Genomic DNA, 54480 nt, shown 5'->3' on the forward strand with positions numbered 1-54480 from the left:
CCGTCACGTCAAAACGCGCCACGTCCTCGAGTTCTACCAGAGACACTGGCCCGAAACTGAGTCACTCCAAGATCCGAACCTTGAACAGCTCCTAGAGCGGCGGGCACGTGCGGCTCCGGAGCGACCGGGCTTCATCATGTTCGGGACTCCGGCCGACTCCGCGCCCGGCGAACAGTGGGCGCTGGAGCGGGGGCTGCTGGTCCGGGACCGCCACCGGTACGGACCGGCCAGTATGCCCGCGGAGGTGGCACTCGCGCTGCGCGGCTCCGGCTGGCACGCCCCTTTCACGCCCTCCCCGCCAGCTGTGCGGTCGGTGCCCACCACCGTCTCGGACATCGACCGGGAGGCCACTTCCGCCTTGATGGCGTTCGCCGCCCATGCGGTGTCCGTCCTCGGGGTGTGCGCCGTCGCTCCCCCGGCTCGGCTGAAGGCCGGCGGGGTCGGCGCCCGTGAGCTGTCCCGGATCGGCAAGGCAGCACGGTGCGACGAGATCGTGGTGCGTCTGGTGCTGGAGGCGGCGAGCGCGGCCGGGCTACTGACCCGGAACGGTGACCGGGTCGCGGCCACCGCCGCCTACGACACCTGGGCCGTGGAAGAACCGACCGACCAGCTCGCCGTGCTCCTCCGGGCCTGGTGGACACTGCCGCTGACCCCTGGCGGGAACCGCGACGAGGACGGGAAGGCTCTGCCGGCACTCACCAGGGCACCGGCCTGTGGCGGCTGCCTTCAGGCTCGGCACGGGCTGCTCACGGCTGCGGCACGACTCCCGGCCGGCGAGGGCTCGGCGAACCCGGCGGAACTGGGGGCGCTACTCGTCTGGCTCCGCCCGCTCGCCGACGAACTCCCTCAGGACGCCACGCCGTTCGCCACGCTGATCCGCGAAGCGGAACTGCTCGGCGCACTCGCCCGCGGGGCCTTGTCCCCTGTCGGGACCGCCCTGCTGGCCGACGACGACGCAGCCCTGACCGATGCCTGTCGACGGCTACTGCCCGCCGCCAGCAGGACCGCCCGGTTCGGCAGCGATCTCACCGCCGTGGTCGCCGGTACACCGGCTGCGCATCTCCTCGCGCTGCTGGACGCCGTCGCGGACCGGGAGAGCGTCGGGACGGCGTCCGTCTGGCGGTTCAGCCCGGCCAGTGTCCGCCGCGCCCTCGATGCCGGTCTGACCCCCGACACCTTGACGGCCGATCTGGCTGACGTCGCCGTCGAACCGCTCCCCCAGCCGCTCTCGTACCTGATCCACGACACGGCGCGCGGCCACGGCCGGATGCGTGTCGTCGCCACCGCCTGTGTGATCCACGGCGAGGAGCCGGCCCTCCTGGCCGAGTTGGCCGCGCACCGCAAGCTCACCCAGCTCGGACTGCGGCTGCTGGCGCCGACCGTGCTGATCAGCCGGACCCCACCCGACAAGACGCTCGCGGCACTGCGGTCCGCGGGCTACGCCCCCGTCGCCGAGAAGCCGGACGGGTCCGTCCGCATCGAGCGGGCCCAACGCCCCCGCGCGGCGGGCCCGGCCCCCCTTCCCGGCGGCGGGTCCCGCCCGCAGCGGGCGGGCGGCCGCCCCGCGGACGTTCGGACCGCCGTCGACCTGGTCGCCCTCGCCGCCCGTCTGCGGGACGCCCCACAGGACGTCCCGGAGCCCGATCCGTACGACGGCCGCCCCTACGACAGCGACACCGAGGAGATCATCGCCGGGTGGGCGCGCAACCTCTCCTTCACCGATGTCCGCCAGTTGGCCCATGCCGTCAACGACGGGCAGGCCGTCACGATCGAGTACGTGGCCACCTCGGGCAACACGACGGTCCGCACGCTCAGCCGACTCGAACTGGACGCCCCCTACCTCCACGCCTGGTGCCACCTGCGCGATGACGACCGCGTGTTCACCCTCTCCCGCATCCACGGGGTGATGCCCTCATAGCTCCGGCCGGGATCACCATCACCTCGATGCGGCGCCCGGTTGCGGTTCCGGTTGCGTTCACGCTCGTTCAGCGCCGTCCGGAGCCTGGTGAGCAGGTCGCTCCACCGCTGGTCGGGACGCATCCCCCCGGACAGCCGGGCAGACGAATGCCCCGATCGCACTGCGGTCCGGGCCTTCGTCATGCCGTGGTCCCGGTTCCGGTCCCGGTCGGTCCGACTGGTTCTCACGGTGCGGACAGCGACGGCTTCACGGAGTCGGCGTGACGGCGAGCAGACCGGTGGCGCGGTCCGCGGTGAGGACGCCGAGGATGTAGCCGTCCTCGTCGACGACGGGCCGGACCGCCAGGTGCTTGATCCGCATCGCGAGCGCGGCCAGGGCCAGGCCCACGGTCGGCCAGGCGAACGGGCCGCGCTGGTGCGAGGTGGCGCTGATCGCGGTCCGGTCGGTGGACCAGGAGCGGGCCAGGAACGGGTGGAGTCCGGTGCGGGCCACCAGCCCTTCGCACCGGCCGTCGTGGCCGCGAACGAGGAGGTAGTCCAGGTGGGCGCCGCGGAGGATGTCGTCGGCCTGGTCGACGGTGCTGTCGTCGGCTATCCGGTAGTCGCAGGGTTCCATGGCGTCGGCGACCGTGAGACCGTGGCCGGGCCGGGCCGGCTGGGGCGAGTGAGTAGTCACGGCGTTCACCGTTCACATCCCCGGCCGCCCGCCGGGGCGGGGCCTGCCGGGCTGTCCTGCACCCGGAACGAAGCCGGAACGGGGACCGGGATACGGGGTGCCCTGGATGTCTCCGAGGCTACTCCCGCGCTGGTCGGGCCAGGGGAGGCTACGGCGGAGTAACGTGGAGAGCAACCGAGGACATTCCGGACACCGGCATCAGCGTCGACGTCGCCCTGGGTCATGACGGGTCCCTCGCGGACCGGACGGGCGGCCTCAGATGATGCCAATCCCCCTCCCCATTCCTTCCTCCCCCGGGCCATGGACGGTGCCCGGTGCCCCACTGCTGCCACGTCTGACGCTGGAGCCGACGATGTCGCGGGAGGGTGTCTTCGACGGGGCCTGGTGGCCCCGCTCGAACCACGTCCTCGCCGAACTGCCGGACCTGATCACCGCGCTCGGCGCCCACTACGGGCGCATCCTGCGGGTCGGCCTCGACACCGAGGCCTGGAACGGCGTGCCCCGGTCCATCGCGGCGAACGGCCTGACGGTCAGGATCAACTGGTTCACCGGCAGCGACGCGACGATCAGCATCACCCGGGGCCTCCAGGACCACTTCCTCCTGCTGGTGGTGCCGCCCGGCACCGATCCGGCGACCGCCGCCTCGGCCATGGCCGGCGCCTCCGCGACCGGAAACCACACGCCGGCCGCGGAACTCCTGCTCGGCTGAACGGCCCCGGTGAACGGCCCCGGGCACGCGTGGGACCCGGGCGCGCGGGACCCTGGCCCGCGCCGGGCCGCTCCGCCCGGGCAGGCGGCCACACCGGAGTCGGCCGATGATGGGTCCGAGGGGCGGGGCGCGCGACGTTCGATCGAGGCGGTGTATGGCTGTCTGGCATGTCCGGGACTTCACACCGGACGACCTCGAAGCGGTGGTCCGGCTCGACGCGGAGAGCGCCACCACGGACCGCGCCGCCGTCTTCCGCCTCTCCGACGTGGTCGCCGCGTTGCAGGCACGTGATCCGGGCGTCGTCGTGGTCGCCGACGAACGTCTCGTGGGCGCGGCGGTGGGCCGGGTCGACGGGGACCGGGCATGGGTGCTGCGCATCGCCCTGCACCCCGGCTGGCGGAACCTGGGCGTCGGCAGCGCCCTGCTGTCCGCGCTGGAGCGCCGGCTGCGGGACGCCGGTGCCAGGATCGTCGCAGCGCTGCTGCCCGAGGAGGAGACCGGCGCCACCGCGCTGGCCGACTCCGGGTTCCGCCGCCACCGCGGGCTCACGTACTTCGAGAAGTCGGAGGTCGTCAGCCCCCAGGGCCCGACAGTCCTGGCGATGCTGGGCGCGGTCATGCCCGAAGCCGGCCTCTGGGAACGGCTCACGGGCATGACCGACGAGAAGCGGCTCATCGAACGGCGGTTGGTGCTGCCCCTGGCGAACCCCGAGCTGGCGGACGCCCACGGGGTGGAACCGCCCCGCGCGGTCGTGCTGTTCGGTCCGCCGGGCACGGGCAAGAGCACGTTCGCCAAGGCCGTGGCGGGTCGGCTCGGCTGGCCGTTCATCGAGCTGTTCCCCTCCCGGCTCGCGTCCGAGGACGGGCTGGCCATCGAACTCGGCCGCCGCTTCGAGGAAGTGGCACAGCTCGACCACGTGCTGCTCTTCATCGACGAGGTCGAGGAGGTCGCCGGTACGCGCAACCTCGCCGCCCCCACGTCGGTCGGCGTGGTCAACGAGCTCCTCAAGTCGATCGTGCGGTTCCGTGAGCGCGACGGCCGGCTCCTCGTCTGCGCCACCAACTCGGTGGCCGCCCTGGACCCGGCGTTCCTGCGCCACGGCCGGTTCGACTACGTCCTGCCGGTCGGGCCGCCCGATGCCACGGCCCGTGACGCGCTGTGGGCCGACTACACGGCGAAAACGGGTACCGCGGCCGACACGGCGGTCCTCGCCGCAGCCAGCGAGGGCTTCACCCCCGCCGACATCCGGCAGGTCGCCATGGCGGTCGCCCAGAGCACCTTCGAACGCACCCTCGACACGGGGAAGCGGGCCCAACCCGGCACCGAGGACTATCTGAACGCCATCCACCGCACGCGTCCGACCGTTTCCGAGGAGATGGCCCGGGAGCTGGCCGACCAGGCGGTCCGCTACGGGCGCGTCTGAGCAGCCGGGCGACCGTCGCCGAGGGCCCGCGGTCCGCCCGGAACGGACCGCCATCGGTGCCGTCAGTACTCGGCGCCGCTTCGCAGGTAGTTGCCCACGACCTGGAGCCACGCCCCGGGGCCGAAGCAGACCTCGATCCGGTACGGCGTGTCCTCGAAGACCCGCAGAACGCGCAGCGCACCGCTCGGGTGCAGGTCGTACTCGAAGGTGACGCCGTCCACACTGTCCTCGTACTGCAGGTCCAACGGCCCCTTCGAGAGCTCGGCCGGCGCCCAGGCGTCGGCCGAGAGTTTCACGTAGACGGACATCTCTCCACCCCGCCTTTCCTGTCTGCCCGTGCGGTCAACGCCCCGATCGGACGGAGTTCCGGGATCGCGGCACCGGTTCCGTCCGACATGGCTCGCCGGCTGTCCGCGGGCACGGGCACGGGTACGGGTACCGGCCGCCGCGCGAGGGCCGGCCTCCGGGGAGCGGCGGGATCGGGCCGCTCCGACATCCCCACGGTACTCCGCCCCTACCGGGCCCACCTGGCGGGTGACAAACGCCGTGGTCGGGGCCGGTGCGTCAGCGCCACTCGATCAAGGGCCAGGACCCCGCCTCGTCACCGCCGTCCAGCAACGGCAGGTACACCCGCACCCCGCCGGTCTGCGGTTCCTCGACGGGAACACCGCGCAGGAAGGCCGCACCCGCCGGGGAACCGTCGATCGGCACCGGCTCCCCCGCGTCCAGCCCCCGCCCAGGCAGCGGCACCAGCGCCAGCTGGCCGTAGTCCTGCAGCAGGAGCACCGGGTCACGGCCGCCGAACCCGCGCACCACGTCGGCGACCAGCGGGGCGATCAGCGGGGGCGGAAGCTCGTGGGCCTGATCGAGCAGCGCCCCCAACAGGCGTTCGCCGCACCCCTCCGACCGGTCCGGCCCCGCTGCGCCGGCCGGCTGCTCACCGCTCATCGTCCCTCACCGCCGTCCTCCTCCGGTCGCGGCACTCGGCACCGGCTCGATCGGTCCCGGCACCCCCCGCGGAGTCCGCCGCGGTGCGGGTCCTTCCATTACGCCCGACGGCAGTGCATCGCGCCCCCGGTCACCCGCCGGCACGACCACCGGGCCGGGCGGAGCACGGCCCCGCTCTGGTTGCGGTTCTGGCTGCGTTCACTTCCGTCCATTGCCGTCAGAACCTTGGTGGCCGGACGCTCCGCCGCAGGCCAGGGCACATGCGGACCCTTCCGGACAGCCGGCCGAACAGCTGGAAAGCGTGTTGGCGGCAATCACCCACGAGTTCGAATCTCGTATCCTCCGCCGGTGGAAGGCCCGGACCGCTCAGCGGCCCGGGCCTTCGCCCTTCGACAGCCTCGACCGGCCGTTGGTGGAGCCGAGCCGGCTCTGACAGGGCGGGCACCGGGCGGTGACGATCTCGACGGGCATCTCGACGCTACTTCGGAACACATTCCGAAGTAGCGTCGCCCCATGTCCACCCTCACTGTGTCGTTCTCCGATCTGTCGAAGAACTCCAAGCGCGTCGCGGACACCGTTGAACAAGCCCAGCGCGTTCACGTCACGCGCCGTGACGGCGAGGATCTGTACCTCACCACCGAGCGCCACGACCGCCAGCGCGAGGAGACCGCAGACGTCACCGCCCGCCTGTTCGCCGCGCTGATCGCCAGCGACGAGGGGGCCCGCGCCGTCCGTCTCGCGCTCCCCGAGGTATTTCCCTGGAGTCGGCATCTGTCGGCCGACGAGGTTCGAGAGTTCGTCGTCGACCTCGTGAACGCCACCCGCGACGCGGTGGAACTGGACGTCCACGCCAACCTGCACCGCGTGATCGTCGAGTGGCGCGCCACCGCCCGGATCCTGGCGGATCCCGACCTCGCCGCGCAGCTCGCCGAACCGCTTCCCGGCGAGGACCACGGCGAGGTGCTCGCACCATGAGCCCCAAACGCGGCGACGACGTCCCGCCACCACCGACCGGCAACGAGTGGAGGCTGCGCTTTGCCACCAACTCCAAAAGCGATCAAGAGACTTCCCTGGCGGTAAACCTCGAAGTTCATCGATCGCGCTCCCGAAGTCAGCCCGCCTCAGTCTTGGGCGCCTGTTCGATGCGGCCGCGCCCTGGCCCTACGGGGCGCGGCCGACCCTTCTCGGGATGTTGCGGACATGCTCAAAACGGCCCTAGCGTGGACGGCTGTTGATCCATTCGCGGGCCCGTCCACCTTCGCCTGGGTGGGCGGCGGCGAGGGCCTCTCCTACTGGGAGGACGCCACCAACCCCGACCTGCTGTGGTCACTGCAGGAGACCACCGGCAGCCGCAACGTCTTCGCCGTCACCCAGGCCACCTACGGCGGCGGCTGAGCACCGGACGCCCCCACGAGGTTCCGGGCCGCACCGTGCGGCCCGGAACCTCGTTGCGTCCGGGGTCAGTCATCGGTGCTCCCGGCGGCGAAGCGGGCGCCCGCCTCGATGTCGTCGTGATGGACGCGCACGTCCTGGATGCGCAGGGCGCGCATCAGGTCCGGCATCCGTACGACGTACGTCCGGCCGACCTTGCGCAGGGCACAGGGGAAGTCCCCGCGGGCGATCCGGCGGTACGCGGTGGCCGGGCTCAGGCCCAGGGCGTTCGCGGCGATCCGCAGGCCGACCTCCGCCGGGAGGCCGAAGACCACCGAGAACGGCACGAACTCGTCACGACGGCCCCGCATGGACGCCTCCTCCTGTCTCGGGCATCTCGAACAGGGCGGACTGCTCGCCCGTCGTGCGACGGCCGGCGCCGTGCGGTCCGCCTGGCCGGGACCGGCTGGTCCGGCGGACCTGGCGCACGTGCGGCAGTAGGCCCAGGCGGTGGGCCAGCGCACCCAGGCGTTCGCCCTGGGCCCGCTGGAGCAGCCTCCCGGACATCGCGCCGACGGACACGACGCCGGCGGGCGTCCGGACCGCCAACAGGGGCACTGCCCCGTACCGTTCCTCGCCCCGCTCCGCCACCGGGACCTCCTGGGAACCGCGTCGCCCGGTCCGCCAGCCGGCGGCGAACGCCGCATCCATCAGGTGCCGTTCGACGTCCGCCGAGGGCTCCGGGACGCTCCGCGCGCCCTCCAGCACTCCCAGCAGCAGTGCGGACCCGACATCGGCCCGTTCGGCTCCCGTCCGGCGGGCGATCGCGTACGCCGCTCCGCGCAGCCGGGGAGCGAGCAGCCCGACGGCGGTCAGTGTCCAGATCCGCTCGCCGCCGGTCGCCGACTCCTCGCGGATGTGGTGTGCGACACAACGCCAAGCGGCGATCCGCTCGGAGCCACCGGGAACGGAGTCGCGGGCGTGACGCCTCAGCTCCTCCCAGGAGCGCGGCACACCGGCCTCGCACGGTGTCGCGGGCCCGCACGGCAGCGCCGTGTCGGCGCAGTACGCCTCGACGCTCCGGCAGATGCCCGCGAAGACGTCCGCGGCCGGTGGTACCCGCATCCGGTCGGCCCTGGTCATGACCGCTCGTCACCCGGCAGGTACTGGTAGAGGTGACCGCTGCCCGTGTGGACCGGCCCCCCGGCCTCATGGATGTAGGTCCCGGAGAACTCGCCGACCCTCCCGATCCCCCCGTGCTGCGTGTGCTGGATCACCTGGGCCCCGCCGGTCCGGTGCAGGCGTTCCTCCGACGGGGCCGGGGCCCGCAGGTACCCGTTGTCCCGTGCGGCGGCGTGGAGTTTGGGCAGTTTCACGAGGTCGTCGACCAGCTTCCCGAGGTCGGCGCCGACGTTGCGGTGGCTGAACCTGCAGTACTGGCGGTCGGCGAGGCCCCTGATCCGGGCCGGGAGGTCCTCGTGCCGCAGCCGCTTCGCCCCGCCGACCAGTAGGGGGACGACCACGGCTCCGGTGTCGAGCGCCTCCGCGATCTCCCGCCGGGTCCAGTCCTCCTCGCCCTCCCGGGGGATCCGCCCACCCGGCTCCCCCGCCTCCAGCCACCGGGGGCCGATCACGGCCAGCAGCACACTGCTGCGCCGCACGGCCGTGAGCAGTTCCTGGGGGAAGCGGCTCCCCGGTGCGATCGACTTGCTCGCCCGGAACACGTTCCCGGTGCCGAACACCCGCGACAACTCGCGGTCCACGAGCGTGGCGGTCGCCTCCTCGTCACCGGTCCGGTAATTCACGAAGATCAAAGGCATGCAGAATTCCGTCCTGTTCGCACAACGGCGGCCCGATGGGCTGCCGGACTTCCCCAGATCACCCTGTCGCCCACTCTGACACCGCGCAGTGGCGCTCCGCAGAGGAAATTCGTGTTTCCCGTTTCCTCCTTCCCCACCGCCCGGGATGCCGGGCGGACCACCTCCGCCACCACGACGAACGTGCCTTCCACGGCGTCTGGTTGAGGAGATGGGCGCAGCGGAGGGCGGTATCGGGGAATTCCCCGCACCGGCCGGCTGTACCGGCTATCGTGGCGGCGACCGACCAGGGGGAATGCGTGTTGCCGGAATCCTTGTTCTTCGTCGCGACGGACGCCGGCATCGCCGTCGTGGATTCGGCGGGAACCGCCCACTGGCCGTCGTTCCTGCCCCGAATGGCAGCCTGGCTCGCCCGGGTGGGCGGAGCGGACGAACACTCGGAGCGGGACCGTCTGACAGCAACCGCGGCCGAGCTGCGGACGGCCGACGAGGCGGAGGCCCGGGCCGTCTGCCACCGTCGCGCCGTGGCCTGGCAGGACCGCTTCATCGACCTGCTGGGGCGGCTCGATCCCGGGGAGCGTGAGGCGGCGGCATCACGTCTGCAGCGGCTGGTGCGCGAGCACGGCGCGGGGCGAAGCAGCGGGCCGCCCGCCGACTCGGGTCGGCTCGCCGGCCCACCCGGCGCCGGCTGCGTCATCGAGAACCACGCGAACCTCGTCGTCGTCACTTCCGGCGCGCCCCAGCCGGACACCGCGGACACCGATCTGCGCGCCGTCCACGCGGTCAAGCGACGGTTCCTCCTGCGCGCGGACCGGCTGCGCCCGACCTTCGGGCTGGCCACCAGCCCCTACGCGCAGCAGCTGTTCGCCCGGCTGGTCGCGGAGGACGCGCCGACGACCATCGTGTGCGAGGGCTCCGCCGGCATGGGGAAGTCCACCGTGGTGGGCGAGGTCGTCGCCCTGGCGGAGGACCGGGGGTGGCCCGTACTGCCCTTCCGGATGGACGAGATGGACGCGGACGACCGGACCGCCGAGGCCGTGGGACGTCGACTGGCTCTGCCCGCCTCACCTGCCGCACTGCTCGCCCGGATGGCGAGTGACACCCCGGCGCTGCTCGTCGTGGACCAGCTCGACGCCGCGAGCAGCTACAGCGGTCGCATGCCCGACGCCTTCGAGGCCGTGGACGAGATGCTCGACGCGCTGGCCGACTCACCGCACGTCCGGATCGTCCTGGTGGCCAGGACCGTCGACGTCGAGAAGGACCCTCGGCTGACGAGCCTGGTCAGGCAGGAGGGGAGGACGGAACGCTTCGCCCTCGGCCCCCTCGACGACGAGGCCGTGCGTTCCGTTCTCGAAGCGGACGGCACCTCGGCGCGGGCACTCGGCGCGGACACGCTGGAACTCCTCCGCACCCCGCTGCACCTCGCGGTCTTCGGCAGGCTCTCGCCGACCGCGCGGACGACGCCGTACCGGAGCCTCCAGGAGCTCTACGCCCGGTACACGGAGGAGACCCGCCGCACGATCGAGCGTTCGCTGCCCGCCGGTGCCTGGCCGGAGATCACCGGCCGGCTGGTCGACGAGATGAGCCGGCGCGAGACCCTCACCGTCCCCGACGCCCTGCTGGACCGCTTCGCCATAGCCGATCTGGCCGTGCTCGTCTCGGCCGGAGTCCTGTTCAAGGCGGACGGCGAGCGCACCGGGTTCTTCCACGAGACGTACTTCGACTACCTCTTCGCCCGCGCGTTCGTCGGCGCCGGCCACGACCTCCATGACTTCCTGGCGGCGAGCGGCCAGGCCCTGTTCCGCCGGGCCCAGACCCGGCAGGTGCTGGAGCACCTGCGCAGTACGGACCGTGCGGAGTTCCGGCGCACGGTGGTCCGCCTGCTGACCTCCGGACGCGTCCGGCCGCATCTGCACTTCATCGCCCTCGCCGTACTGGAGGAACTCGACGCCACGAGCGAGGACTGGGCCGTCCTGGACCCGCTCGCGTGGGGAGAGGGAGTCACCGCGGAGCGGCTACGAGGGCTGCTGGCCCGGCCCGCGTGGTTCGACGCGGCCGACACGGGCCGGTGGGAACGGTGGCTCGCCGACCCGGGAACGGTCCCGCTGGTCTTCCGGCAACTGGAGTGGTGCACGGAACAGCGCCCCGAGCGGGTGCTGGAACTCGTCGAGCCGTACGTGGACGCCGACGAAGCGTGGCGGCGGCGGATCCGCGAGTGGGTCGGTAGGTGGCCCACACCGTCCTCCGTCGCTCTGGTCCGCCGGCTCATCGACCGCGGCGACTTCGACGACAGCACCGACTGGCGGATCGGCACCGGCGCGGCGTTCTGGGGCCTTTTCGAACAACTCGCCCAGCAGGACGCGGAATCCGCGATCCGTGTGCTGGGGTTCTTCCTCACCCGGGCGCTCCGTCGGACCGCCGCCGCCGGCTACAGCGACCCGTTCGACTCCGGGCACCTGCCCACACCCGGCGGATCCCGGTTGGGATCCCTCGTTGTCGAGACGGCCGCGACGGCACCCAGGGGCGCACTCGACCACGTGCTGCCGTTCGTGATCGCCGTGGTGGAGTCGAACCACGCCGCCGACCCGGAGGCGGACGTCCCGCAGTCCCGGTGGACGCATCCGCCCTCCTCGTTCGAACCCGGCATCAGCGACGCCCTGTACGCGGCGGCGCACAACGCCCTGCGGACCCTGGCCGAGCGGGAGCCCTCCGCCGTCGTGGAGGCCATGGGAATCCTGGCGGCGGGTGAGGGATGGGCGCCGAACTTCCTCGCCTGCCGGACCTACGCCACGTGGAACCGGCCGGACGAGGCGCTGAGGTGGCTCACCGCGGCTCCCGGACGCCTCGGTCTCGGTTGGCTCGACAGCCCTTACCAGGCCTCGCGCGAACTCATCTCCGCAGCAACGCGGGACTGCGGGGAGGAGACCCTGCGCCGGCTGCTCCGGACCCTTCTCCGTCATTACCCGGACCACGAACGCACCCCCGAGCACCGGGACCTCTTCGGGCGCGCCCAGTACGAGCTGCTCGAAGCCGTCGACGAGGGACGCCTGACCCCTGAGGCGAGGAGACGTCTCGGCGAGCTGGAACGCAAGTTCGGACGGGATTCCCTGCGCGACACCCGTCCGGTGGAAGCCCACTGGGTCGAACCCCCGATCGCCTCGTCGGCCGGCGATCACATGACGGATTCCCAGTGGCTGCGCGCGTTGCGGAAGTACACCCAGGAGGGCGTCGAATGGAGCGGCGAGCGCCCGAGGGGCGGGGCCACCGAGCTGGCGTCGCTGCTCGGGACCACGGCCGGCCACTGGCCGCACCGGTTCGCCCGGCTGGGGTGCAGGTTCGACGAGGGCATCCCCCTCCCCGCGTTCACCGCCCTGATCGAGGGCGTCACCCCGGGCGTCGGAGCCGACCTCCTCCTACGGCTCTGCGAGCACGCCCGGCTCGTGGCCGGCGAACACGTGGGACGGACCGTCTGCCACGCGATCCTCGACAGGGCGGTGGACGTGGCCGACCATCCGACCACGATCGGCCTCCTGAGCGGTTGTGTGGACGATCCCGACCCACCGGCCGACCCGGTCCGGACCGGGTCGCACCGGGAGGAGGACTACGGTGCGAGTCTCCGGATCACGGGAACGAACTCCACCCGAGGAGCGGCCGCCCTGGCCATCGGTGGGCTGCTCAGGACGACGGACGCGCCGGTGCGGGCGCTGCTGCCACTGCTGGAACGACTCGTGCGGGACACCAGCGCGGCTGTCCGGGTGTGCGCCGCCGACCCCGTGCTCGCGCTCGTGCGCCACGCCCCGGGCCCGGCCCTCGATCTCGCCGAAGCCCTCTTCGCCGACGCCCCTGTGGAGATCCACGTCGCCCACGCACCCAATGAACTGCTGACCTGGGCCCTCCTCCAGGACACCGGGCGCTTCGCACCGCAGTTGGTCCGAGCACTCGAAGGGCCCGACCTCGCGGCACCGCAGGCCGGAGCGAGTTGGACGGCGCTCGCCGTACGGGAGCGGCTGCTCCCCGGCTTGCCCGCCGGCCCGAGGTCCCTGCTTCCGGCAGCACGCCGGGGTGCGGCGCGGGCGGTCGCCGACGATCCCTCGCGCGGCGCGCCGCTGCTCCCCGGCATGTTCCACGACGACGACGCGCAGGTGCGTCAGGCCGCGGCCCAATCCATGCGCGCCGTGGCCTCGTTGCGGCAGGAGGTCGCGGACGGTCTCATCAGTTCCTTTCTCTCCAGTCCTGCCTTCTTCGAGCACCCCGAGCCGCTGGCCGCTTCGCTGTCCCGGTCCACCCTGCGCCTGCCCTCCCGAACGCTCGAAGCGTGTCGGGCCCTGGCGATGGTCTCGACGCCGAACCACGGGACCCGGCCGCGCGGAAACACGGTCGTCCAGGGCGACTTGATCGAGACGGTGCTGCGCCTGTACCGCCAGGGGGACCAGGAAACGCGGGCCCGGTGCCTCGACATCATCGACAGCCTCTACCTCGTGAACGCGCACAGCCTGAGCAGCGCGCTCCACGGGGAACGCTGAGCCCTCCCGCGCAGGCCGGAGGCCCGGCGCCCTCGGGGTGGGGGGCCGGGCCTCCGTGGGCGCCCGGGGCAGGCGGGCGCCCGGTCAGGGGGTGAGGACGTGGGTCGGGGGCTGGGTCGGGTTGGGGGCCGGGGCCGGGGCCGGGGTGGGGCGCAGGGGCCACCAGAGGGCGCGGCCGAGGAGGGCGGCCAGGGCGGGGACCAGCGCGAGGGAGAGGACGACGGCGGAGAGGAGGATGCCGAGCGTCAGCGCGAAGGCGATCTGGGCGCTGCCGGGGGTGGTGGCGAGGGTGGCGAAGGAGCCGGCCAGGACCAGGCCGGCGGTGGCGACGGCGGGCGTGGTGTGGCGCACGGCGCGGGCCACGGCGGCGCGGGCCGGGCCGGGGCGGTGCATCTCCTCACGGATCCGGTCGGTGATGAGGATGTTGTAGTCGGTGCCCAGGGCGACGACGAACAGGAACAGCACCAGCGGGAGGGTGAAGCTGACGCCGGGCTCGTCCAGCACGTGCTGGAACAGCAGGGTGGCGGCGCCCAGGGTGGCGGAGAAGCCGAGCCCGACGGCGAGCATCAGCACCACCGGGGCGAGCACGCTGCGCAGCAGGAGCAGCAGGATCAGGGCGATCAGGGCGGCGGCGACCGGGAAGACGACCCTCAGGTCGTGGTCGACGGCGACGGAGACGTCGGCGAAGATCGCCGCCGTGCCGCCGACGTGGGCGCTCGTGCCGGCGGGGGTGTGGGCGGCGACGGCGGCGCGGACCGGGCCGGACACCAGGTCACGGGCCCGCGCGCTCTGCGGGTCGGCGGTGAGGAAGAGGTCGATCCGGGCGGCGCGGCGGTCCGCGTTCAGGACGGTGCCGCCCACCTGGCCGACACCGTCGGCCTTCGCCAGGGCGCGGGAGAGTCCGTCGAGCCGGGCGGGGTCGAGGGTGCCGCCGTCATTCGCGGTGACGTAGACGGTGGTCGGGTCGGACACGCCCGCCGGCAGGGCTCGGGAGATCTCCGCGGCGGTGGCCGCGGCCGCGGTCTTCGAGCCGCCGCCCTGGCCGTAGTCCATCCGGATCCCGGTCATCCCCGCGGCCAGGGCGCCGAGCAGCGCGACGGAGCCGAGCAGCAGGACCACCGGGCGCCGGGCGACGAAGGCGCCGTAGCGGGCGGCCACGCCCCCGCGCGGTTCCCGGTCCAGGCTGCGGGAGGGCCAGAACATCCCGCGGCCGCAGGCGGCGAGCAGGGCCGGCATCAGGGTGAGGCTGCCCAGCAGCATGACCAGGACGGCGACGGCGATCGCCGGGCCGAGCGAGCGGAACTGCCCGAAGCTCGCCACGCCCAGGGTGGCGAAGGCGGCCACGATGGTCAGTGCGGCGGAGGTGATCGCGGTGCCCACCCGGGCGGACACCTCGGCGGCGGCCTCGCGGGCGGGCTGGTCGGGCCGGGCGCGCAGGTGCTCGCGGAACCGGAAGAGCAGGAACAGCAGGTAGTCGACGCCGATGCCGAGCAGGACGACGGAGATCAGGCTCGGGGTGGAGGCGTCCAGCCGCAGGCCGGTGAGCGCCGCGGCGCCGGCCACCGCGCCTCCGGCCACGCCACCGATCAGCGCGACCACGAGCAGCGGCAGCACGGCCGCGAGCACGCTGCGGAACACCAGCACGTTGAGCAGGACGATCAGCACCATGATCAGGCTGCTGCCGATGAGCGCGGCGGTCCGGTTGTCGTCCGCGCTGTCGGTGGCCTCGGCGAGGCCGCCGGTGAACCCGGTGCGCATCCCGGCGTCGGCGAACTGCGCGCGGGCGGAGTCCCGGAAGACCCGGTAGACCTTCTGGACGCCCTCGTCCACGGTGCTGCCGGTCAGTTCGACGGAGAGCAGTTCGAAGCTCCGGTCGGGCGCCGTCATCGCGGGGGCGATCCGGGGGGTCTGGGAGCGGTCGGGCAGCAGGAACGACGGCTCGTCCTCCGCCCTGGGCATGACGACCCGGCGCCGGCCGAGCTCCGCCGCCTCGGTCTCGATCCGCTGCCGGTCGCCGTCGGTGAGCGCCTTGCCGTCGCTCCGGGCGACCAGCACCGTGACCGTGGTGGCGTCGGGCTTCACGCCGAACTGCTCCTCGGCGATCCGCAGGGCGGCGGCCGAGTCGTAGCTCTTCGGCAGGAAGTCGGCGGTCTGCGAGTCGGTGACCCGGCCGAGCAGCATCGGCCCGAGCGCGGTCAGCCCGAGCCCCAGGACCGCCCAGAGGACGATGACCTTCCACGCGTTTCTGGTGGAGAATCCGGTCAGTGCGCGGATCACGGTGCCCTCCGGCTGATGGACGCGAGCGTCGGCCAAGTCGGCCGGGGGTTCCCGGCCGGTTTCCAGACCATCAGGTGGAGGGGGTGCCGGGCGTCCGGGCAGCGGACGATCCGCGCCGGGGCCCCCGGTCCCCCCGGCGGCCCGGAACCGGGACCGTGCTCCTGGTCCCGGGCCGCCCGAGTTCGGCCGGAGGGACCATCCGGGGCAGGGTGGGCGGGTGCCAGAATGGGGGCATCAGCGCTGGTCGGCCGGGAGGACGAGGATGGACGGGCGTCAGCGCCCCGGGGCGGCAGTCGTGGACGAGGTGCCGCAGGACCCGGAGAAGCCGCGGAGCCGCACGAACCGCACGGGCGGCCTCCCGTGGACCCAGGCCGACGCCCTGGTGGCCGTCGTCACCGGCACCCTGGACATGCTCGCCCACCTGCTCCTCAGCGAGGTGGCGGGCACCCGGAGCGTCGGCGTGCCGGACTTCGTCCTCCTCGCGCTGGCGGGCCTGCCCCTGCTCGCCCGGCGCCGCCACCCCGTCCAGGCGCTCGCCGTCGTCCTGCCGCTCCAGGCCGCCGTCGACCTGACGACCCCGATGGGCACCCACTTCGGCACCGTCGTGACGGTCGCCCTGTACTCGGTCGCCCGGCACCGCGCCTGGCCGGTCGTCACCGGCGCCGCCGCGGCGACGGCGCTGATGACGATGCTGGGCCAGAGCGCGTTCCGCGTGCCCTCCTTGGAGGCGGGCACCGCCGCCGCCGCGTCCTCCGCCATCGTGGCCGGCGCCGGCCTCGCGGTCGCCCGCTGGCAGCGCGAGGTGGAGGCCAACCGCCGGCTGCTGGCCGACCGCGCGGTGGCCGAGGAACGCCGCCGCATCGCCCGGGAGTTGCACGACATCGTGGCCCACCACATCACGACCATGCAGCTGATGGCCGGCGGCGCCCGCGCCAACCTCGCGAACCCGGAGGTGGTCCGGGAGGCCCTGGTCACCCTGGAGTCCTCCGGGCGGCTGGCGCTGCGCGAGATGCGCCAGCTGCTGAACGTCCTGCGGGCCGACGACGGCCCGGACGCCGTCCCCGCCTCGCCCCAGCCCGGGGCGGACGACCTCGGCCGGCTGGTGGAGGAGTCCCGCCGGGCCGGACTGCCGACCGACCTCCGGGTGCACGGCTCCCCGCGACCGCTGCCGCCGACGCTCGGGCTGACGGTGTTCCGGATCGTCCAGGAGGGCCTCACCAATGCCCGCAAGTACGCGGGACCGGCCCGCGCCTCCGTCCTGCTGGCGTACCGCGCGGACGGGATCACCGTCGAGGTGAGCGACGACGGCGGGGGCGCACCGCCCCGGGACGCCGAGCCCGGGGCGGGCCGGGGCGGCTACGGCCTGATCGGCATGCGCGAGCGGGTCGCCCTGCACGGCGGCACCCTGGTGACCGGGCCCCGGCCGGAGGGCGGCTTCACGGTGCTGGCCGAGCTGCCGCTGGCGGCGGAGGAGACGGCCGAGGCGGCCGTCCAGCACGGAGACCCGGCCGAGGCGGCCGCCCAGCACGGAGACCCGGCCGAGGCGGCCGCCCAGCACGGAGAGGCGGTCCACCGGTGACGGCGACGACGCCCGGGATCCGGGTCCTCATCGTGGACGACCAGCCGCTGGTCCGGCGCGGTCTGTCGCTGATCCTCTCCCCGGACCCCGCCTTCGAGGTGGTCGGCGAGGCCGAGGACGGGCAGCAGGCCGTCGCGCTCGCCCACCGGCTGCGCCCCGACGTCGTGGTGATGGACATCCGGATGCCCGTCCTGGACGGGGTCGCCGCGACCGAGGAGCTGGCCCGCACCCTGCCGTCCTGCCGGGTCCTGGCGCTCAGCACCTTCGACATGGACGAGTACGTGGTGGCCGCGCTGCGCGCCGGCGCGCACGGGTTCCTGCCCAAGGACGTCTCGCCGGAGGACCTCGGCGCGGCGATCCGCACCGTCCACACCGGGGAGGCGGTGGTCGCCCCGCGCCTGCTCACCCGGCTGATCTCCGCCTACGTCCGCGCGCCGCTCGGCGCCCCGCCGCCGCCCGCCGTCACGACGGGGGAGCTCACGCCCCGCGAGGTGGAGGTGTGGCGGCTGATGGCCACCGGACTCGACAACGCCGGGATCGCCCGCTCGATGGACATCAGCCACTCCACCGTGAAGAACCACATCACCAACCTGTTCGGCAAGCTCGACGTGCGCGACCGCGCGCAGGCGGTCATCGCGGCCTACGAGTCCGGCCTGGTCACCGCCCGTGCGGGGGGCGGTGACCAGGCCGGCGGGGTCACAGGCTGAGCAGCGTGCGACGGGCGAAGCCCGCGTCCCGCAGCGGTTGCAGCGCGAGCCGCAGCAGCGGCAGCGGGTTGTCGTCACCGGCCGTCCGGTTGGTGCTCAACTCCCCGCAGGACAGGCACTGGTGGACGATCATCCACTCGCCGTCCGCGCGGACGGCCAGACCCAGTGCCTCCATCCGCCCGCGACAGTCGGCGGCGCGGTCGCCGGGGATCCGGCGGTCGACGTGCAGGCTGGCCAGGCAGTTCGGGCAGTGGTTGCGGTGCGCGGTGCCGGGGGCGTCCAGCGGGACGTCCAACCGGCAGCCGACGCACCGGAAGTCGTTCGCCCGGTGCCCGCCCCGGGCGTGCAGGACGTCCTTGGGGCGCTGCCGGCGGCGGTGGCCGTTGGTGTTCCTCTGTCGTGGCACGGTCGGTCCTCCTTCTCGCGCGGGCGGTTCAGAGGGAGCCGAAGGCTTCGAGCGGGAACGGCGGCTGGGCCAGCGGCCGGACGGCGATGCGCATCAGGATGAGCTGGTTGTCGTCCCGGCAGACCGGGTTGGACGTCAACTCGTCGCAGCGAACGCAGCGGTGGACGAGCATCCAGTCGCCGGTGCGCAGCACGGCGATGGCGATCGGCGACATCCGCCCGTGGCAGGCGCTCGGGCCGCCCTCGACGTGGTCGAGGACGTGCTGCGAGTGCAGGCAGGACGGGCAGTGGTTGCGCCGCGCGCCGTCGGCGGCGAACGTGGACACGGTCAGACCGCACCAGGCGCAGCCGAAGGTGGCGGTCTTCAGGGCATTGCCGGCGCTGCCGGTATTGCCGGCGTTACCGGTGGTGTTGGTGGTGCTGGACACCCGGGGTGCTCCTTGCTGGAGGTCAACGATGACAGCAAGAGCAGGCCGAGCGGCCTCGACGACGATCCGTCAGGCAGTGTGGCGAGGCGCACTCGGCGCGGTCCGGAACATCAAGACACCCTCTCGAAGGGCACGGCGGCCCGTGGCAGACGGAACGGAGCGGCGAGCGTAACAACCCCGCCGACGCCCGTGCCAGCGAATTTCGGCCCGCCGCTCACACGCCGTCCCCACCGCCCCCGTCAGGCGGGATGCCGCCGGACCCGGTGGAACGCGAGGCCGGCCGTCAGCGCCGCCAGCACGGCGAAGAGCGCGGTCTCCCGGAGCTGGAAGGCCCAGTAGCGGTCGGCCGGCTGCTCGGCGATCTCGACATGGACGCCGCCCCCGGCCAGGCAGCCGGGCAGTTCGGCGAGCGAGCTGCGGTCCATGCAGTCCTGGAACCAGGCCGAGTGGCCGACCTCCCGCCCGGCGGCGTCGAGCATCGGGCTGGTCTCGACGACCCACGGCCCGCCGGGGACCCGCAGACCGCCGATGTCCCCGTAGGTGCCGATCTTCGTCAGCCGGCCGATCAGCTCGGCGGTGAGCGGCACCGAGGTGCGCACCGGCTCCTGGTAGGACGGGCGGACCAGCGCGGGCACGGCGATCTGCAGCGCGGCGAACACCACCAGCGTGGCCGCCATGGCGGGGACCGCGCGGCGCAGGAACAGGCCCAGGGTCGCGCCGAGCACGACGGCGAAGGCCGCGTAGCCCAGCGGGGCGAGACCGCGCGAGGCGAAGAGCTCCGGTTCGAAGCGGTTGCCGAGGACGGCGGTCACCGGGCCGGTCGCCCAGGTCAGCAGCAGGCTGTACAGGCCGACGGCGGCCACGCCCGCCAGGCCGACCAGGCCGAGCTTGACCGCCAGCCACCGGCCGCGGGTGACGCTCTGGTTCCACACCAGCCGGTGCGTGCCGGCCTCCAGCTCCCGGGCGACCAGCGGGGCGCCCCAGAACACGCCGATCGCGCCGGGGACGGCGAGCAGCAGGTAGCCGAGCAGATCGGCCCGCAGGCGGTAGCGGTCGGCGAAGGCACCGAGCGGTCCGGCGCAGTCGGCGCGGCCGCCCGCGCAGTGCGCGAGGGTGTCGGCGTGGGCGTCGTGGATCTGCGTGCCGAGCACGACGAGGTACCCGGCCAGGAGCAGCAGGGCGGCCAGCCCCACGAGCGCCTGGGCGCGGAACTGGCGCCAGGTCAGCCAGATCATCGGTGGTCCTCCACGGAGGTCGGGGTGGTGGCGCCGGCGGCCCGGCCGAGGTGGGCGAGGACGAGCTCTTCGAGTCCGACGTCCCGCACCGCCCAGGGGCCGCCGGCCAGCAGCGAGCGGTCGGCCCGCACCACCGCGGTGACCGGGGCGGCGACAGGCGCGCCGGCGGTATCGTCCCGGGCGGGTTCGACGGGCGTGATCACCTCCGCCCCGGCGGGCAGCCCCGCGAGGTCCCGGCGCCGGCCGGTGACCAGGACGTGACCCGCCAGCAGGTCCGCCACGTCACCGGCCAGTTGGACCCGCCCGTCGGCCAGCACGATCAGGTGGTCGCACACCCGCGCCACGTCCGGCAGCGCGTGCGAGGAGAGCACCGCGGCCGCGCCCAGTTCGCCCACCGATTCCAGCAGGTGGTCCAGGAAGGCGTGCCGGGCCAGCGGGTCCAGGGCCGCCGCGGGCTCGTCGAAGATCAGCAGCTCGGGCCGCTTGGCGGCGGCGACGGTCAGCGCGAGCTGCGCCCGCTGGCCGCCGGAGAGCCGGCCGGCCCTGTGCCGGGGGTCGAGGTCGGACCGGGCGAGCCGGCGGCGGGCGAGCGCCTCGTCCCAGCCGGGGTTGAGCCGGGCACCGAGGCGCAGGTGGTCGGCGACGGAGAGGTCGGCGTAGACCGGGGCGTCCTGCGCGACGAAGCCGACCCTGGCCAGGTGGGCGGGCCCGGCGGCGGGCGGAGCGCCCAGCACCCGGATCGTGCCCGAGCTGGGAGCGGTCAGTCCACAGGCCAGCTGCAGCAGGGTCGACTTGCCGGCGCCGTTCGGGCCGACGAGTCCGGTCACCCTGCCGGACGGGACGTTCAGGTCGACGTCGACGAGCGCGTGGTGGCGGCCGTACCGCTTGCCCAGCCGCACGGTTTCCAGTACCGGTGTCATGGTGCTCCCCCGGTCAGCCGCGCCGCGCGCGCTTGCCGCGCCACGACCGGACGAGGCGGAACAGGCCGTGGCCGGCCGCGGCCAGGACGGCCAGATTGAGCGCCCACCAGGCGTAGAGCAGCGGACTGCGCTCGGTCTTCTCGGGTCGGACCGCCAGCAGGTCGGCGAGCAGGGTGGGTGCGGAACTGAGATCAACCATGCGCCCAGCCTGGGCAACCGCCGCCGCTCGCCGCAGCGGCCGAAGGGACGGTCCGCGCCCGCCGGGTCGTACTTTCGGCCGGTTCGACGCCGGCCCCGGATCGCCTAGCGTGAGCCGGGTGAGTACAGCGAAGCGTTCGGCGGCACGGGTCGACGCGGCACTGGCGGTGCTGTTCGCCCTGACCCTGGTCGTCATGGCCGTCCAGTACGCCGCCCAGGGCCGGGTCTGGGCCTTCGACACGGCGACGGGCACCGCCGTCTGCCTGGTCGCGCTCGGCCGCGGGCGCCACCCGGGCTGGGCCGCCGCCCTCGGGCTGGCGCTCGCGGGCGCCGCGGCGGTGACCGCCCGGCTCGCCCACCTGCCCGGCGAGCCGGGGGCCGCCGCCGTCCTGGGGCTGCTCGTCCTCGGCGGCGCGGCCGTGCGGACGCTCGCCCGGGGGCAGGCGGCCGCGGTCGCGGTGGCCGGGCTGGCCCTGATGGCGGCCGGACTGCTGACCGTCGAGGGGCCGGGCACGCCGTTCCGGGTCGGGATCGAGGTCTGGATCCTCGCGCTCGCTGCCGGGCTCGGCCTGCGCCTGCTCGACCACCGCCGACGGGCCGCCGTCGAGGCCGTTCGCCGGGAGGAACGCCTGGCCCTGGCAAGGGAGTTGCACGACGTGGTCGCCCATCACATCACCGGCGTCGTCGTCCAGGCCCAGGCCGCCAGGATCGTGGCCCGGCGGCAGCCCGGAAGTCTGGACGCCACCCTCGCCGGGATCGAGGACGCCGGCGGCGAGGCACTCGCCTCGATGCGTCGGGTGGTCGGCCTGCTGCGCGACACCGAGGACGTCGCCAGCACCGCACCCGCCGTGCCCGGTCCGGAGCAACTGGCCGGTCTCGTCGAGCGGTTCGAAGGCCACGGCCCCGCGGTGGACCTGCGGCTGCCCACCGATCCGGCCCCCTGGCCGCCCGAGGTGGCCACCACCGTCCACCGGATCGTCCAGGAGTCCCTCACCAACATCGCCCGCCACGCCGCACACGCGCGCGCCGCCACCGTCGACATCGACCACGGAGCGGACACCCTCACCGTCACGGTCACCGACGACGCCGCGCCCGTCCGCACCCGGCCGCACAAGCAGCCCGGCGGCTACGGCCTCATCGGCATGCGCGAACGCGTCGAGGCGCTCGGCGGCCGGCTCTCCGCCGGACCGCGCCCGGACACCGGCTGGTCGGTCCGCGCCGCCCTGCCGCTCCCCGGGAAGAGGGCCCGTTGAGCATCCGCGTCCTGCTCGCCGACGACCAGGCGATGATCCGCGGCGGCCTGCGGCTCATCCTGGAGGACCAGGACGACATCACCGTGGTCGGCGAGGCCGCCGACGGCGCCACCGCCGTCGAACTCGCCCGCCGGCTACGGCCCGACGTCTGCCTGGTCGACATCCGGATGCCCGGCCTCGACGGCATCGATGTCACCCGCGCCCTCTCCGGGCCCGGCGTCGCCGACCCGCTGCGGGTGGTCGTCGTCACCACCTTCGACCTGGACGAGTACGTCCACGGCGCGCTGCGCGCCGGCGCGGTCGGCTTCGTCCTGAAGGGCGCCGCCCCCGCGCTGCTCGTCGAGGCCGTCCGCGCCGCCCACGCCGGCGAGGCCCTGCTCTCCCCCGCCATCACCCTGCGCCTGCTGCGCGACCTCGCCCCGACCCGCCCGGCGCCCGTCGCCCGCCCCGCCCAGCCGCTCTCCCCGCGCGAGACCGAGGTCATCCGCGCCATCGCCCGCGGCCGCACCAACCAGGAGATCGCCGCCGCCCTGTTCATCACCCTCAGCACCGTCAAGAGCCACCTGGCGACCGTCCAGAGCAAGCTCGGCCTCCGCAACCGCGTCGAGATCGCCGCCTGGGCCTGGGAGTCCCGCCTCATGGACTCCCCGGCCCGCCCGGCTGACGGCGGACAGGAGGGTGGAGCGCCGGTCAGGCCCGCGTGGCGAGGATGACCGGGTCGCGGGCGAGGTCGGACAGCAGGGCGTCCAGCTTGGCGCGGTCCACCGAGGGCATCAGGAAGACGTGCACGTAGCCGCGCAGGGTCGTCGGGTCGCCGGGGGTGGTCAGGACGTTCTCGCAGGACAGCGACCACTTGGCGACCAGGTCGGCGCTGGGCTTGCGGAACCGTACGGTGATCGCGCCGGGGGTGCGGGCCGGCCAGAGCTCGACGCCGGTCTCCGCCTCCAGCTCGTGGAGCCGGCGCTCCAGGTGGCCGGCCAGCTCCTGGGAGCGGCGGATCCGCTCGACCTGGTCGCGGTAGGAGTGCCGGGAGAGGTGGTCCCAGAGCACCAGCGGGGAGAAGCCGTTGCGGGAACCGGCGAAGGTGCTGTCCGGCGCGCCGATGTACTCGGGCTGGGTCGGCGGTTCGAGCTGGTACTTGGCCTTCGTCATGAAGACGCCGCACGGCCACGGCACGCCGGCCCACTTGTGGCCGCTCATCGCGATCGACGCGACGAGGTCGACGTCCTCGCCCGCCCGGTTCGGCAGCGTGAGGCCGAAGTCGAACTCGGGTGCTCCGGCAGCGGGTTCGGGCGCCCAGCCGTACGCCCCCGGGTCCTCGGCCGCCATCCGCAGGAAGGGGGCGTATCCGGCGCCGAGCGCGCCGTCGACGTGGATCCAGAAGCCCCGGCGCTCGTCACCGCCGCCGGCGGGCAGCAGGCCGTGGCGCTCGAAGACCGGCAGCAGCCGTTCGCACGCGCCCCGGACGTCGTCGTGGGCGCCCTTGAACGTGCTCCCCAGGTTGAAGTTGACGAAGATCGGGTGGCCCTTGGCCGCGAAGAACTCCACCAGGACCGCCAGCGCGTCCACGTCGACGGCGCCGGGGCCGTCCCAGGAGTGGCCGGACGGTCCGGACAGCGAGGGCACCTCGGCGGGCCAGTCGCCGCCGAGCGGGCACTCGCCCGGGTAGTCCGCCGTACCCACCGCGTGGAAGGTGTCGACGCCCAGCACCCGGACGGCCTTGGCGAAGGAGTAGTGGGTGTCCTCCGAGTAGAACGCGACCGGGCGGGGCGCGCCGGGGCGGGTCAGGTAGTCGCGGGCGTTCCAGAGGGCGTACATGTTGCCCTCGGTGGAGCCCATGGAGAGCATGTAGCCCCAGTACGACTCGGGGTCGGCCGGGTCGTACGGGCGCCCGGCGTGCCAGAGGCGCGCGTAGTAGTCGAGCACCGCGCGCTCGACGATCTTGGTGTTCGGCTTGTAGCCGCCGCTCTGGAACGGGTCGCCGAGGTTGTTGATGTTGCTCAGCATGAAGCGGGCGAGGTCGAGGGCGCTGCCCGCGAGTTCCTGGGTGGCCTGGTAGCCGACCAGGTGCCGGCGTTTGCGCGTCAGGTAGCCGTCCATCCGGTCGAGGGCGCGCAGCCGCTCACCGTCGGTGAGGCCTTCGACGGGTATCGCGAAGTCCCCGCTCTCCGGCTCCGCGTCGATGTGCACCGGGGCGGCGGGGGTGACGGCGGTGGTCGGGCTCATGGGTGCGGCGCTCCGGGTTCGCTGGGACGGGGTCGGCCCAGGGCCGCTCGCCCGACAGGATGGAACTTTCCGCCATTCGAGCGAAAGCCTTCCGCAGAAGATTCGGAAACAGGCACTCCCGCCTTGCGGATCTGCGCCCCGGTCGAGGACTCTGACCGGCGTGCCGAATTTTCCGCAGGCCCACCGGGCGCCCGTCGACGACACCGACCGCGCGATCCTGCGCGTCCTCGCCGAGAACGCCCGCACACCCAACAACGCGCTCGCCGAGGCCGTGGGCATCGCGCCCTCGACCTGTCTTGCGCGGGTGCGCGCGCTGCGCGAGCGCGGCATCATCCGCGCCTTCCGCACCGAGATCGACCCCGCGGCGATCGGTCTGCCGCTGCAGGCGATGATCTCGGTCCGGCTCCGGGCGCACACCCGCGAACAGAACGAGAGCTTCCGGAGCACCGCCCCCGACCTGCCGGGCGTGCTCGCGGTGTTCCACATGGCCGGGTCCGACGACTACCTGCTGCACGTCGGCGTGGCCGGCCCGGAGGAGCTGCGCGACTTCGTCGTGGACCACCTCACCACCCACCCCGCGGTGGCGCAGACCCGGACCAACCTGATCTTCGAGCAGATACCGGGCCGCCGGTACCTGACCAACGACTGACGTCGGCCGACCGACGGCCGACCACCGCCCCCGACTACCGCCCGTCGGCGTACAGGGCCTGGACGGCGGCGTAGCCGGGGGTGTCGCCGGAGGCCGACGCCGCCGGGGCGCCGGAGCGGATGGCGAGGGCCGTGGAGACGGCGGCGGCGAGGCCGGTGCGGTAGAGGTACGAGCCCAGGCTGACCCGGGCGACGCCGAGGGCAGCGAGTTCGGGGAGGCTCGGGCCGGCCGGGGTCCAGAGGATGTTCAGCGGCCGGGCGAGGCCGGCGCAGAGCCGCTCGATGGCCGCCGGATCGGTCAGGCCGGGGACGAACAGGCCATCTGCGCCCGCCAGTTGGTAGGCGTCGAGACGGCGGTCGGTCTCCTCGGCGGGGCCGGGCAGGGCCAGCCAGTGGGAGTCGGTGCGGGCGTTGACGAACAGGGCCGGGGCGGCGGCCTTGATCGCGGCGATCTTGGCGGCGTGCACGGCGGTCGGGGTGAGCGTGCCGTCCGGGCGGCCGTCCTCCAGGTTGATGCCGACGACCCCGGCCGACACCAACTCGACGGCGTACGCGGCGACTTCGGACGGGTCGTCGCTGAATCCGTTCTCCACGTCCACGGAGAGCAGGTAGCGCCCGGAACGGCCGAGCCGGCGGGCCAGCCGGAGCGTCTCGTCGCGGGTGGCCGCGGCACCGTCGGGCAACCCGGCCGCCGCCGCGACGCCGAGGCTGGTGGTGCCGACGGCGGCGAAGCCCTGCTCGGCGAGAACGGCGGCGGAGGCGTGGTCCCACGCGTTGGGGAGCAGCAGCGGCTCGCCGGGGCGGCGGTGCAGGGCGGCGAACGGGGTGTCCAGCAGGACGTGGTTCAGCGGGGCGCGGCTCATCGGGGCGTGGCTCATCGGGGCGTGGTCCTCTCATGCGGGCGGAGGTCGCCGACGGCGTTCGCGTAGTACGCGGACTCGGCGACGTGGAAGGCGATCCGGCGGAACGACCAGCCGGTTCCGGGCGAGCGGTCGAGCTGGCCGGGGTCGAGCGCGGCGAGGCGGGCGGACCAGATCCGGGCGAGCCGGGTGAGCCTGCTGCGGGCCTCGTCCAGGTCGGCCGGGGTGAACGGCGCGAGGTCGGCGGGGGTGGTGACGGCGGAGGCGTGCCAGTGGTCGGGCTGGGTCGGTTCACCGGCCAGCCGGGCCTCCAGCTCCGCCAGGTGGTCGAGGAGATGGTCGGTGACCCGGCGGATCGCCTTGTGCGGGGTGTACGTCCGGCCGTCGGCGGTGACCGGGCGGCCGTCCCACCCGGTCCACGTCGCGGCGAGGGCGAGGACGTGCTCGACCATGGCGGGCACGAGCCCCACGGGGTCGCGGTCGTCGGTGGCCGGACCGGGCTCGGCCGCGGACGCCTCGGGCGCCGAAGCCTCGCCCCCGGACGCCCCGCCCTCGACCGGCGGGACGGCCGAGGCGCCGTGCAGGATGCCCGACGCGACGGCGAGCGCGTGCGTCCGGCCGGGGCAGAGCCTCGGCGGGGCGCCGAAGGTCAGCGGCGGCAGGTCGGGGCGGTCGGCCTGGGCGGCGGCGACGTCGAGCAGCACGTCCGCCCCGGCCGGCACGGGCACCCCGCCCACCTCGGTCGGCCGTGCGGCGCGGCGGCGCATCGTCCGCACCGGCGGGTCGTGCCGCAGCGCGGCGCCGAGCGGATCCGCCTCCCCGGCCCCGGCCGCCCGCGCGTGCTCCACCAGGGTGGCGGTGGCGTCGCAGGCCTGGACGAGCAGTCCGATCCGGTTGGCCGCCCGTTCCACGCCCTCGGCGTCCCCGGCGTCCCCGGCGTCCCCGGCGTCCCCCACGTGTTCGCTCCCCGGGAGCATCCGGGGCAGCAGCCAGGCCACCGCCGCGTCGGCCTCCGGGTCCTCGGGCCGCTCCACGAAGTACGACCGCGCGACCACCCCGACGGCCCGCGCCACCTCCTCCGGCTCCGCCAGCCCGAGCGCCTGCGCGAGGACCCGGACCGCCCGAACCCGGACGTCCGCCTCGAACCCGGCCGCCGCCGCCAGGCGCAGCGCGTCCGGGTCGAGCCCGGCGAGGTCCCCCTCGACGAACGCCCGCCGGACGGCGTGCCGCTCGCCCGCGCTGAACCGGGCCACCGTGGCGCGCAGCCAGGCCATGCCGCCGACCGGCCCGGACTCGGCGGGCGGCGGCACCAGCGCCGGATCGGCGAGCGCGGCGGTCACGTCCTCGTACCGGGTGAAGGAGAGCACGGCAACGGCGGCGGAAGTGGTGGGATCGGCCATGTCCGCCACGCTAGGTCCGAAACGTTTCGGCCCCCGCCGAACCGTGTCCGCGGCACCATGGACCCATGTCCCTCGCCCACCTCGCCGGTCTGCTCGCCGATCCGACCCGCGCCGCGTTCTGCATGGCCCTGCTCGACGGCCGCGCCTGGACCGCCGGTGAGCTGGCCCGGCACGCCGGGGTGGCGCCGTCCACCGCGAGCGAGCACCTGTCCCGGCTGATCGCCGGCGGCCTGCTGGCCGAGGACCGCCAGGGCCGGCACCGGTACGTCCGGCTGGCCGGCCCGGAGGCCGCCACCCTGATCGAGGACCTGGCGTCCTTCCCGCTCCCGGCCGGGCCGCCGGACCGGGCCTCCTCCCCCGCCCCCGGTTCCCTGCGCGAGGCCACCCGGACCAGCGCCGAGGCCCGCGCCCGCACCTGCTACGACCACCTGGCCGGCCGCCTGGGCGTGGCCGTCCGCGACGCCGTCCTCGCCCGCGGCCTGGTGGCGGACGAGGACGGCCCGGCCCTCACCGACCGCGGCCGGTCCTGGCTGGCCGACCTGGGCGTGGAACTGCCGCCCCGGGCCGGACGCTCCGGCGGCCGACCGGTGGTCCGCGCCTGCCTGGACTGGACGGAGCGGCGCAGCCACCTGGGCGGCGCGTTCGGCGCGGTGCTCTGCCGGACGGCGCTGGACCGGGCCTGGGTCGAGCGGATCGGCTCCGGCCGCGCCCTGCGGGTGACCCCGGACGGCGACCGCGCCCTGCGCGACCTCCTCGGCGTCACGCTCTGAGCGGCCGCCACCCGGGGGAATCCCCCCGCTCAGCCCATCGTCTTCGCCCCGTCCAGCGCCTCCCGGATGATGTCGGCGTGCCCGGCGTGCTGCGCCGTCTCGGCGATGACGTGCAGCAGCACCCGCCGCACCGACCAGACGGCGCCGGGCTCGAACCACGGCGCCTGCGGCAGCGCGTGCACCCGGTCGAGGTCCGGCACGCTCACCACCAGCGCGTCCGTCTCGGCGGCCACCCGCTCGTAGCCGGCGAGCAGCCCGGCCAGGGTCTCGCCCTCGGCCATCCGGAACTGCGCCTGCCAGTCCGCCTGTCCGCCCGGTTCGGCCCTCATCGCCTCCGCGCCGCCCACCACGAACCGCATCCAGCGCGCCTCCGTCCCGCTGACGTGCTTGATCAGCCCGCCCAGGCACAGCTCGCTGACCGTGGTGCGGCGGGCAGCCTGCTCGTCGGTGAGGTCGCGGACGGTGTGCCGCAGGAAGCCCCGGTGCTTGTCCAGCGTCTGCAGCAGGTCGGCCCGCTCGCCCTGCGGCACGGCGCCGCCGGAGGTCACTCCGCCACCAGGCCCGGCACGTCGCCGGACGTCTTCCCGAGGTCGATCACGCCGAACGCCGCCCCCTGCTGGTCACCGACGGCCGCGAACCGGCCGAACGGGCTGTCCATCGGGCCGAAGTACAGCTTCCCGCCCCGCTCGGTGATCCTGGCGATCGTCGCGTCGCAGTCGTCCACCGCGAAGTACACGCTGACGTAGTTCGGCGCCTCGGGCGGCAGGTCCTTCGGGCCCGCCTGCATCCGGCCGAGCACCGGCTGCTCCCGGACGTGGAAGATCTTGTAGTCGACCTGCCCGGAGTCCATCCGCTTCACGGCGTACGGGAAGACGGCGGGGAAGAAGCCGTCCGCGGCGGCGCCGTCGCGGGTGATCACCTCGGCCCAGGTGTACGCGCCCGGCGCGCCCTGCTTCTCGAAGCCCTCGTGGGTGCCGGCCTGCCAGACGCCGAAGACGACGCCCGCCGGGTCCTTGGCGATCACCATCGAGCCGAACTCGCCGACCGCCATCGGGCCCATCAGTACCTCGCCGCCGTTGCCGCGGATCTTCTCGGCGGTGCCGGCGGCGTCGGGCGAGGCGAGGTAGAGGCACCAGGCGGAGACCGCCTCGCCCTCCTGGTTCGGCATCGGCGGCACGATCGCGGCGACCGCCTTGCCGTCGGAGTAGGCCTGGGTGTAGTTGCCGTACTCGGAGGAGGACTCGCCGAAGGTCCAGCCGAGCACATCGCCGTAGAACGCCTTGGCGCCCTCCAGGTCGGCGAACATCGCGTCGGCCCAGCAGGGCGTTCCCTCGGGTAGCACAGCCATGACGAAGCCCTCTCGTATGTGACGATATGCCCCGTTTCGCCACCCTAGCCAGTCCGCCACCCGTCCGCGCGCGCAGCGCGGCACGACGGCGGCCCGTCGGGGCCGGAACCCCCGACGGACCGCCGCACACCCTCCGGCCGGCCGACCGGCCACCCGAACGGCCCGCTACCCGAACGGCCCGCTACCCGACCGGCCCGCTACCCGACCGGCACCCGGCCGATCGCGCCCGCCGGCGTGGCCGCCGACGTCCCCAGCCCGGTCGGCCGCACCAGCAGCGCACCCAGCACCCCGCCACCCGGCTCGACGGCCTCCTCCGCGACGGTGCCCGGTGCCCCGGCCGCCTCCCGTCCGAAGTGCCGCAGCAGGTCCTCCTCGCGGTACCGCCGGCAGCCCTCGTGCCAGCCCAGGATCCCGGCGAGCCAGTTCTCCAGTTCCCTGACGTACCCCGCGATCACCGCCCGCGCCGGCCCGTCCAGCCCGAAGTCCTCGAACAGCACCGGGAATTCCTCGGCCGCCACGTGCCGGAACTGGTCGAGCCGCGCGTGCATGAGGTCGTCGACGATCCGCACCGCCGCCGGGTAGTCGCAGTTGAAGAAGTTCTGCACCACCAGGACGGCGTTGTGCACCTCGCCCTCGAACTCGATCTCCTTCTGGTACGAGAACAGGTCGTTCATCATGCACGCGTAGTCGGCGGCCGCGTTCTCCAGCGAGCGCATCGGGCCGCTGACGTAGACCCCGGCCGGTACGACGGCCCCGTGCGCCAGCCGGGCGAGGCTCATCGTGAGCTCGGAGCCGAAGGTGGCCCGGCGCATCTCCAGGTAGTCGACCGGGTCCGGGATCCGGTTCTGCACCTGGTTGTTGAGCTCCCAGATCCAGCTCAGCGTCATCGTGACGACGGCCTCGCGCAGCTTTCCGCGCGCCTCGGCGGTCATCGGCCCGGCGGTCCGCTCCCAGAGGTCCGCCAGCCCGCGCTCCAGCGCGGTGAGCGGCTCCGCTCCCGGCTCGCCGTCGACCGGCATGAGCAGCTGGAACCGCTCGTGCGCGGCCTTGGCCCCGGCCAGGTCGCCGGTCCGGCCGAACGCCACCGGGAAGTAGTCGTCCGCGTAGGTGCCCCAGGCCAACCAGTCGGTGGTGAGGTCGAGTTGGTCGGCGCTGGCGTCCGGGTGGATGCCGGCCGCGCAGAGCGCCAGGTCGTAGTCGGCCATGCTCTCGGCGGTCCACACGCCCGCGGTCGGGTCGCCCGGCCGGATCTCCAGCAGGCCCGTCCGGCCCGCCCAGTCGAGGGTGTGCAGTCGCGAGGACTCCAGGTAGGGGCTCAGCTCGACCTTGAACGGCAGCCGGAACTCCGGCAGTTGCGACGGCCCGACGGCCTGGAACGGCACGTGCGCGTGCGACCGCGCCCGCCGCACCCCGGGGTCGACGTCCCCGCGCGAACCCCCGACCGGACCGGTCCCGGGCGACTCCAGCGACGCGCCCGAACCCGTCGCCCCCAGCCCGAGGGCCCCGGGAGCCCCGACCCCGAGAGCCCCCAGCAGCGCGGCCACCGGCGACTCCCCGACGGTCGGCGCCCAGGCCTTGGTCACCGGCCCGGACCGGCTCAACGAGCCCAGCTCGTCGGCCAGATCGTCCAGGGCGCCGTTCGACTTCAGCACGTCCAGCGCCGAGGTGCCGACCCCGCCGATCGCGAACGGGTCCCACCACGCGGCCTCGCCCGCCCCCGCCGTGCCCGACGCGTCAGCCGCCGCCCCGCCGTCGTTCATGTACCGGCTGGACCGCAGGTGCCACTCGTGCCCGCCGGCCTGCCAGTCCTGCAGCCCCTTCACATAGGCCAGCACCGCGGCGCAGCCCTCCGGGTCCAGCCCGGTGTCACCGAACAGCTGCGGCAGCTCGGTGACGACGGTGTTCTCGAACTGCTGGAGGCGCGAGGTGAGCAGGTCGTTGACGGCCTCGGCCGCCTCCTGCGTCGTGCACTCCAGGAACTTCTCCAGTACCAGGACGCCATTGCTGAGCTCGCCCTCGTCCTCCACCTCGCGCTGGTACGAGAACAGGTCGTTGCGCAGGTGGACGCCGTCCGAGAAGGCGTCCATCAGCACCCGCAGCGGCCGCGAGCCGGACACCGTCGCCGGCACCTCCGCCCCGGCCGCGTACTCGATCAGCCCGGCCGACCAGGGCGCGCCGCCCACCTTGCGGCGCATCTCGATGTACTCGACGGGGTTGGAGACCCGGCCCGCGTTGATGTTGGCGAGCTCCCAGAGCGACTCGTTGAGCAGGTTCCGGGTGCTCTCCGCGAACCGCACCCGCCAGTCCTCGCCCATCGCCGGCACGGTCCGCCGCCACAGGTCGGCGAGCCCGGCCTCGACCGGGTTGGTCGGCTCGGGCACGGCCGCGGCCGGGTCGGCCGGCATGAACAGCGGCAGCCGGTCCAGGTACGCCTTGCCGCCCACCCGGTCGTTGGTCCGCTTGAAGACCTCCAGGAAGTGGTCGTCGAAGAAGAACACCCAGACGTACCAGTCGGTGACCAGCGCCAGCGCCTCGGCGGACGCGTCGGGGTGGGTGTAGGCGCAGAGCAGTCCGTAGTCGTGGGCGTCCAGATCCGCTTGCGTCCAGACCCCTGACCCTTCCAGCATGCCCATCTCCCGGGCCCATCCGGAGGAATGGGCCCGGGCGTGGTCGAGATGCGGGTTGAGCCGCGCCGGGTGCGGCACGTAGAAGGACGGCAGTTCGAACGGCTGGGACACCGGGCGAGCCTTTCTGGACGCGTCGACAAGGCCGAATCAGCTTTACCCGAGTTCAACGATCTCAGCCGGAGAACCGGAACAGTCATATGAGATTTGCCGACCCACTCGAACACTTGCCCAACTCGCCGCCCCCGACTGGATCATTCGTGCGACTGGTCGGCCCCACCCCACCCTTCCTCGGCCCCGCCGCCCGCCACCCGCGGATCCCCGCTGACGGAACCGCGCAGCACCTCCCACGCCGAGGTCACCGGCCCGGGCCCGGCCTCGCCCCCACCCTGCGGCTGCACCGGCCCCATCACGAACACCCGCTGCCCCGGCACCCCACCGGGCGCGTCCGGCGGCGCCGCGTCCGGCGAAGGCTCTGCCGCGCCCCCGTCATCGTCCCCGAGAGTCGCCCGGATCCGCGCCGCCTCCTCGGGCCGGCCCGCCGCCTCGGTGATCCGGGCCACCCGGTGGGCGTAGACCTTCTGCTCATCGGCCTGCGCGAGCTTGATGTCGCGCATCAGGTTGTTCAACGGGCCGATGACCGAAGGCTCCTGGTTCTGCGGCCGGACCGGACCGAACGCCGGCTCCCCGCCGAAAACCGCCCCCGGCCCGCCGGCCGAACCGCCGCCCGCGGCCGCCACCGGCGCGACGCCGTTCAGGAACGGCACCTCGTCCGCCCGCCCCGCGCCCGGCGCCACCAGGTGCTCGTACAGCAGGTCCACCGCCTGGTCGTTGGCCGCCGCAGCGAGCTGCGCCAGCGGTCCGATCATGTCGACCGCCTCCTGCACCTCGTCGTCGTTCCGCGACAGCCACCACACCACCGCGCTGCCGGGCGTCTTGAGCACGTCCTCACCGAGGTACGTGCGCTTGCTCCGCTCGTACCTCCGCTCGTGCTCCCAGATCTCCTCCGCCTTGCGGACCTCCGCGAGCTTCTCCAGACGTCGGCGGTCCGCCTCCGGCAGCTCCAGACCGACCTGCCCGGCCATCGCGACCACGATCCCGTAGCCGTCCGGGCTCGGCGTCCCGAGCACACCGTCCAACTGGTGCCGGACCAGCTCCGGCCGCCCGGGGTGCTCGCGCTCGGTGACGGCCCTGGCACGGGCCAGCACCGCGTCGATCGCCAGACTGCCCGGCGCGGCGTGGGCGACACCGCCCGGGTCGGCCAGCTCCCGGAACCAGACCGTCGCGGAGAACAGGAAGTCGTAGTCCGGCACCGCGCTCGGCAGGGCCACACCCGTCACCGAGGTCGACCGGTAGGGCTGCTCGACCGGCGGCTGCGGAACCGGCGGCGGGATGTAGGGCGGCACCGGTGCGGCGGCCTGCGGAGGCGGAGCCGCCGGCGGGACCTCCGGCCGCACCCGTGCCACCGAGGTCAGCAGCACCACCGCCACCACCGCCGCGGACGCCGACGACCAGAGCCAGACCGGCCACCCCATCCCCAGCCCCAGCGCCGCGGGCACCACCCCGGCCGCGACGGCCAGCGCCGCCGTGCGCGTCTTCTCCATGGAGCTCACCTGGTCCTCTCCTCGGACCGCAGGGCCCGAACCGGGTCGTCCGGCTCGATGCCCTGCGCGATGTCGATCTTCTGCCAGAAGCGCGACGCCACCTCGGCCCGCGCGAACCGCTCGTCCCGCGGGCCGTCGACGGCCCACGCGTGTGCGGTCAGGTACAGCGCGGTCAGCCGCTCCGGCCGCGCCTCGGCGGCCTCCACCAGCACGTCCAGCAGCCGCTCACCCGCCTGCGGCTCCACCCGGACGGCCGCCAGCCACCGGTGCGCCGTCTCCGCCCACTGCTCCCGCCCGGCCACCGCCAGGACCTTGGCCCAGGTGGCGGCCAGCGCGTCGTCCGGCACCGCACGCCGGGGCGGCGGCTCACCCACCAGCTCCAGGAAGAGCCGGACGTCGGCCTGCCAATCACGCCTGGAGGCCAGCCCGTCCCAGAACCGGGCAAGCAGCTTCAGGTACAAACGGCCGTCCTGTCGGACCAGTTCGTACAGCGTCTCCCGCACCTCCTGCGCAACCGGTCCGGTCCGGCCGGTCCGGCGCGCGAGGTGATGCAGTCGAACGAGGGCCTGGTCCGGGTGCGTACGGGCCATGACCTCGACACAGGCTCGGGCCAGCACCCGGGCCAGAGTGGGCGAGGGCTGGTCGATCGCCCACTCGTAGATCTTGGACCGGAACCCGGCACCGTAGCGCTCGTGTTCGAGACCGAGCCGGAGCACGGTCATCGCCTCGGCCGCCCGCCGGGGGTCGGCGGCCCACTTGCCCGCGAGTCCGTGCAGCACCCGCCAATCGGCGGCCCGCAGGCTCTGCTCCGCGAAGCGTTCGACCAGCCGCCGGCGGTCCGCCGCCCCGAGCGCGGGGTGCGGCGCTTGCACGACGTCCTCCACCCACCGGCCGAGCCCCTCCCGCAGCCCGGGCATGTACGTCCAGAAGTGCGTGCGGACGGCCGCGTCGTACGCCAGCGCGACGAAGCGGATCCGACCGCGCGCATCGATCTCCAACGACGGCAGCGCCTTGAGCCGTTCGGCCAGGTCGGCCCGTTCCAGCAGCGGCCTCTCGTCCGGAGTGTGCGGGACCAGACCGAGCAGCCGGTCGGCGTGGTGGAAGACCGCGTCCGCGGAGGCACCGGCCAGCATCGCGACCGACAGCAGCAGCGCGCGCTGCGGGCCCGACTCCAGGGCGGCGACCCTCTGTGCCACCTCCCCGGCCCGGTCGCCGAGCGCGCCGAGCGCCTGGCTGATCCACTCGGCGGCCGGCCCGGCCGGGGCCGCCGCCTTCGCCTGGGCCACCAGGCCGGCGAAGCGCTGCACATCACGCATGGCGAAGCCGCGCAGATGAGCGGTGAGTTCGACCCCGCGAAGGTCCTCCGGGTCCAGCTGGACCAGGTCGTACTCCAGGTGCCGGCGCAGCACCGCCAGCTCTCGCGGCCGCCCGATCCCGACCACCAGCTGCCGGAGCGCGGGGAGCAACAACTCCTGGTCGGCCGAGGGGAGGACGGCGACCATACGAGCGCCCGCCTGCTCCACCCTGCCCCAGTAGCCGTACAGCAGCGCCTGGGCGGCCTCGTAGTCCTCCTCCGCGATGTTGGAGAGGTCCAGCAACAACCGGTCACCGGGCTCCGGGACCGTGGTGTCCTCCCTCTCCCGGAAGAAGGACAGCTCGACGAACGAGGTGGTCGGGCCCTGCGGCTCGTGCAACAGCATCACGGCGGCGGTCCGCCGCCCGCTGCCGGGCGGCCCGGCGAGCAGAACGGTGGTGCCGGGCGTCTCCAGCCTGCTCCTCGCCTCGTCGAAGCCCTGCGGCCGGACGAACCGGCGCTGCAGCCAGAGCCGGTGGTCAAGGGCCACCCGGGACGGATCCACCTTGGGGCGGGGCAGCCGGAAGTCTCCCCCGAACACGTTGTACTGCGGGCCCGGCCCGGTGTTGGTGGGCCCGCGCGCCTCGTCGATCCAGGTACCGCCGTCCGTCACCGGTCCCGGTCCTCGCGCTCCGCCCGGCGGCCGTCGAACCACTGCTGCGCCGTCCCCCGCTCGACGTAGTTGCCGCCGTCGCCGTTGAAGTGCACGCCGCCGCTGCGCAGGTCGTTGTGCTGCGGCCCGTCCCCGGTGTGCACCGGACCACTGGCGTTGTTGATGAACGTCCCCACGTCCCCTCCGACGTTGCCGATGCCGCCGCTCTGGCGGTGCGTGTAGTCCCGGGCCTGGACGACGCTGCCGTCCACCCGGCCGACCCGGTTGCGGACGTCGCCACCGGCCTCGCCGCCGGCGTCCGCGCTGCGCGCGATCTCCCGCTGCGCCTCGGCGAGCCGGGGCACCGCCTCGGCGAGGTCGTCGCCGATCCGGGCGAGGTCCCCGTCCGCGTTGCGGGTGTCCAGCCGGCGGTACTGGCAGTCGGCCAGCTCGGCCAGCTCCGGCGGCAGCTCGTGCCGGTTGAGCCGGGTGGCCCGGCCGATCAGCACGGGGACGACGAGGGCGCCGCTCTCGAAGGCCTCGACGATCTCCCGCCGAGTCCAGTCCTCGGGGTCGTCGAGCGCCCGGGAGCCGTCGGCGGTGCGGGCGTCGGCCCAGCGGTCGCCGATGACGGCGATCAGCACGCTGCTGCGGCGCACGGCGGTGAGGAGTTCCTGCGGGAAGCGGCGGCCGATCTTGATCGACTTGCTGGCGCGGAACACCCGCTCGCTGCCGAACCGCCGGGAGAGCTCGCGTTCGATCATGGCGGCGCCGGTGTCCTCGTCGCTGCTGCGGTAGTTCACGAAGATGTCGGGCATGGCGGAAACACCTCTCCGGTGAAGGGGACGGCCGGAACGGCCGGGTCGGGTCGGCGCCGGGGAAGCGCGACGGCGGGGTCCTCAGGACCTGGGGTGGAGTGCGGCGGCGAGGGCCGGCTGGAGGTCCCGTACGGCCGGGTCGGCCCGGAAGCGGGAGAGCTCGCGGTCCAGCCGGGCGACGTCGGTCGCGATCGTCGCCGACCGCAACCCGGTGACCAGCGGCAGCAGTTCGGCGGCGATCGCGCACGCGTGCGCGGCCTCGCCGGCCGCCGCGTGGGCGAGGGCTCGCCGCAGGCCGTACCGGGCGCGGGTGCGCACGGCGTGCGCGGGGATCCCGGCGCACTCGCGGTCGAGCACCTCGGCGGCCTGGGCGGGGCGGCCGAGGTCGTACAGGCACCAGCCGGTGACCATGGCGGCCGGGTCGGCGAGATTGCCGGTGCCGAGCACCGGTCCGCCGCCACCCCCGTCGGCGGCGGACCGGTCGAACAGCTCGCGCGCCCGGTCGAGGCTGCGCAGGCTGGCGGTGTGGTCGCCGGCCAGGGCGTGGCCCTGGGCCTCCCGCTGGGCGGCGAGGCCGCGGATGCGCGGCGGCAGCCGGCCGTCCCGGGCGACGGGGTCGACCAGGCCCACGGTGGCGGCGGCGTCGCCCGCGTAGAAGGTCACGAGGGCGCGGCGGACGAGGGTGTACGAGCCGAGGTCCCGGTCGTCGCCGCCCTCGGCCAGCTCGACGGCGCGGGCGGTCCACCAGAGCGCGGACGGGTTGTCGCCTGCCTCCTGCGCCATCCACCCGGCGAACTCGGCGTACCGCGCGGCGAGGCCGAGCAGCCGGATGCGGGCCACCGTGTCGGCCTGGAGGGCGAGTTCGCGCAGGGTGTGGGTCTGCACGGTGAGCATGGGCAGCAGCAGGGCGGGGTCGGTGCTCTGGCCGAGCAGGCGCATCTGGTCGAACTGGGCGCGGAAGATCTCCGTCGGCGAGACGTCCGGCCGGGGCACCTCCCGGACCCCTTGCGCCCCCTGCACCTCCTGCGCCACCGCCCGGCCCGCTCCGGCCGCCCCCGCGACGCCCAGCCCCAGCACGGACGTCGCACCTGCGGCGAGCAGTTGGCGCCGCCCGAGGCCGCCGGGCCAGCGGACGCCGTCGCGGTCGACCCGCAGGAGTACGGACTCCTCGTCGGCCGCGATGTCGCCCGCCCCCGTTCCGCGTCCGGCGGGCCCTTCGGGCGGCGCCAGTCTCTCCAGCTCGCCTCCGGCGCCCAGTTGGGCGTCGCAGCGGCGGGCCAGATCGGGCGGCGGGACCTTCTGCCCGCGTTCGATCTTGCTGAGGTGACCCTTGCTGTAGTTGAGCAGCTCCGCGAGCCGGGTGAGCGTCAGCCCGGCCGCGAGCCGCCGCCTGCGCAGCTCGGGGCCGAACTCACTCGCGGGCGAACTGGACATGCGCATGCCAACCCCCTCCTCGGGAACCACCCGGTCACCTGTCGTCGTCCCGGGACCGGAAGCGGACTCTCCCCTGCTTCCGCCAAGAATGGTGGCACGCGCATCGGCGGGCCGAACGGGGAATGCGGGCGTTTCCCGTTTCCTCTTTTCCGCCGTGCCGACAAATTGGCTACTCGCCTTGCGGACAAACCGAGTTCGCCGGGTCGCCCTCCTCTCCTCGCCGCCTCCTTTCCCAGGCCGGAATACCGATCATCAGTGCGACGGAGTTCACCGCCCACCACACCAGCCGACGGACGCCGGGCCGCCCGGGATCCACCAGCAGCGCGGCGAGGGTCGAGAGTCCGACGGAGGCGGCGACGATCAGCAGAACGGCGCACACCTCCGTCCGGACGTGCGGCTTCACGCCCGGAGCCCCTTGCGGGCCGGGCCGGCCGAGGGAAGCTTGATGCCGACGGCCGCGAGCGCGGCCCGGATCCCCTCGAACACGGCTTCGGCACACCGCCGTTCGGGCTCGACCGGCCGTCCGAGGATGCTCACGCGACCGTTCACTCCCCCTGCACGCCGTCGGCCCGAACGAGCCACCGGGGGTCGGCCTCCCACTCGACGCCACCCTTCCGGGGGCGCAGGTGGACCTTGCCGCACTGCTCGCCCATGAACACGCCCCACCGGGCGGTACGGGCGTCGAACACGACCTCGCCCTGTTGGGCGGGGCGGTAGGGGCGAGCCGGGGCGACGGGGCGGGGGACGGCGGCGGGAGCGGCGGGCAGCAGGTCGGCACTGCGGAAGCGGGCCTCTGGGATGGCGTCGCCACAGCGGGGGCAGCGGCACGGGGGGAAGTTGCGTTCGATGACGATCGAGGGGACTTCCTGATTGTTGGTCATATTAGTTCTCCTGTCATTCGCTGACGATCCACATCCGCTATCGAAAATGAGAGCGGGTGGGTTTCGCGGAATCGGTTGCGAAATGATTCTCGACCTGTGAGCGTTGGGTAACCAAGCGATTCCACAAGAGACTTCAGGCGTTCTTGACGCCGGGGAGAGGTGGGGGACGATGGCCCGCCGCAAGGTCGAGCCCGGAGACCGCCCCAGGCAGTGGGGTGATGAGCTGGCGTTCTGGAGGAAGGCGGCCGGTCTGAGCCAGGAGGAGCTGGCCCAGATCGTGAACATGCATCAGACACGGGTCTCCCAGTTCGAGCTGGGCAAGGCCTTCCCGGTTCGACGAGACGTCGAGCTGTTCGACGCGGCGGTGGGAGCGGGCGGCCAACTCGTCCGCAGCTTCGAGCTCGTGGCGCCCTACATTCGGGACTACTATCCCGACTGGTTCGAGGAGTTCACCCGCTCAGAGCTGAAGGCCAGGATTGTCCGCGAGCTGCAAGCCGGACGTATCTCCGGCCTGTTCCAGACCGAGGACTACATGCGCACCCTGTTCACCGCACAGGTGCCGAATCGCACTCCGGATGAGATCGACACCATGGTTCAGCGCCGCGTGGAACGGCAGAAGCGCGTGATCTGGTCCACGGCCCCGCCCCGCGTCCTGGTCATCCAGGAGCAAGCAACCCTGGAGAGGACCGTCGGCGGCCCCACGGTCATGTTCGGCCAACTCCAGCATCTGCTCACCGTCATGCAGCTCCCGCACGTCACCGTGCAAGTTCTGCCCTTCTCTGCGACGGAGGTGATCCGCATGCAGGAAATGATGATGCTTGACACAATCGACGGCCGTCGACGCGTCTACTCGGAGAGCATCAACCGTGGCCACTTCATCGACGAAGAGGTCGAGGTGGACCTCTGGGACGCTGTCTATGATCGGGCCAGAGCCGCGGCCTTGTCGGTGTCGGAGTCGGTCGACCTGATCAGCCGCATCATGAGAGGACTGTCGAACCATGTCCGAGGCCATCGATCTGTCGACCGCACGCTGGTACAAGAGCAGCTACTCCGAGGGGAACGGCGGCGGCTGCATCGAGGTGGCCCCCGGCTACCCCCGCACCGTCCCCGTCCGTGACAGCAAGGATCCCCATGGCCCGTCCCTCACCTTCACCTCCACGGCCTGGGCTTCCTTCGTCACCGGTGTCCGCACCGGCGACTTCGACGCCTAAGAAGGAGTCCGGGGATGTACATCACTCAACTGAGGATCTCCGAGATCCTCGGATTCCGTGGCCCCCGCAATGTTGACCTCAGCTTCGAACGCCCCGACGGCACTCATGCGGGTTGGACCGTCCTCGCCGGACGCAACGGCTCCGGCAAAACCTCCATTCTCCGCTGTATCGCGCTGGCGGCCATCGGACCCGAGGCCACCAGATATGTCACACCGAACCCCTGGGCCTCGTCCGAGGGCGAGATAGCGATCCACGCTACGAGCAGCCGGGCGCTCCTCGTCGCGGGTTACGGACCCTTCCGCCGCCTCTCCTCAAGCATCTCGCTCAGCCCGGCCACCGCCGGAATTCCGGAGGAAATCCACGCCGGCCGCAGGGTCGCCACCCTCTTCAACGAGGAGGCGACTCTGGTCGAAGGGATGGCTTGGCTCCTCAACCTCCATCTCCAGCGCCTGGAGAAGCGCCCCGGTGCCAGCGGTCTTCTCAATACCGTCCTCTCCCTGCTCGGCGACGGGCTTCTCCCTGACGGGTACCGAATCTCCCGAGTGGACTCCCGAGGCCTTTGGGTCGTGAACGGGGACGGACGCTTTCCCCTCGGCGAGATGAGCGCCGGCTACCGCAGCGTCACCGCGCTCGTCCTCAACCTCGTCCACAGCCTTCACGACGTCCACCGCGACCTGGATGTCGGCCGCTCCAAGATCGCCAAGAAGACCATCCTCAACCCGGGCGTGGTGCTGATCGACGAGATCGACGCCCACCTCCACATCTCCTGGCAGAAGCGGATCGGCGGCTGGCTCAAGGCCCACTTCCCGAACATCCAGTTCATCGTGACCACCCACAGCCCGTACGCCTGCCAGGCCGCAGACCCGGGCGGCCTCATCCGCCTCGCCGGCCCCGGCGAGGAGCGCTCGCCCGAGGTCGTCGGCCAGGACCTCTACCAACGCATCATCTACGGCAGCGGCGACGACGCGGCACTGTCCGAACTCTTCGGTCTCGATTCCCCCTACTCACCGGCCGCCGACGAGCTCCGCCACGAGCTGATCGCACTCGAAGAGGCCGTGTTCGCGGGTACCGCCACCAAGCGCCAGACCGCTCGCTACCACGAGCTCGCCGGGATCCTGTCGAGTTCCAGCGCCGCCCGGGTCGACGAAGTGGCCGCGCGCCTCAGCGGTGGCGGCAAGTGATCCCACTCCAGCGCTCACCGATCGACAACAGGTTCCAGTCCCGCCTCACCCGGGCGTCCAGCCCGATCCTGGCGGCCCCGGCCAACACGGACCTGGCCCGCGAGCGGTGGAAACAGAGCCGAATCCCCCGGCGCCCCAGCCGTCTTCGGGCCCGAGGTCACCACCGCCCTACGCCGCATCCGAGGCGTGGTTCTCCCACTCGCTCCACTCCCGTGAGGACTGATCCGATGCCCCAGAGCACAGCCCTCTCCCTGTGGCGCAAGAGCAGCTACTCCGGCGGCAACGGCGGCAACTGCGTCGAGGTGGCCCAAGGCTCCCCCCACACCGTCCCCGTCCGTGACAGCAAGGACCCAAACGGCCCCGCCCTCACCTTCACCCCCGCCGCCTGGGCCTCCTTCCTCACCGCCCTCCGCACCGGCGACTTCGACCACTGACAGGGGATCACACACCATGCAGTACATCGAGGTCGAGCAGAAGTTCCGACTCCTCAGCCCCTCCGCCGAGTTGAAGGCTCAGCTCACCGCCCTCGGCGCCACGCCGGGGCGGCCGACGCGGCAGGTCGACACGTACTACAACGCGCCGCACCGGGACTTCCTCGACAACGACATCGTCTCCGAGTGGCTGCGCGTCCGGGTCGAGGACGGGGCGGGGGCGTCGGTCAACTTCAAGCGGTTCCATCCCATCGCGTCGCCGGTCAAGACGCACTGCGACGAGTACGAGAGCGGCATCGGCGACGCCGAGGCCGTCCGGCGGCTGCTCGGTTCGCTCGACTTCGCGGAGCTGACCGTCGTCGACAAGACGCGTGAGGAGTGGCACATCGACGGGATCGCCGTCGCCTTCGACAGCGTGGCCGGCCTCGGCGACTTCGTCGAGTTCGAGTTCAAGGGCGACGCCGACACGGTCGACCGGGCCACCGCCCGCCTGGAGGCGTTCATCGCCACCCTGGACATCAGGCTCGGCGACCGGATCCACCTCGGCTACCCCCACATGACCCTCGGTCTGGAGTAGCCGACGCCGCCGACGGCCTCCGCACGGCCGGCGCCTCGCGCAGGGCCTTCTCCACCGTCTCGGCCGGGGTCGCCGTACCCGGTACCCGGGCTGCTCGCGCGAGCAGCCCGTCATCCAGGTCGAGTGCCGTTCGACTCACCCGTTCACCACCCGCCTTTCCATCACCAGTGTTTCCGGTCCGGATAGTTCCGCCGACGAACCACCGCCTGGTTCCAAGGAATCACCCGGTCATGGCGTGTTGACGCGGCCGCCTCACCCCCCGTCCAGCAGACTGGGCGCGACCCGAGTCCACGCTCCGAGGAGGCATCCCATGAACGTCACCGTGCGGCTCGCGCAGCAGCCTCAGGCCGACGAGCTGCTCGGCCGGAGCCCGCTCGCCGCGCTCGTCGGGATGCTGCTGGACCAGCAGGTGCCGATGGAGTGGGCGTTCACCGGGCCGCTCACGATCGCGCAGCGGCTGGGGCACGAGGACCTCGACGCGCACGAGATCGCCACCTACAACCCGGAGGAGTTCGTGGCGCTGTTGTGCGAGAAACCGGCCGTGCACCGGTATCCGGCGGCGATGGCGAAGCGGGTGCAGCAGCTCTGCCAGTTCCTGGTGGCGCAGTACGACGGGGACGCCGGTGCGCTGTGGAAGGACGTGGCGACCGGGCGCGAACTGCTCAGCCGGCTCAACGCCCTTCCGGGGTTCGGGAAGCAGAAGTCGCAGATCTTCCTCGCGCTGCTCGGCAAGCAGTACGGCGTCCGGCCGGAGGGCTGGCGGGAGGCGGCCGGAGTGTACGGCGAGGAGGGGGCGTTCCGTTCGGTCGCGGACATCACCGGGCCGGATTCGCTGGAGCAGGTGCGCGCCACCAAGCAGGAGGTGAAGCGCGCCGCCAAGGAGGAGAAGGCGGCGAAGGAGGCCCAGGCGAAGGCCAAGGCCCGGGTCTGACACCGCGGTCGGGCGCCGCAAACCCGTTGCCCACCGCCGCCCCGCGCGCGACGCTCGGGACATGACCGATGCCGCCGTCGCCCCCGCCGTGTCCGCGCTGTTCGCCCCCGACGGCCGGCTGATCGCCGTACCCCGCCGGGCCGCCCGCCGCGAGCAGCTGCTCGACCACCTCGCCCGGACGCTCTTCGAGCCGGACCGCTCCTACACCGAGCGCGAGGTCAACGACGCCCTGCGGACGGTGCACGACGACTTCCCGGCCCTGCGCCGCTACCTCGTCGAGGGGCGGCTCCTCATCCGTGCCAAGGACGGCAGCAGCTACCGGCGCGCCGACGCCTGAGGACTCCCCCGGTGCGCACACGAGAGGCCCCGGCCGCGCACAGCGCGCGACCGGGGCCTCCGCACGATCCCGACGGCTACACCAGGACCAGCTCCTGCTCCGGCTCCTGGTCCTGCTCCGAATCCGCCGCCGCCGTCGTCGGACCGGCACCCGCCGCCTTCTGCCGCCCGGGCAGCGCGAACATCAGCAGGAACACCACCGCCAGCACCCCGAGCACCCACCACATCGCGTGCTGGAACGCCCCGACGAACGGCTCGCCGGCCACCGTCCCGGTCGGCACCGCGCCGAAGAACGCCACCGACACCAGACCCAGGCCGAGCGCCAGACCCACCTGGTTCACCGTGTTGATCAGGCCGGACGCCGAGCCGGCGTGCTCCCGCGGCACCTCCGCCAGCACCGCGTTCGTGATCGGCGCGACGATCAGGCCCATCCCGGCGCCCATCAGCACCAGCGGCAGCGCCATCTGCCAGGGCGCGATGCCGGTGCCGTACCGGTGCGCCTCCGCGATGTAGACCAGCACACCGGACGCCATCACCAGCGCGCCCGCCTGGAGCACCTTGCGCCCGAACCGGGGGACGAGCTGCTGCACGGAGACGCCGGCCGCCGTCGAGCAGGCGAGCGAGAACGGGATGCCGGTCGCGCCGGCCTTCAGCGGGCTCCAGCCGAGGCCCAGCTGCATGTAGAGGGTCCAGACCAGGAAGAAGATCCCGGTGACGACGCCGAAGGTCAGCTGGACGCCGATGCCGGCCGCGAAGGACTTCACCCGGAACAGCGACAGCTCCACCAGCGGCGAGCCGTCCCGCCGCGTCTTCATCCGCTCGTAGACGACGAACAGCGCGAACACGGGCAGGCTGCCGGCCATCACCAGGTGGCCCCAGAGCGGCCAGCCGGCCTCCCGGCCGTGGGTCAGCGGGTAGATCAGCATCAGCAGTCCGGCGCTCGCCAGCACCACGCCGAGCAGGTCGAGCTTCAGGGCCCGCTCGGCCTTCGACTCGCCGATGAAGACCCGGCCGAGCAGCAGGCCGGCGATGCCGACCGGCAGGTTGATCAGGAAGATCGGGCGCCAGCCGAGGCCGAACACGTCCCACTCCGTCAGCACTGCGCCGATCAGCGGGCCGCTGACCGCGCCGAGTCCGACCACCGCGCCGAACAGGCCGAACACCTTGCCGCGCTCCTCCGCCGGGAAGGTCGCGTGCACGATCGACAGCACCTGCGGCACCATCAGCGCCGCCGTACCACCCTGCAGGATCCGCATCGCGACGAGCATCTCGGAACCGCTCGCGAAACCGCACAGGGCCGAGGCGAGCGTGAAACCGGCCATTCCGATCAGGAACAGTCGCTTGCGACCGTAGATGTCACCCAACCGACCGCCGGTGATCAATCCGATCGCGAAGGCCAGCGCATAGCCGCCGGTCACCCACTGCACGGCGGAGAACGACGCGCCCGTGGACTCCTGGATGCTCGGGATCGCGATGTTCACGATCGTGACGTCCACCAGGTCCATGAACGAGGCCGTCATCACGATCGCCAGCGCGATCCACCTCCGCCGGTCCGCCGCCGCATTCGCCGCCACGTTCGGCACCACATCCGCCGCCGGATCCGCCGCCTTGCCCTTGCCCACCACACGCTCCTCGTCGCCGTTCCTCTTCAGCACGTCGACGAAACTAACGGGCATCTAGGTCAGATCCTGACCGCCACTTCCGGCACCCTGATCCCATGACCGACACCCCGGCACGACTCCTCAGCCTCCTCTCCCTCCTCCAGACCCCGCGCGAGTGGCCCGGCAGCGAGCTCGCCGACCGGCTCCAGGTCAGCCCGCGCACCATCCGCCGCGACATCGACCGGCTGCGCGACCTCGGCTACCCGGTCGAGGCCACCATGGGGCCGGTCGGCGGCTACCGGCTGGTCGCGGGCACCGCGATGCCGCCGCTGCTGCTCGACGACGAGGAGGCCGTGGCCATCGCGGTCGGCCTGCGGGCGGCGGCCGGGCACGCCGTGGTCGGCATCGAGGAGGCCTCGGTGCGCGCCCTCGGCAAGCTGCTCCAGGTGCTGCCCGCCCGGCTCCGGCACCGGGTCGCCACCCTCGACCGGGCGACCCTGCCGCTGCTCAGCGGCGACGGTCCGACCGTCGACCCGGAGGACCTCACCGTCCTGGCGGGCGCGGTCGCCAACCGCGAGCGCCTGCGCTTCGCCTACCGGGCCGGCGACGGCGCCAAGACCCGGCGCCAGGTCGAGCCGGACCGCCTGGTCTCGGCCGGCCGCCGCTGGTACCTGGTCGGCTTCGACCTCGACCGGGACGACTGGCGGCTCTTCCGGGTGGACCGGATCGGCGAGCCCTTCGCCACCGGCGCCCGCTTCACCCCGCGCCCGCTGCCCGCCGAGGACGCCGCCGCGTACGTCGCGAGCAAGCTCCGCCGCCAGTCCCCCACCCCGACCCTGGAGGCCACCCTCCAGCTGCCCGCCGACGAGGCCCGCCACCGCATGGGCGGCTACGGCGATGCCGACGAGATCGAGCCGATCGACGAGCACAGCTGCCGCTTCCGCTCCCGCACCGACGCCCCGGACTGGCTGGCCGTCCGCCTCCTGATGCTCGGCTGCGACTTCGAGGTCCACTCACCCCCCGAGATGCGCACCCGCCTGCGCGCCCTCGCCACCCGCGCCACCCACGCCGCCGGCCCGGCCTGAACTCCCGGCCCGGACAGCCCCGCCCGCACGGACGACGCCGCCGCCCGTGCGGTCACGGACGGCGGCGTCGGGGCTCCGGCGGCGGGTCAGGCGCCGAACTCGGCGGTGATGACGGCGCGGGCCAGGGTGTGGAAGGTGATGTTGAAGCCGACCTGGGCCGGCGGGGCGTCGGCGGAGACGTCCAGGGCGTCCACGTCGAGGGCGTGGACGGCGAAGGCGTAGCGGTGGGCCGGGCCGGGCGGCGGGGCGGCGCCGTCGTACTTGTTGCCCGGGAAGTCGTTGCGGGCGTGGAACGAGCGCTCGCCCGGCAGGTCGGCGTCGGAGGCGCCGGCGCCGCGCGCCAGGCCGGTGGTGTCGGCGGGCAGGTTGAGGGCGAGCCAGTGCCACCAGCCGGAGCCGGTCGGGGCGTCCGGGTCGTAGCAGGTGACGGCGATCGAGCGGGTGCCCTCCGGCAGACCGGACCAGGCCAGCTGCGGCGAGAGGTTGTCCCCGCCGTAGCTGAACTCCTTGGCCAGCGTCCCGCCCTCGGTGATGTCCTCGCTGGTCAGCGGGAAGGACGGCACCTGCGGCAGGAACTCGTACGGCAGCGGCGGACGCACACTCATGGAGGGTCACCTCTCGGCACGGTGGGATAAGGGGCCGCCCGGACCCGGGTGCGGGCCTTCGGGCGGGATGCGCAGGATTCACCTTAGTGGGGTGACCAACCACCCACCCCGGCCCTACAGTCGGGTTATGTCCCCGCGATTCGCCCGGTTGCTCCGTGACTCCCGCGCCGCGCTGTTCACGATGCTCGGCGCACTGGCCGTCATCTGGGCGGTGCAGGTGGCGAACTGGCTCGACGACTACCGGCTCTCGTACGAGTACGGGGTGAACTCCGGGCGGCTGGACGAGCTGCCGGACATCCTCACCGCACCGCTGCTGCACTTCGGTTGGGACCACATCGAGGCCAACTCCTGGCCGCTGTTCGCCTTCGGCTTCCTCGCCGCGTACCGGGGCATGAAGCGGTTCCTGCTGGCGACGGTGCTGATCGTGGTGGCCAGCGGCTTGACGGTCTGGTTCTTCGAGCGGCCCGAAGCCGTCACGGCGGGGGCCAGCGGGGTGGTCTACGGGTACTTCGGCTACGTGGTGCTGCGCGGGATCTTCGACCGCAACCTGGTGGACACCGTGATCGGCGTGGTCGTCGCGGCGATGTACTCGTACCTGTTGCTGGGCGTGCTGCCGAGCGCCCAGGGCGTCAGCTGGCTCGGCCACCTGGGCGGGCTGGTCGGCGGCCTGGCCGGCGCCTGGCTGCTGCGCGACCGGGGCGAGCGGACCCCGAAGAGCGGCCCGAAGAGCGCCGCCGACCCGGCCGGCCCGGGCTCCGCGCTGCTCAAGGAACTCGACGACCTGGGCATCTGAGCGCGCCACCCCGGCCAGGTATAGACCATTCCCACCCCGGCGGTTAGCGTGAGCAGGCACCTGCCCCCTGCTCCGGAGCCGCACCGTGGAGTCGTCCGTCCTCGCTTTCGCCACCGACCTCCTCGACGAGGGCGCCGACACCTTCTTCGGCAACCTCACCGACCGGGCCGGGGTCGGCGGCGTCACCCTCGCCTCGGTCTACCACGAGGCCCGGGACGTCTTCCCGCACAACCCGCACCGGGTGATCCGCTACCTGGAGCCGGGCGCCGCCTACTTCCGCCCCGACCCGGCCCGCTGGTCCGGCCGGCGGCTGCGGCCCGTGCCGTCCACCGCGATCGGCGAGCGCGACCCCTTCGCCGAGGCCGCCGAGGAGGCCCGCCGGCGCGGACTGAAGCTGCACGCCTGGACGGTGTTCTGCCACAACGACCGGCTCGGCTTCGAGCACCCGGACTGCGCGCCCGCCAACGCCTTCGGCGACCGCCACCTCACCGAGCTGTGCCCGGCCCACCCGGAGGTCCGCGAGTACGCCCGCACCCTGGTGGCGGAGCTGGCCCGGTACGGCGTGGACGCGATCCGGGCCGAGTCGCTGCACTTCCACGGGCTGCGCCACGGCTACCACCACGAGCGCTACTTCGAGGAGCTGGGTCCGGCCGCCGAGGCGCTGCTCGGCCTCTGCTTCTGCGCGCACTGCCGGGCGGCGGCCGTCCGCGCCGGCGTGCCGGCCGACGAGGTGGCCGCGGCGGTCCGCACCGAGCTGCGCCGCCGGCTGGCCGACGAGTCGGCCGCCGCCGAGCCGGCCGCGCTGGACGAGCTGGCGGACGGCGCCGTCGCCGCCTACGTGGACGCCTCGGCGGCGACGGTGACCTCGCTGGCCGCCGAGGTCGCCGAGGAGGCGGCGCGGCACGGCATGCGACTGACCTTCATGGACGGCGGCGGGCCGGGTACCGGCTGGCTGTCCGGGATCGACCTGCCGGGGCTGGCGAAGGCCGCCCACCAGATCGAGACGCTCGGCTACGCGCGCACCCCGGAGGCGGTGCGCGAGAAGGTCGCCGCCTTCGCCCTGCACGGGGTGCGGCCGCAGGACATGGCGGTCATCCTGCGCCCGATGGCCTCGGACTGCGACGGCCCGGCGAACCTCGCGGAGAAGATCGCCGTCCTGCGCGCGCTGGGCGTGCCGGAGGTCGAGTTCTACAACTACGGCCTGATGCGCCTCTCCTCACTCGACCGGATCGGCGCCGCGCTGCGCTGACACCACGGGCGACGGCCCCTCACCGACGCCCTCACCGGCGCCGCCGGGACGTGCCGAACAGGCTCCGGGAGATCTCCCTCCCGAGCTGCGTCCCGGCGGACCGGGCGAAGGACTTCAGCGCCGGGTTGGCCAGCAGCGAGCCGAGCAGCCCGGCGTCCGCCTTCTCCCGCCGCGCCCCGGGCGCCCGCTCAGGCTCCCGCGCGGGCTCCCGCTCCCCCGCCGGCACCGGCTCCGCCTGCGGCCGGGCCGCCCGCGCCGCCAGCTTCTCGTACGCCGACTCCCGGTCGACCGCGTCCCGGTACCGCCCCAGCAGCGCCGACCCGTCCACCGCCGCGCGCAGCGCCCCCGGCTCCAGCGGTCCCATCAGCGACTGCGGCGCCCGCAGCCTGGTCGCCGCGACCGGCGTCGGCGCGCCCTTCTCGGACAGCACCGTGACCACCGCCTCGCCCGTCCCCAGCGAGGTCAGCAACTCCGTCAGGTCGTACGCGGCCGACTTCGGGAAGGTCGAGACGGTCGCCTTGAGCGCCTTGGCGTCGTCCGGGGTGAACGCCCGCAGCGCGTGCTGCACCCGGTTGCCCAGCTGCGCCAGCACGTCCCCGGGCACGTCCTTCGCCGTCTGGGTGACGAAGAAGATTCCCACCCCCTTGGAACGGATCAGCCGCACGGTCTGGGTGATCGCCTCCAGGAAGGCCTTGGATGCGCCCTTGAACAGCAGGTGCGCCTCGTCGAAGAAGAAGACCAGCTTCGGCCGGTCGAGGTCACCGACCTCGGGCAGCTCCTGGTAGAGGTCGGCGAGCAGCCACATCAGGAAGGTCGAGAAGAGCCGCGGCCGGTCCTGCACCGCGGGCAGCTCCAGCACCGAGACCACCCCCCGGCCGTCCTCGGCCCGCCGCAGCAGCTCGGCGGTGTCGAACTCCGGTTCGCCGAAGAACGCCCCGGCGCCCTCGTTCTCCAGCAGGGTCAACGAGCGCAGGATCACCCCGGCGGTGGCGGCGGAGATCCCGCCGATGCCCTTCAGCTCCTCCTTGCCCTCGGGCGAGGCGAGGAAGGTGATGACCGCCGTGAGGTCCTTGAGGTCGTACAGCTCCAGGCCGTTGCGGTCGGCGTAGTGGAAGACCAGGCCGAGCGAGGACTCCTGGGTCTCGTTCAGGTCCAGCACCTTGGCCAGCAGCAGCGGCCCGAAGCTGGTGACCGTCGCCCGCAGCGGGATGCCGGTGCCCTGGCCGCCGAGCGCGTAGAACTCGGCGGGGCAGCCCCGGGCCGTCCAGTCCTGGCCGACCTCGGCGGCCCGGGCGGCGGTCCGCTCGCCCGGCTCACCGGGCGCTGCCACCCCGGAGACGTCGCCCTTGATGTCGGCGAGGAACACCGGCACGCCCTGGGCGGACAGCTGTTCGGCGATCAGCTGGAGGGTCTTGGTCTTGCCGGTGCCGGTGGCGCCCGCCACCAGCCCGTGCCGGTTGAGCACCCCGAGCGGCACCCGGACCGGGGCGTCGGCGTACGCGGTGCCGTCCAGCAGCACCGCGCCGAGGTCCAGCGCGGGACCGGCGAAGGCGTACCCGTCGGCGATCTCCCGGACGGCGGTCGGAACGGCAGCGGACATCGGTCACCCTCCAGAGCGCTGCGGCGGGCCGGACGAAAGGGCGGCAGCCGCGCGGGACCTACACGACATTTCCCATGAAACAGCCGCAATCCCCCGCCCGCAGCCGGTACCGGTGCGCGTGGCGGCGTCGCGGCTGCTGCGCCATCCGCCGCCCAAACGGTAGGCTTTCCGTGTGATCTTCAAGCGCATCGGCAATGGGCGGCCGTACCCGGATCACGGCCGTACCAGCACCCGCCAGTGGGCGGACGTCGCCCCGCGCCCGGTGCGACTGGACCAGCTGGTGACCACCAAGGGACAACTGGATCTGGAAACCCTCCTGGCGGAGGACTCCACCTTCTACGGGGACCTCTTCGCGCACGTCGTGAAGTGGCACGGTGACCTGTACCTGGAGGACGGACTGCACCGCGCGGTCCGCGCCGCGCTCCAGCAGCGCCAGGTGCTGCACGCCCGCGTCCTCGAAATGGAATGACCCGGGGGCCGGCCGGCCCGGCCCCGTACGCGTTCGGACCGCTCTCCGGGATTCCGGAGGGCGGTTCCGTTCGTACCCGGGTGCGGTCGCGGTGCCGCCATTCGGGTACCGGCGTACTCCTGATGATGATCGTTTAGTACCTTCACCGCTGTACGGCACTAATCTGCTGACTACGGCCGCGACCGCGTTCGCGTGACACCGCCTTCGCGGGCACCGCGCCCGGCCCACCGTCACCCGATCCCCGCCCCGGCACGAGGGGGAGACAAACCGTGAGCATGTTGACTCCCCAAGGCCTGAAGGGGAAGCAGTACCGGATCACCGGCAACTCCTACCCGAGGCTGGGCCGCCCGCCGAAGCGCAGCCGCAGGGTGCTCGCGCTGATCGCCGCGGTGCTCGCGCTGGCCCTGATCGGCCTCGGCGGCGTCCAGCTCTGGGACATCTTCAGCGGCAAGGGCAAGAGCGCCTCCGCCCAGGCCTGCGCCACCCCGTCCGGCAAGCCGCTGGCCGCCCCGACCGAGGCGGCGCCGACCGCGCCGGGCTCGGCCACCGCGCCGATCGACCCGAAGGCCGTTCCGCAGCCGGCGGCGGTCACCGTGAACGTCTACAACGCCACCGCCAAGGCCGGCCTGGCCGCCCGCACCGCCGAGGAGCTGAAGAAGCGCGGCTTCACCATCGGCAAGGTCGGCAACGCCCCGGCGGAGCTCGACAAGAAGGTGCCCGGCACCGCCCAGGTAATCGCCGGAGCGGCCGGCGCCGGGGCGTCCACCCTGGTCGGCTCGGTGATCGCGGGCGCGACCAGCACCGCCGACGCCCGGACCGACACCACCGTGGACTTCGTCATCGGCGACAGCTACAACGCACTGCTGGACGAGACCCAGGCCGCCGCCGCGCTGGCCCTGGCCACCAAGCCGGTCCCGGCCCCGAGCACCACCGGCAGCTGCTGAGCACCGGACCCCGCAGGACGGACGAAGCCCCCCGGCACCGCGCCGGGGGCTTCGCTTCGTTCGGGTGGGCCGGAGGGACTCAGCCCGCCGTGCCGTACAGCCGGTCGCCCGCGTCGCCGAGGCCCGGGACGATGTAGCCGTTCTCGTTCAGCCGCTCGTCGACGGCCGCGGTGACCACGGTGACCGGCAGGCCGGCCAGCTCTCGCTCCATCACCGCGACGCCCTCCGGCGAGGCCAGCAGCACGACGGCGGTGACGTCGGTGGCGCCGCGCTCGATCAGCATCCGGATCGCCGCGACCAGCGTGCCGCCGGTGGCCAGCATCGGGTCGAGCACGTACACCTGGCGGCCGGAGAGGTCGTCCGGCATCCGGGTGGCGTAGGTGGAGGCCTCCAGGGTCTCCTCGTTGCGCACCATGCCCAGGAAGCCGACCTCGGCGGTCGGCAGCAGCCGGGTCATGCCGTCCAGCATGCCGAGGCCGGCCCGCAGGATCGGCACCACCAGCGGGCGCGGGTAGGACAGCCGGGTGCCGGTGGTCACGGCCACCGGGGTGGTGATCTCCACCTCGTCGGTGCGGACGTCCCGGGTGGCCTCGTAGGCGAGGAGGGTCACCAGCTCGTCGGTCAGGCGACGGAAGGTCGGCGAGTCGGTGCGCTCGTCGCGCAGGGTGGAGAGCTTGTGGGCCACCAGGGGGTGGTCGACGACGTGGATCCGCATGCATCGAGGTTAGCCCGGGTACGGACGCCCGTACGACACGCCGTGCCAGGGCGGGCCGCGCCCGACGCCGGGCGGGTGACGGGTCGCACGTCACTCGCCGTCACGCGCCGTGACCCGCCGAGAACGTCCGGACGGATCGGCCTCCTGTGGTATCAATCCGGCCGATCTGGGAAAGTCAGGTCCTATGACGAGCAACCCGAACCCCGGGGACGGCTCGGCGGACGGGGCCGCAACCCCGTCGGGCCCCCACTCGGGCCCGCCCCCGGACCGGCCGGAGACCGAGGCGGAGCGCCGCAGGCGCCGCGCCGTCTTCCTGCGCGAGCTGACCGAGGCCCGCGAACTGCGCGAGCGGGTGCAGCCCCGCCGGACCAAGGAGCGCCGGATGCGCGAGGCCATGCGGATGCGAACCTTCCGTTTCTGACAGGCCCTCCACGGCTTCTCCACACTCCCGCTGCCACCCGGTCGTCCGTTCACCGTCCGACGGCCAACCCTTCCGACACGACCTGCAAAGACGCGCTGCAGAACACCCCCCGCAGAGCCTTGCTTTCTGTCACGATTCCGATGGGACGGTCCGAACAGCGGACCGCCTCTGGCGCGGGGGCGGCCAGTACCGCGTCGCCCGCGAGCGCCGACAGCCGAGACCGAGATCTTGGGAGTGTCCCTGGTGGCGTACTTCGCTGCAGTGCTTGCTCGCACCGAGGACGGGTGGGATGTGAGCGAGACGGAGCTCGACGACGTCGAAACCCTCGCCGACCTGGCCGACCTGGCCCGTCAGGCGGCCCAGGACGACGACAGCGTCCTGCTCTTCATCGAACAGGAGGACGCCTGGTTCGCCATCGTCCGGGTGGACGGCGAGGAGGATCCGCGGATCTTCGTCTCGGACGGCGCCGCCGCGGCCCGCAGCTCCTACGGCTCCGTCCTCACCGACGAGCTGGTGGACCAGGCCGGCGAGAGCGAGTTCGGCGACCTCGACGACCTGGTCGCCGAGCTGGAGGACGGCACCGAGGCCCAGGAGCAGGAGGACGACGAGGACGGCGACGACCCCGGCGGCGTCCCGGTCGGCCCGCTCGGCGACGCCCACCTGCTGACCGAGTTCGGCCTCGCCGCCGACGAGCTGACCGCCCTCAGCGGCGAGGGCGCGGTGCCCGGTGACGCCCTGGAGGAGATCGCCGAGGCGCTCGGCTGCGGCGAGGTCCTGGAGGCCGTCCGGTAACGCCCCGTGTCCGCCGTCCGGACGGCCGGACCCGCGCCATGCCCGACACTGGATGCCATGCAGTCCGTCCGCCCGATCCCGCCGCTGCCCGCTCCCGTCCGCCCCGACCCGGTCCGCGACCGCTGGGCGGCGCCGATGCGCCTCGCCATCGCCGAGGCCGCACTGGCGCCGGCCACCGGGGACGTCCCGGTCGGGGCGCTCGTCCTCGGCCCGGACGGTGAGGTCCTCGGCCGCGGCCACAACGAGCGCGAGGCCGTCGGCGACCCGACCGCGCACGCCGAGGTGGTGGCCATCCGCGAGGCGGCCGCGAAGCTCGGCGAGTGGCGGCTGAGCGGGTGCACGCTGGTCGTCACCCTGGAGCCCTGCACCATGTGCGCGGGCGCGATCGTGCTCTCCCGGATCGACCGCGTGGTCTACGGCGCCCTCGACGAGAAGGCCGGCGCGGCCGGATCGCTCTTCGACGTGATGCGTGACCGGCGGCTCAACCACCGCCCCGAGGTGATCTGGGGCGTCCTCGCCGACGAGTGCGGCGAGCAGCTGCGCGCCTTCTTCGACACCCACCGCTGAACCCGCCCCGGGAACGGATTTCGTTCC

The 54480-nt window shown here is 73.4% G+C and carries 56 protein-coding genes and 1 pseudogene; 27 read left to right on the top strand and 30 right to left on the bottom strand.

What is annotated here, in order from left to right; translation table 11 throughout:
- Positions 1-136: 136 nt before the first annotated feature.
- Entirely contained in the window at positions 137-1918 is a 1782-nt protein-coding gene (locus tag ACFVVU_RS33685) for a helicase C-terminal domain-containing protein (protein ID WP_387793845.1), read from the top strand.
- Positions 1919-2164: 246 nt separating this feature from the next.
- Here ACFVVU_RS33685 and ACFVVU_RS33690 read toward each other — a convergent pair whose 3' ends face one another.
- The gene (locus ACFVVU_RS33690; protein WP_387793846.1) at positions 2165-2593 is read right to left on the bottom strand and encodes a CBS domain-containing protein; all 429 of its coding nucleotides are present in this window, start codon (positions 2591-2593) and stop codon (positions 2165-2167) included.
- Positions 2594-2855: 262 nt separating this feature from the next.
- On the opposite strand from ACFVVU_RS33690, the gene ACFVVU_RS33695 reads away from it, so the two are divergent.
- Positions 2856-3302, top strand: coding sequence for a DUF5994 family protein (locus tag ACFVVU_RS33695; RefSeq protein WP_387793883.1), 447 nt, complete (start codon positions 2856-2858; stop codon positions 3300-3302).
- A 154-nt stretch (positions 3303-3456) separates the two neighbouring features.
- A complete protein-coding gene (locus ACFVVU_RS33700; RefSeq protein ID WP_387793847.1) occupies positions 3457-4725 on the top strand; it encodes an ATP-binding protein in 1269 nt (422 codons plus the stop codon).
- A gap of 62 nt (positions 4726-4787) precedes the next feature.
- On the opposite strand, the gene ACFVVU_RS33705 is transcribed toward ACFVVU_RS33700, so the two are convergent.
- Both ACFVVU_RS33705 and ACFVVU_RS33710 read right to left on the bottom strand, forming a co-directional pair.
- Positions 4788-5033, bottom strand: coding sequence for a hypothetical protein (locus ACFVVU_RS33705; protein ID WP_387793848.1), 246 nt, complete (start codon positions 5031-5033; stop codon positions 4788-4790).
- Between the two features lie 283 nt (positions 5034-5316).
- A pseudogene (locus ACFVVU_RS33710) lies at positions 5317-5673 on the bottom strand (serine/threonine-protein phosphatase); the annotation flags it as partial.
- Positions 5674-6186: 513 nt separating this feature from the next.
- Here ACFVVU_RS33710 and ACFVVU_RS33715 point away from each other — a divergent pair.
- Together ACFVVU_RS33715 and ACFVVU_RS33720 are read left to right on the top strand one after the other, a co-directional pair.
- A complete protein-coding gene (locus tag ACFVVU_RS33715) occupies positions 6187-6648 on the top strand; it encodes a prevent-host-death family protein (RefSeq protein WP_387793849.1) in 462 nt (153 codons plus the stop codon).
- Positions 6649-6873: 225 nt separating this feature from the next.
- On the top strand, positions 6874-7068 hold the full coding sequence (locus ACFVVU_RS33720) for a hypothetical protein (protein WP_387793850.1): 195 nt from the start codon (positions 6874-6876) through the stop codon (positions 7066-7068).
- A 65-nt stretch (positions 7069-7133) separates the two neighbouring features.
- Here ACFVVU_RS33720 and ACFVVU_RS33725 read toward each other — a convergent pair whose 3' ends face one another.
- Genes ACFVVU_RS33725 through ACFVVU_RS33735 form a run of 3 tightly spaced genes read right to left on the bottom strand, consistent with a single transcriptional unit; the run spans position 7134 to position 8864 of the window.
- Positions 7134-7415, bottom strand: a complete 282-nt coding sequence (locus tag ACFVVU_RS33725; RefSeq protein WP_380681833.1) for a helix-turn-helix domain-containing protein — start codon at positions 7413-7415, stop codon at positions 7134-7136.
- The gene (locus ACFVVU_RS33730; RefSeq protein ID WP_387793851.1) at positions 7399-8187 is read right to left on the bottom strand and encodes a hypothetical protein; all 789 of its coding nucleotides are present in this window, start codon (positions 8185-8187) and stop codon (positions 7399-7401) included. Before ACFVVU_RS33730 ends, ACFVVU_RS33725 begins: the two co-directional genes overlap by 17 nt.
- Entirely contained in the window at positions 8184-8864 is a 681-nt protein-coding gene (locus ACFVVU_RS33735) for a toll/interleukin-1 receptor domain-containing protein (protein ID WP_387793852.1), read from the bottom strand. The genes ACFVVU_RS33730 and ACFVVU_RS33735 overlap by 4 nt, the downstream gene beginning before the upstream one ends.
- Positions 8865-9163: 299 nt before the next feature.
- Between ACFVVU_RS33735 and ACFVVU_RS33740 the strand changes: the two genes are divergently transcribed.
- Complete coding sequence (locus ACFVVU_RS33740) at positions 9164-13384, top strand: hypothetical protein (RefSeq protein WP_387793853.1); 4221 nt, start codon at positions 9164-9166, stop codon at positions 13382-13384.
- Between the two features lie 84 nt (positions 13385-13468).
- On the opposite strand, the gene ACFVVU_RS33745 is transcribed toward ACFVVU_RS33740, so the two are convergent.
- On the bottom strand, positions 13469-15661 hold the full coding sequence (locus ACFVVU_RS33745) for an MMPL family transporter (RefSeq protein WP_380681829.1): 2193 nt from the start codon (positions 15659-15661) through the stop codon (positions 13469-13471).
- Positions 15662-15923: 262 nt separating this feature from the next.
- Here ACFVVU_RS33745 and ACFVVU_RS33750 point away from each other — a divergent pair, with 262 nt between their 5' ends.
- Together ACFVVU_RS33750 and ACFVVU_RS33755 are read left to right on the top strand one after the other, a co-directional pair.
- A complete protein-coding gene (locus tag ACFVVU_RS33750) occupies positions 15924-17240 on the top strand; it encodes a sensor histidine kinase (RefSeq protein WP_387793854.1) in 1317 nt (438 codons plus the stop codon).
- Positions 17237-17947, top strand: coding sequence for a response regulator (locus ACFVVU_RS33755; protein WP_380681827.1), 711 nt, complete (start codon positions 17237-17239; stop codon positions 17945-17947). Before ACFVVU_RS33750 ends, ACFVVU_RS33755 begins: the two co-directional genes overlap by 4 nt.
- On the opposite strand, the gene ACFVVU_RS33760 is transcribed toward ACFVVU_RS33755, so the two are convergent.
- From ACFVVU_RS33760 to ACFVVU_RS33780, 5 genes are all read right to left on the bottom strand, one after another.
- Positions 17937-18353: an RNHCP domain-containing protein gene (locus ACFVVU_RS33760; protein ID WP_380681826.1), complete on the bottom strand. Its 417-nt coding sequence runs from the start codon at positions 18351-18353 to the stop codon at positions 17937-17939. The two genes, ACFVVU_RS33755 and ACFVVU_RS33760, sit on opposite strands and share 11 nt — an antisense overlap.
- A gap of 28 nt (positions 18354-18381) precedes the next feature.
- Entirely contained in the window at positions 18382-18720 is a 339-nt protein-coding gene (locus tag ACFVVU_RS33765; RefSeq protein ID WP_380681834.1) for an RNHCP domain-containing protein, read from the bottom strand.
- Between the two features lie 299 nt (positions 18721-19019).
- The gene (locus ACFVVU_RS33770; protein WP_380681825.1) at positions 19020-20015 is read right to left on the bottom strand and encodes an ABC transporter permease subunit; all 996 of its coding nucleotides are present in this window, start codon (positions 20013-20015) and stop codon (positions 19020-19022) included.
- Positions 20012-20935 (bottom strand): ABC transporter ATP-binding protein, encoded by a 924-nt coding sequence (locus ACFVVU_RS33775; protein ID WP_387793855.1) that lies wholly within the window; start codon positions 20933-20935, stop codon positions 20012-20014. The genes ACFVVU_RS33770 and ACFVVU_RS33775 overlap by 4 nt, the downstream gene beginning before the upstream one ends.
- Before the next feature lie 13 nt (positions 20936-20948).
- Entirely contained in the window at positions 20949-21134 is a 186-nt protein-coding gene (locus tag ACFVVU_RS33780) for a hypothetical protein (protein ID WP_380681823.1), read from the bottom strand.
- 118 nt (positions 21135-21252) lie between these two features.
- Between ACFVVU_RS33780 and ACFVVU_RS33785 the strand changes: the two genes are divergently transcribed.
- The gene (locus tag ACFVVU_RS33785) at positions 21253-22386 is read left to right on the top strand and encodes a sensor histidine kinase (protein WP_387793856.1); all 1134 of its coding nucleotides are present in this window, start codon (positions 21253-21255) and stop codon (positions 22384-22386) included.
- Positions 22383-23099, top strand: coding sequence for a response regulator (locus ACFVVU_RS33790; protein ID WP_380681821.1), 717 nt, complete (start codon positions 22383-22385; stop codon positions 23097-23099). The genes ACFVVU_RS33785 and ACFVVU_RS33790 overlap by 4 nt, the downstream gene beginning before the upstream one ends.
- Here ACFVVU_RS33790 and ACFVVU_RS33795 read toward each other — a convergent pair.
- Entirely contained in the window at positions 23077-24612 is a 1536-nt protein-coding gene (locus ACFVVU_RS33795; RefSeq protein WP_380681820.1) for a histidine decarboxylase, read from the bottom strand. The genes ACFVVU_RS33790 and ACFVVU_RS33795 overlap by 23 nt on opposite strands.
- Positions 24613-24772: 160 nt before the next feature.
- On the opposite strand from ACFVVU_RS33795, the gene ACFVVU_RS33800 reads away from it, so the two are divergent.
- Positions 24773-25261 carry an Lrp/AsnC family transcriptional regulator gene (locus tag ACFVVU_RS33800; RefSeq protein WP_380681819.1) on the top strand — a complete coding sequence of 163 codons (489 nt, stop codon included), beginning with the start codon at positions 24773-24775 and terminating at the stop codon, positions 25259-25261.
- A gap of 34 nt (positions 25262-25295) precedes the next feature.
- Here ACFVVU_RS33800 and ACFVVU_RS33805 read toward each other — a convergent pair whose 3' ends face one another.
- Both ACFVVU_RS33805 and ACFVVU_RS33810 read right to left on the bottom strand, forming a co-directional pair.
- Positions 25296-26138: an isocitrate lyase/phosphoenolpyruvate mutase family protein gene (locus tag ACFVVU_RS33805; protein WP_387793857.1), complete on the bottom strand. Its 843-nt coding sequence runs from the start codon at positions 26136-26138 to the stop codon at positions 25296-25298.
- Positions 26135-27520, bottom strand: a complete 1386-nt coding sequence (locus ACFVVU_RS33810) for a hypothetical protein (RefSeq protein ID WP_387793858.1) — start codon at positions 27518-27520, stop codon at positions 26135-26137. The genes ACFVVU_RS33805 and ACFVVU_RS33810 overlap by 4 nt, the downstream gene beginning before the upstream one ends.
- Before the next feature lie 65 nt (positions 27521-27585).
- On the opposite strand from ACFVVU_RS33810, the gene ACFVVU_RS33815 reads away from it, so the two are divergent.
- Positions 27586-28290 (top strand): ArsR/SmtB family transcription factor, encoded by a 705-nt coding sequence (locus ACFVVU_RS33815; RefSeq protein ID WP_380681816.1) that lies wholly within the window; start codon positions 27586-27588, stop codon positions 28288-28290.
- A gap of 29 nt (positions 28291-28319) precedes the next feature.
- On the opposite strand, the gene ACFVVU_RS33820 is transcribed toward ACFVVU_RS33815, so the two are convergent.
- From ACFVVU_RS33820 to ACFVVU_RS33865, 10 genes are all read right to left on the bottom strand, one after another.
- A complete protein-coding gene (locus tag ACFVVU_RS33820) occupies positions 28320-28838 on the bottom strand; it encodes a DinB family protein (RefSeq protein ID WP_387793859.1) in 519 nt (172 codons plus the stop codon).
- Positions 28835-29638, bottom strand: a complete 804-nt coding sequence (locus ACFVVU_RS33825) for a VOC family protein (RefSeq protein ID WP_387793860.1) — start codon at positions 29636-29638, stop codon at positions 28835-28837. Before ACFVVU_RS33825 ends, ACFVVU_RS33820 begins: the two co-directional genes overlap by 4 nt.
- A gap of 197 nt (positions 29639-29835) precedes the next feature.
- Positions 29836-32376: a germacradienol/geosmin synthase gene (locus ACFVVU_RS33830; protein WP_387793861.1), complete on the bottom strand. Its 2541-nt coding sequence runs from the start codon at positions 32374-32376 to the stop codon at positions 29836-29838.
- A gap of 140 nt (positions 32377-32516) precedes the next feature.
- Positions 32517-33866 (bottom strand): hypothetical protein, encoded by a 1350-nt coding sequence (locus tag ACFVVU_RS33835; RefSeq protein WP_387793862.1) that lies wholly within the window; start codon positions 33864-33866, stop codon positions 32517-32519.
- Positions 33867-33871: 5 nt separating this feature from the next.
- Entirely contained in the window at positions 33872-35833 is a 1962-nt protein-coding gene (locus ACFVVU_RS33840) for a hypothetical protein (protein ID WP_387793863.1), read from the bottom strand.
- Positions 35830-36630 carry a TIR domain-containing protein gene (locus ACFVVU_RS33845; protein WP_380681810.1) on the bottom strand — a complete coding sequence of 267 codons (801 nt, stop codon included), beginning with the start codon at positions 36628-36630 and terminating at the stop codon, positions 35830-35832. The genes ACFVVU_RS33840 and ACFVVU_RS33845 overlap by 4 nt, the downstream gene beginning before the upstream one ends.
- An 81-nt stretch (positions 36631-36711) precedes the next feature.
- Positions 36712-38070 carry a helix-turn-helix domain-containing protein gene (locus ACFVVU_RS33850; RefSeq protein ID WP_387793864.1) on the bottom strand — a complete coding sequence of 453 codons (1359 nt, stop codon included), beginning with the start codon at positions 38068-38070 and terminating at the stop codon, positions 36712-36714.
- 163 nt (positions 38071-38233) lie between these two features.
- Positions 38234-38467 carry a hypothetical protein gene (locus tag ACFVVU_RS33855; RefSeq protein ID WP_387793865.1) on the bottom strand — a complete coding sequence of 78 codons (234 nt, stop codon included), beginning with the start codon at positions 38465-38467 and terminating at the stop codon, positions 38234-38236.
- Positions 38464-38601: a hypothetical protein gene (locus tag ACFVVU_RS33860; protein WP_387793866.1), complete on the bottom strand. Its 138-nt coding sequence runs from the start codon at positions 38599-38601 to the stop codon at positions 38464-38466. Before ACFVVU_RS33860 ends, ACFVVU_RS33855 begins: the two co-directional genes overlap by 4 nt.
- Before the next feature lie 8 nt (positions 38602-38609).
- Positions 38610-38945 (bottom strand): hypothetical protein, encoded by a 336-nt coding sequence (locus ACFVVU_RS33865; RefSeq protein WP_387793867.1) that lies wholly within the window; start codon positions 38943-38945, stop codon positions 38610-38612.
- Positions 38946-39114: 169 nt separating this feature from the next.
- On the opposite strand from ACFVVU_RS33865, the gene ACFVVU_RS33870 reads away from it, so the two are divergent.
- The 5 genes from ACFVVU_RS33870 (at position 39115) to cyaB (ending at position 42345) form a co-directional block, all read left to right on the top strand.
- The gene (locus tag ACFVVU_RS33870) at positions 39115-40062 is read left to right on the top strand and encodes a helix-turn-helix domain-containing protein (protein WP_387793868.1); all 948 of its coding nucleotides are present in this window, start codon (positions 39115-39117) and stop codon (positions 40060-40062) included.
- A complete protein-coding gene (locus ACFVVU_RS33875; RefSeq protein ID WP_355360616.1) occupies positions 40025-40156 on the top strand; it encodes a DUF397 domain-containing protein in 132 nt (43 codons plus the stop codon). The genes ACFVVU_RS33870 and ACFVVU_RS33875 overlap by 38 nt, the downstream gene beginning before the upstream one ends.
- Before the next feature lie 14 nt (positions 40157-40170).
- Positions 40171-41337: an AAA family ATPase gene (locus ACFVVU_RS33880; RefSeq protein WP_387793869.1), complete on the top strand. Its 1167-nt coding sequence runs from the start codon at positions 40171-40173 to the stop codon at positions 41335-41337.
- A gap of 227 nt (positions 41338-41564) precedes the next feature.
- Positions 41565-41771 carry a DUF397 domain-containing protein gene (locus ACFVVU_RS33885; RefSeq protein WP_387793870.1) on the top strand — a complete coding sequence of 69 codons (207 nt, stop codon included), beginning with the start codon at positions 41565-41567 and terminating at the stop codon, positions 41769-41771.
- Between the two features lie 16 nt (positions 41772-41787).
- The gene (cyaB, locus tag ACFVVU_RS33890; RefSeq protein ID WP_387793871.1) at positions 41788-42345 is read left to right on the top strand and encodes a class IV adenylate cyclase; all 558 of its coding nucleotides are present in this window, start codon (positions 41788-41790) and stop codon (positions 42343-42345) included.
- On the opposite strand, the gene ACFVVU_RS33895 is transcribed toward cyaB, so the two are convergent.
- Complete coding sequence (locus ACFVVU_RS33895; RefSeq protein WP_387793872.1) at positions 42287-42484, bottom strand: type II toxin-antitoxin system VapB family antitoxin; 198 nt, start codon at positions 42482-42484, stop codon at positions 42287-42289. The genes cyaB and ACFVVU_RS33895 overlap by 59 nt on opposite strands.
- Positions 42485-42655: 171 nt before the next feature.
- Here ACFVVU_RS33895 and ACFVVU_RS33900 point away from each other — a divergent pair, with 171 nt between their 5' ends.
- Entirely contained in the window at positions 42656-43276 is a 621-nt protein-coding gene (locus ACFVVU_RS33900; RefSeq protein ID WP_355360637.1) for an HhH-GPD-type base excision DNA repair protein, read from the top strand.
- 61 nt (positions 43277-43337) lie between these two features.
- On the top strand, positions 43338-43613 hold the full coding sequence (locus tag ACFVVU_RS33905) for a DUF2087 domain-containing protein (protein WP_380681694.1): 276 nt from the start codon (positions 43338-43340) through the stop codon (positions 43611-43613).
- 76 nt (positions 43614-43689) lie between these two features.
- On the opposite strand, the gene ACFVVU_RS33910 is transcribed toward ACFVVU_RS33905, so the two are convergent.
- Complete coding sequence (locus tag ACFVVU_RS33910) at positions 43690-45132, bottom strand: MFS transporter (protein WP_387793884.1); 1443 nt, start codon at positions 45130-45132, stop codon at positions 43690-43692.
- A gap of 197 nt (positions 45133-45329) precedes the next feature.
- On the opposite strand from ACFVVU_RS33910, the gene ACFVVU_RS33915 reads away from it, so the two are divergent.
- The gene (locus ACFVVU_RS33915; protein ID WP_387793873.1) at positions 45330-46298 is read left to right on the top strand and encodes a helix-turn-helix transcriptional regulator; all 969 of its coding nucleotides are present in this window, start codon (positions 45330-45332) and stop codon (positions 46296-46298) included.
- Positions 46299-46384: 86 nt separating this feature from the next.
- On the opposite strand, the gene ACFVVU_RS33920 is transcribed toward ACFVVU_RS33915, so the two are convergent.
- Complete coding sequence (locus ACFVVU_RS33920; RefSeq protein ID WP_380681696.1) at positions 46385-46903, bottom strand: YbhB/YbcL family Raf kinase inhibitor-like protein; 519 nt, start codon at positions 46901-46903, stop codon at positions 46385-46387.
- A 127-nt stretch (positions 46904-47030) separates the two neighbouring features.
- On the opposite strand from ACFVVU_RS33920, the gene ACFVVU_RS33925 reads away from it, so the two are divergent.
- Both ACFVVU_RS33925 and ACFVVU_RS33930 read left to right on the top strand, forming a co-directional pair.
- Positions 47031-47696 carry a rhomboid family intramembrane serine protease gene (locus ACFVVU_RS33925; RefSeq protein WP_387793874.1) on the top strand — a complete coding sequence of 222 codons (666 nt, stop codon included), beginning with the start codon at positions 47031-47033 and terminating at the stop codon, positions 47694-47696.
- 85 nt (positions 47697-47781) lie between these two features.
- Positions 47782-48945: a hypothetical protein gene (locus tag ACFVVU_RS33930; protein ID WP_387793875.1), complete on the top strand. Its 1164-nt coding sequence runs from the start codon at positions 47782-47784 to the stop codon at positions 48943-48945.
- Between the two features lie 31 nt (positions 48946-48976).
- Here the strand turns inward: ACFVVU_RS33930 and ACFVVU_RS33935 are convergent, their stop codons facing one another.
- A complete protein-coding gene (locus ACFVVU_RS33935) occupies positions 48977-50545 on the bottom strand; it encodes a helicase HerA-like domain-containing protein (protein ID WP_380681702.1) in 1569 nt (522 codons plus the stop codon).
- A gap of 172 nt (positions 50546-50717) precedes the next feature.
- On the opposite strand from ACFVVU_RS33935, the gene ACFVVU_RS33940 reads away from it, so the two are divergent.
- Together ACFVVU_RS33940 and ACFVVU_RS33945 are read left to right on the top strand one after the other, a co-directional pair.
- Positions 50718-51014: a type II toxin-antitoxin system VapB family antitoxin gene (locus tag ACFVVU_RS33940; protein ID WP_030061387.1), complete on the top strand. Its 297-nt coding sequence runs from the start codon at positions 50718-50720 to the stop codon at positions 51012-51014.
- Positions 51015-51289: 275 nt separating this feature from the next.
- A complete protein-coding gene (locus tag ACFVVU_RS33945; protein ID WP_380681729.1) occupies positions 51290-51958 on the top strand; it encodes a LytR C-terminal domain-containing protein in 669 nt (222 codons plus the stop codon).
- A gap of 79 nt (positions 51959-52037) precedes the next feature.
- On the opposite strand, the gene upp is transcribed toward ACFVVU_RS33945, so the two are convergent.
- The gene (gene upp / locus ACFVVU_RS33950) at positions 52038-52673 is read right to left on the bottom strand and encodes a uracil phosphoribosyltransferase (protein WP_355360658.1); all 636 of its coding nucleotides are present in this window, start codon (positions 52671-52673) and stop codon (positions 52038-52040) included.
- Between the two features lie 184 nt (positions 52674-52857).
- Between upp and ACFVVU_RS33955 the strand changes: the two genes are divergently transcribed.
- The 3 genes from ACFVVU_RS33955 to tadA all read left to right on the top strand — a co-directional run bounded on the left by ACFVVU_RS33955 (position 52858) and on the right by tadA (position 54453).
- The gene (locus tag ACFVVU_RS33955) at positions 52858-53094 is read left to right on the top strand and encodes a hypothetical protein (RefSeq protein WP_380681704.1); all 237 of its coding nucleotides are present in this window, start codon (positions 52858-52860) and stop codon (positions 53092-53094) included.
- Positions 53095-53385: 291 nt separating this feature from the next.
- The gene (locus ACFVVU_RS33960; RefSeq protein ID WP_380681706.1) at positions 53386-53886 is read left to right on the top strand and encodes a hypothetical protein; all 501 of its coding nucleotides are present in this window, start codon (positions 53386-53388) and stop codon (positions 53884-53886) included.
- A gap of 57 nt (positions 53887-53943) precedes the next feature.
- A complete protein-coding gene (gene tadA / locus ACFVVU_RS33965; protein ID WP_355360667.1) occupies positions 53944-54453 on the top strand; it encodes a tRNA adenosine(34) deaminase TadA in 510 nt (169 codons plus the stop codon).
- The last annotated feature ends 27 nt before the right edge of the window (positions 54454-54480 follow it).

Source organism: Kitasatospora sp. NPDC057965 (assembly GCF_042887135.1).
GTDB lineage: Bacteria > Actinomycetota > Actinomycetes > Streptomycetales > Streptomycetaceae > Kitasatospora.

Bases quoted from the DNA above. Each gene is read 5' to 3' on its own strand.
- ACFVVU_RS33685 (WP_387793845.1), top strand. From the start codon at position 137: ATGTTCGGGACTCCGGCCGACTCCGCGCCCGGCGAACAGTGGGCGCTG.
- ACFVVU_RS33695 (WP_387793883.1), top strand. From the start codon at position 2,856: ATGCCAATCCCCCTCCCCATTCCTTCCTCCCCCGGGCCATGGACGGTG.
- ACFVVU_RS33700 (WP_387793847.1), top strand. From the start codon at position 3,457: ATGGCTGTCTGGCATGTCCGGGACTTCACACCGGACGACCTCGAAGCG.
- ACFVVU_RS33705 (WP_387793848.1), bottom strand. From the start codon at position 5,033: ATGTCCGTCTACGTGAAACTCTCGGCCGACGCCTGGGCGCCGGCCGAG.
- ACFVVU_RS33715 (WP_387793849.1), top strand. From the start codon at position 6,187: ATGTCCACCCTCACTGTGTCGTTCTCCGATCTGTCGAAGAACTCCAAG.
- ACFVVU_RS33720 (WP_387793850.1), top strand. From the start codon at position 6,874: ATGCTCAAAACGGCCCTAGCGTGGACGGCTGTTGATCCATTCGCGGGC.
- ACFVVU_RS33725 (WP_380681833.1), bottom strand. From the start codon at position 7,415: ATGCGGGGCCGTCGTGACGAGTTCGTGCCGTTCTCGGTGGTCTTCGGC.
- ACFVVU_RS33730 (WP_387793851.1), bottom strand. From the start codon at position 8,187: ATGACCAGGGCCGACCGGATGCGGGTACCACCGGCCGCGGACGTCTTC.
- ACFVVU_RS33735 (WP_387793852.1), bottom strand. From the start codon at position 8,864: ATGCCTTTGATCTTCGTGAATTACCGGACCGGTGACGAGGAGGCGACC.
- ACFVVU_RS33750 (WP_387793854.1), top strand. From the start codon at position 15,924: ATGGACGGGCGTCAGCGCCCCGGGGCGGCAGTCGTGGACGAGGTGCCG.
- ACFVVU_RS33770 (WP_380681825.1), bottom strand. From the start codon at position 20,015: ATGATCTGGCTGACCTGGCGCCAGTTCCGCGCCCAGGCGCTCGTGGGG.
- ACFVVU_RS33775 (WP_387793855.1), bottom strand. From the start codon at position 20,935: ATGACACCGGTACTGGAAACCGTGCGGCTGGGCAAGCGGTACGGCCGC.
- ACFVVU_RS33780 (WP_380681823.1), bottom strand. From the start codon at position 21,134: ATGGTTGATCTCAGTTCCGCACCCACCCTGCTCGCCGACCTGCTGGCG.
- ACFVVU_RS33795 (WP_380681820.1), bottom strand. From the start codon at position 24,612: ATGAGCCCGACCACCGCCGTCACCCCCGCCGCCCCGGTGCACATCGAC.
- ACFVVU_RS33805 (WP_387793857.1), bottom strand. From the start codon at position 26,138: ATGAGCCACGCCCCGATGAGCCGCGCCCCGCTGAACCACGTCCTGCTG.
- ACFVVU_RS33810 (WP_387793858.1), bottom strand. From the start codon at position 27,520: ATGGCCGATCCCACCACTTCCGCCGCCGTTGCCGTGCTCTCCTTCACC.
- ACFVVU_RS33815 (WP_380681816.1), top strand. From the start codon at position 27,586: ATGTCCCTCGCCCACCTCGCCGGTCTGCTCGCCGATCCGACCCGCGCC.
- ACFVVU_RS33825 (WP_387793860.1), bottom strand. From the start codon at position 29,638: ATGGCTGTGCTACCCGAGGGAACGCCCTGCTGGGCCGACGCGATGTTC.
- ACFVVU_RS33835 (WP_387793862.1), bottom strand. From the start codon at position 33,866: ATGGAGAAGACGCGCACGGCGGCGCTGGCCGTCGCGGCCGGGGTGGTG.
- ACFVVU_RS33845 (WP_380681810.1), bottom strand. From the start codon at position 36,630: ATGCCCGACATCTTCGTGAACTACCGCAGCAGCGACGAGGACACCGGC.
- ACFVVU_RS33850 (WP_387793864.1), bottom strand. From the start codon at position 38,070: ATGCGCATGTCCAGTTCGCCCGCGAGTGAGTTCGGCCCCGAGCTGCGC.
- ACFVVU_RS33865 (WP_387793867.1), bottom strand. From the start codon at position 38,945: ATGACCAACAATCAGGAAGTCCCCTCGATCGTCATCGAACGCAACTTC.
- ACFVVU_RS33870 (WP_387793868.1), top strand. From the start codon at position 39,115: ATGGCCCGCCGCAAGGTCGAGCCCGGAGACCGCCCCAGGCAGTGGGGT.
- ACFVVU_RS33880 (WP_387793869.1), top strand. From the start codon at position 40,171: ATGTACATCACTCAACTGAGGATCTCCGAGATCCTCGGATTCCGTGGC.
- ACFVVU_RS33885 (WP_387793870.1), top strand. From the start codon at position 41,565: ATGCCCCAGAGCACAGCCCTCTCCCTGTGGCGCAAGAGCAGCTACTCC.
- cyaB (WP_387793871.1), top strand. From the start codon at position 41,788: ATGCAGTACATCGAGGTCGAGCAGAAGTTCCGACTCCTCAGCCCCTCC.
- ACFVVU_RS33900 (WP_355360637.1), top strand. From the start codon at position 42,656: ATGAACGTCACCGTGCGGCTCGCGCAGCAGCCTCAGGCCGACGAGCTG.
- ACFVVU_RS33905 (WP_380681694.1), top strand. From the start codon at position 43,338: ATGACCGATGCCGCCGTCGCCCCCGCCGTGTCCGCGCTGTTCGCCCCC.
- ACFVVU_RS33910 (WP_387793884.1), bottom strand. From the start codon at position 45,132: ATGACGGCCTCGTTCATGGACCTGGTGGACGTCACGATCGTGAACATC.
- ACFVVU_RS33915 (WP_387793873.1), top strand. From the start codon at position 45,330: ATGACCGACACCCCGGCACGACTCCTCAGCCTCCTCTCCCTCCTCCAG.
- ACFVVU_RS33920 (WP_380681696.1), bottom strand. From the start codon at position 46,903: ATGAGTGTGCGTCCGCCGCTGCCGTACGAGTTCCTGCCGCAGGTGCCG.
- ACFVVU_RS33925 (WP_387793874.1), top strand. From the start codon at position 47,031: ATGTCCCCGCGATTCGCCCGGTTGCTCCGTGACTCCCGCGCCGCGCTG.
- ACFVVU_RS33935 (WP_380681702.1), bottom strand. From the start codon at position 50,545: ATGTCCGCTGCCGTTCCGACCGCCGTCCGGGAGATCGCCGACGGGTAC.
- ACFVVU_RS33945 (WP_380681729.1), top strand. From the start codon at position 51,290: ATGTTGACTCCCCAAGGCCTGAAGGGGAAGCAGTACCGGATCACCGGC.
- upp (WP_355360658.1), bottom strand. From the start codon at position 52,673: ATGCGGATCCACGTCGTCGACCACCCCCTGGTGGCCCACAAGCTCTCC.
- ACFVVU_RS33955 (WP_380681704.1), top strand. From the start codon at position 52,858: ATGACGAGCAACCCGAACCCCGGGGACGGCTCGGCGGACGGGGCCGCA.
- tadA (WP_355360667.1), top strand. From the start codon at position 53,944: ATGCAGTCCGTCCGCCCGATCCCGCCGCTGCCCGCTCCCGTCCGCCCC.